This is a genomic window from Paenibacillus sp. JGP012, from assembly GCF_014203995.1.
GTDB lineage: Bacteria > Bacillota > Bacilli > Paenibacillales > Paenibacillaceae > Paenibacillus > Paenibacillus silvae.
In genome coordinates this window covers 57,672-115,342 of the sequence record NZ_JACHKG010000002.1, presented here as the reverse complement: position 1 = coordinate 115,342, position 57,671 = coordinate 57,672, and the positions used below count along the sequence as shown (strand labels likewise).

Here is a 57,671-nt window from a genome sequence, read left to right as displayed (position 1 = left end):
CCGGTTCAGCTCCATATTCTCGTGTGCATTTCTGAAATACTTCTTGAACCAATAGGCCGAAAATCCGGTAATCGCAAACACGATATCAATGGGGTAATACACGGTTGTGCCGTTAGTAGCATTTTCGACAGAGCTCCAGAACAGATTGGAAAGAATACCTCCTGCCGTTAAAAGCAGGAAGAGGATATCCCGATCCTCCTGCTTGCGGAAAATCATTGATCCGATAATATAAAGCAGCCACAGCCCGGTTACCAGGAAGAAAACACTAATCAGCTTGTAATGAAGCATCATGTACAATATGTGGATCGGGATCGCAGAAATAACAATAATATAAGCAATAAGGACTGCTCCATACCACTGGAGCCATCGATGATGCCCCTGTATTCCGGCCAGCCTTTGAAACAGCAGAACGATACAGGCATTTTGCAGCAGTAAACAGATGAGCCGAATTTTGATCCCCCAGGTATAGTTGATCGGGAACCAGATCATTAACACGTTGTCATGACCAGCTATTACTCCGATGCCAACAGATAAGGTCAGTATGCCAGCAACCAATAAGGAGCGCTCTTGCGGATTGAAGGAATACAAAATGAAAGCATACATGCCATGCAGCAGCAGTACCAGAAAGATGGCCAATTGAAAACCGATGGAGTACCAATGAACATAATCAACCGCATCTTGAGAACCAAACCGGATTGACTTCGTGATGCCACCGTTGTATGGACTATCATAATTAGCCACACGAACAAGCACTTCAATAACTGTCGTGCCCTCCTGATCAAAAACCGGCGTAAACGGGATATTATGTGGCACATAGGTGTTTGCATCTGCCGACACTTTGCCTCTGACGGAAACCGTCTCTCCGTTGATTTCAATCTCGGATGAACTGCTGATGCTTTTGAACCAGAAGGCTACCGGTTCCTGAAGCGGATCGATCAGAATACGCAATCGGTATGTAGCATAACCGAGCGAATCCCCCCCGTCTGGTTGGAGTACATTCCTCCAATCACCAGGGACCTGCACGATACTTCCTTTTGCCTTCTCATTCTGATCTGCAAGCTGCCGGCTCGACAGCAGTTCCTTCGGATACAGCTCCCATTCCCCGTTCAAATACATGACCGGCATCTGCTGAAGATCCATGCCTCGCAAGTCCATAACCCCATTCACAGCCTGATGCTCATCCACGGTTGGGAAAAACTGCGTCCACATCCACCGCATGCCAAACAGTGCTGCAAAAATAACGAGCATAATCCATATGTAGTAGAAGCGCCTGAGCACTCCTTTGTTCTTTTTGTTCATCGCGTATGTTGTCCTGCCTTCGTGATTCCTCGTTTCCAATCATGATACCAATGTTGAACCTCTTCACTTATCGGAATACCCAGTTCCTGCTCCATTCTGCTCGTTAACAGCCGGTATTGTTCCTCAACACCAAGTTTGTGATCCATCTCGTCGTACAGCTTCATGAGCATAAAATAGCTTTCTTCATCGTCAGGCAGCATCTGTTGAATCTGCTGTATGTTCTCTACTGCCCGGTCCTTCTGGCCTTGCTTGAGATAATGCAGATTCAGCTGCCTCATATGGTACAACCACAGATAACGTAATCTTTCACGCTCAGGTTCGGCCCACATGTAGTCGTAACGCCCAAGATATGTGCCCTTGTACCGATAAACTGCCTGTTCATATGCCTGAACTGCTTCGGGCTTTACTTCTCTCCAGGCTTTCATCTCCCGCTCCCATTGCTCACTATCCAGCAGAGCATCTCCCAATTCAAGCTTGTAACCGGCTTCAAGATGGGCACTTTGAATGCTAATCATATCCATGCCGCAGGTCTTCAAGGTCTGACGTACATGATACATCGTCGTATAGAGCTGATGTGCCGTCTTCTCTTCTTCTGCCCCTGGCCACAGCAAATCCAGCAACGCACTGCGATGAATCACCTGATTCCGATGATGCAGCAGATAAGCAAACAATTCCTGTGCCTTGCTGGTACGCCACTTGGCGACTTGTGGCTCCTTGCCCGGCAGTTTAAAGCTTATCTGACTAAAGCAGCAGATTAAGGGAACTTCTGTCTCCATCATTCGCTGCTCACGCCGCAGAGCGAGCTTCTCCCGCACACGCTGCAGCGTCTGCTTGAGCCGTTCCTTCTGCACAGGTTTCATTACGTAGTCTAACGCCTGAAGTTCAAAGGCATGAACTGCATATTGATCGTAGCTTGTGACAAAAATAATTTCAGTCCCCGGCACGGCCTTCTGTATCTGCCGGCCCAGGTCCATTCCATCTATTTCTGGCATGTGGATATCCAGAAAGACCACATCCGGCCGATGCAGCAGCACACCTGCTGTCACCTCTGTCGGATTCATATAGCTGGCAACAATCTGAATGCCGCTAACTTCTTTCTCTAACAACTTTTGCAATCCGATCAATGCAAGACGTTCATCATCCACCAATATGACCTTCACAGGAGCTTCCTCCCCGACCCGGAGGTCTCAATTTTATTTTCACTATTATATCATAGGCTTTCCGAAATATGGTTCCTGTTTCCACTTTTTAATTTTTCACAATTTAATTGTATAATGGATATAGCAACAGGCCAAAGACCTGTTCATAAAGAAAGGAAGATCACATATGTCAGATGTTAATCAAAGTTTTGGAAAAGCCCTTGTAAATGCCCTGATCGGGGAGCGGGGACATATCCGTATTGCCAAGGCTTTGCCCGATATTGATGTAGAGCTTGCGGGACGTACACATGAGACGATGCCATATACCATCTATCAACTGGTAAAACATATGCACTACTGGCAGCAGTTCATGCTGGAGCACGTAGAGGGACGCAAACCGCAAATGCCAACCAGTGTGAGCGAGAGCTGGCCTACGGAAACAGGACCGCAGGATGATGATGCTTGGCAGGAGGATATCCGGGCTTTCCTGAGCGGCATTGATCTGGCAGTCTCGATTGCAGAGACGGCGCAGCTGAATGATCCACTGCCCCATTTCCCGGGAGAAACCAAGGGTGGATTACTGCGTAACATTGCTTCCCACAACTCATATCATTTAGGTGAAATTGTACTGCTTCGCCGGTTTTACGGCGCATGGCCGCCTCCAGGCGGCGGATATCCTGCATAAACCGGCATATAAATCGAGCAGGCAGGAAGCTTCTCAGACCGGGTAAACTCGATAAATTAAGGTTTGCACTCATCGAGTGCAGGTTGTTACGGAGTGCCCACATAAATGCTGTGCAAGCAAGAAGCCGCAAAGGATGTAATCCTAGCGGCTTCTTGTTTGATATAGATTATTTTGTGAAAAGCCCATCGACGGGTTACTGATCTAGCTCTTGCATACCGCTCTAGATCAAAGCCAGTGACTGAGAACTACTCCGGCCGCATTAGTCCATGAATAAAGGTCTCAAAGTTGGGTGCGAGCGGGGTAATGCGGCGCTCTGCCTTGTCTACATAGACCACCTCTGGTTCACCATCATTGCCAGAGGAACGGTAATCCAGCATAACAACCCCTGCTTCCGATGGCGCCTTGGCAATGATTACACCAATTTCAGGATAACGATCACGCTCAATAACGACCCAGCTGCCATCTGCACCGCACAGGGAATGACGCTTCTCGCGGCCAATGCCCATTATCCCCTCAATTTCTACATATCCGGTTTCTCCAGACGCTTCGTCGGTCACAGGGAAAAAGCGGTTGTATGGAATACCGCCGTTATGTTCCTTCATCATCTCAATGTAAGAGGCTGGCAGGCGGAATACAAGCTGCTCCTCTACGGATTCAATCAATTCGTCACTTGGTAAATCAGACACATACTGCTCCAATGCCAGCTCGCTGTCATTCCAGAATTCACCGGATAAAGGTACTGGATCGGAAGAAACAACTGGTACCGATGCGATCGTCGCACGCGGCTCTTCAGCGCTTCCTTCTACCAACTCGCCATCCTGTTCCCCAGCTTCGAGGTTGCCCTCGTGCTCATCTTCATCCTGCTCGTCCCGGTTACGAATCCACTCCAGAAACTCCAGCGTATCTTCATCCCCGGGCTCCAGCTCATCGGAGCGCTCGAACGCCTGCTCTGCCTTGTCATACTGCTCCAAATAATAGTAGGCCAGTCCAATTCGATACTGCCAAAGCGGATCATCCGCGCCCTCGTCCGCAACGGTCAGAAACTGCTCTACGGCTTCCTCATATCGTTCCAGATTGTTCAGTGCCCGGCCCAAATGATTCACCAGCTCATAATCTCTCTCTTCCGCAGGAATCTCCTGCACTGCATCTACAATTTTCTCGTATTCATCCTCTTCATGCCAGGCTTCCAGTTGCTCCAACAGCTCTTCGTTCATCATTGTGCCTCCGTTCTTTCATCTCATCATTATGTATTGAAAATTATACCACTATACAGAACTGCTTCTCCAGCGAAGAAGGAATTTGAAGCTTTGAGCAGTGAATATCAAAAAGCAGCCCGACCATGTATAACACACCGTCAGACTGCCCTGATCCCTATTTATTTTCGATATTACATGCAGTACTCTCTCTGATCTTTAATTCAGCAACTCCACACAATCATAAACCCATCCTGCGCTTAACCAGTTCCCCAGATCGCTGGAGCCGCTGATTGGTGTAATGGTAATCGTATTCGCGCCGTTGTTCAGATCAGATGCCGGAATGTTCCAGCTAAACGTAGTATTATTGCCCCGGTAGGTACCAATCGTGAAGCTGCGTGAGTTCGGCTGTGCGGAAGGAGAAGGATTGCTTAATGTTCGCCCGTTAATAGTTACACTTGGTCTGCCATTATTATAAGCCGCAGTAATGCCAATGTTCAGTACATGAGAGGAGGATGCCTGGGCAGCATTCAGATTGAATTGAATTGTTGTCGGTGAGTTCTGACCCCGAAACTGAATAGCCGGGAAACGATTCGTTGCACTGCCCGGAGTGTACATCACAGGCCCCCAGCTTGGATTGCGGCTGTCCGAAGGATGACGAATCGGAATTGTCTGCCCATTCAGGAATTCCCGCGGTGTCCCGTCCCAGTTCCCAATGCGCCAAATGCTGGAGGCCTTGCTTGGATCATTGGTGATCGTGCGGGTGTTCACGGTTGTTGTTTGTCCCGCATTGACGTTCACGTTTTCCGTGTATACGGCAAGTTCACCTTTATATACCGTCATGGTATACGTTCCTGGAATCATGCTATACTTGGCGGCTGCCCCGGTGGAAGAAGCATTCGTCCAATACTGGGCGTTGCTGTTGGCGAAACCGATAGTATAAGCATACCCTGTCTCCATGCCAGAAAGTCCGTTCAGAACCACATTGCCCCGGCTTGCTACCCAGCCTTGCAGATTCAAGCCCGACATCCAGCTGAAATCCGGTACGGCAGGAGTTCCCCCGGTTGTAAATATGAGCGCATAAGGACCGTGCAGACCGAGACGCCAGTTCTCGGTCTGTGCATGTCCCGAGTTCATATAGTTGTAGACTTCTGTTTCAGAACCACTCTGGAACTGAATATCACGAAAGAAGGGACCGCCAGAGCTTTTCTCCCGAATGCCGTAAGCCATAAACACCCCCACTCCATTGCCGGTAACGCCTCGAACAGACAGGTCTTTAGCCTGATCATTGCCGTAGTATTTGGATGCCGTCTGCCCATTCGCGAATCCAAACACATCCTGACTTTCGATTGCTCCGGTGTTGCCCCGATTGTTCGAATTCGCTGGAACACCTGTCAGAACACTTCCATTGCCGCGGAAAATATAACGAAGCTCTCCGATGGACGGCTGTGCCGTAATATGAGTTGCCATATAAATGATATTTTCGCCGCCGCGCGAAGCATAATAATGCGTAAGTGTGCTGGTGGACACGGTGATTAGCACCGTTGAGCCCGAGGGTGACTTATTCCACGTCACATTCGCTGAGGACCCTAACCCTGAGCCAATGTGTGATCCTCTATTGCTGTTCAGCTCGGTTCCATTCATCTTGGCCGAGATGATATCACCATTCGTTTTATTGACCACATACACCAGTCCCGATCCTGTATTTACCTCAATTCGGGAGCCATTGTCAGTAACCTGAATGGTGGCCGCATGGCTCGTGGAGGCAGGGAAAACAAAAACAGAGGCAGTCATGACAATGAACAGCAGCATACTCATTCCTTTTTTAACAATACGTCCAGTCACGTAACGATCCCTCCTAAATATATTCAATTTATAAAGCGCTTACATTTTGATGTATACTCAAACTTTCCACGGTGACTTTCAATCTTTTTCTCACCCTCTTCCCACCTGAATTTCTAATCTAAACATCTAAAATCACACCAATATAATACCATTATATTACATATTTTTACAACAACAATGTCATGCTCAACTTTCTTATTGAGAGCCGTGCCCTGTTACTTGGTTTCCATTACGAGTTTATACTTATCAAAAATCCAACCATTCCGGATATGTTCAGCAGCCTTCCTGCTAATCCGCACCGAGGGGTTTTGTAGGTACAATGCACCTGACTCAGTCACCGAAAACCGCAGCAGTTTTGTTTTCGTTTTAATCTCGCTCAACAGTTCTTCGTACAATTGGTATGCCTGAGGCCGATGCTCCACAATTCGAGAAAATAAAATAACCGAAACGGTTCGTATGTTCGAACCGCCTCGGCTGTGTTGATCAATGATCAAATGATTAAATGTTATGTTGTGGCGAAATTACAATTACAGACCTGCAATCAAGGACTTGATGGTGCTGTCACTTTCCAATGCACGGATGATGATCGTTACTGCTTCAGCGCGAGTTGATTTGCCGTTAGGTACAAACTCGGAATCCGTCAATCCATTCACCAGCTTCGCAGAGGAAGCCAGTTCAATCGCTTGAGCAGCCCAGTTGTCCGATTTGACGTCGCTGAAATCGATCTTGCTGCCTGTTGCAAGTGTATTCAGATCCAGTACACGAGCGATGATGGTAACCATCTCGGCACGTGTGATCGTTGCATTCGGCTTGAAGGAGCCATCTGCGTATCCGCCAATTACACCTTTATCTGCCAGTGTACCGATATATCCAGCTGCCCAGCTTGTATTGGCATCCTTGAAGCTATTTGCCGCTTTGTTCTCCTCAAGACCAAGTGAACGAGCAATCATTGCTGTGAATTCAGCACGTGTTACGGATGCATTCGGTTTAAACGTACCGTTCTCATATCCGTTAATAACACGCAGCTTCAATGCAGCATTGATGTTTTGGTTAGCCCAGTGTGTGGAAATATCACTCATCGTCAGCTGCTCATTTTTGGTTGCTTCAATCGCTGCATTTACGTTTTTCAATACATGATCCTGGCTGGCAACATTTGATTTGAACGGATTTGTCGTTACTGGACCCGGATTTGTAGTATCCTTAACAGAAAGGGCAATACGGTCATTCTGATATACAACCTCCGTTGTATATTGGCTTGGCAGACCTTTCACGTCCACCGATGCAAATTTACCGTTCAGTTTGTTCGCAGCGAAGCTGATCAGTGTCATTGTGCCTTGTGCGGGAACATAGTTTTTGTCAAAATTCACTTGCAGCTTACCGTCTGCATTCACAGCACCTTTGACATCCAGCACGTCACTTGCAGTGCTCACATTCAGCTCCAACGTACCACTGGAAGCCTGAGTGAAGTCACCTTTAATGTTCCATTGACCCTCTACGTTTTCTGCAACCGTACCGCCATTATTCATGACCGAACCAGCACCAAATGCATTCGCTGAATCACCTTCCAGCGTACCTGCCTTAACCTCGGTACCTCCGGAATACGTATTGTTACCTTGCAGATGCAATGCGCCGCTGCCCTCTTTAGTCAGCTTGCCTGTACCAGCGATATCATTACGCCAAGCATCCTTAGCGTTAAATCCACCTTTAGCCGCATCCATAACTACAGTGACATCTGTGTTAAACGCACCGTATCCATCTGCCGCAGCAAACAGGTTCAGACGTCCCCAGCCTTCGGGATCATCCAGCACCGGATAACCTGATGCAATACCTGTTGTTGCCAGCACCGCGCGACGTTGTTGATCGTTCAGGTAAGGCTGTCTTGTTTCCAGCAGCACCTCAGCACCTTTAGGCACCTGTACTGCCTCGGTTGTGGAACCGATCTGCGGGAAGCCATACGTCAAGCGTTGCGTGTATTCCGATTTGTTACGTGCATAATCTGTAAAGCGATCTTTACTTGTACCTGTCTCTTTCAAAAGAATATCATGCGCTTGAGCATACGCCTGCTCTTTCAGCTCTTTGTTATCCGGATCATTCAGTGCAGATGCCGCAAATGCTGTTGCAAGCACACGACCGCCCATTACATCCAGCGGGGAGTGCATGCCGGCTACGATTCGGTCATCACCCATCTCGGAAGCGCGGGTCATAAGCTCCTGATAGCGTTCAGGTACAGCATAAGCCAGAGCAATCGCTGCAAGATAGGATGCATTCGTGTGACCACTCGGGAAGCCTCCATCGGTTTCCGGCTTGCTGCTCTGTACAGCCACCAGCGATGGCACGATCAGTTGTTCACCCTGCCAGCGGAACGGACGCTTATATTGATAGAACATTTTCGCCTGTTGAGTTGAAGCATAATCACCGCGAACCTTGCCGATCAGATCGACCATTTTGCCTAGCTCGGAATTGGAATCACCGGCTTTGTTCGAATCATTTTTATCCGAATACTTGGTTGTCGCTGCATCTGCCGGAATACTTGTAATGGAAGTAAACGTGCCTGACTTCTCACGATACACGCCAGCCAGTTTCCCCAGACCCTCTACTGCGCCATAGGATTGATTCGTACGGTCTGTATAGTATGCAGCATCCTCGTCCGCTTTGGAGCGTGTTTTGGCACGCTGTGCAACATAATCAATGTTGTAGTCCAGCACGGCACTGTTCAGCTTTGTACCATTATCCCACGCACTTCCCGGTGTCCACAGATCGAGGAATTTGGATAGTGTTCCAATCGCCGGATTGCTGCTTACCGTCATATTATCCGGTTTGTTATTTTTGTACGTGTCTACGAAGTAACCCCATGCCGGTTGTTTCGGTAAAGCCACGGTATCATTATTCTGTGCCGCAAGCGCAGCGCCTGGTGCCATGGAACTTGTCAGAACGACCAAACCTAGAGCAGCAGTGAACAATCTTTTCTTGTTTTTGTTTTGAGCAGCTTTTGTTTTCAAATCATGTCGACTCCCATCGTTTAATAGTTGGTCTCGGTTCGGTCTCAATGTAGCATTCGGGCCGCAAAACCAGCAATAAAACAATTTCGTCATTGTATCAATTTCGACGCAATATCATAAATCCTCAACATTTTACACTAAGTTAATATAAATCGTGAACCTTACTGAAATCGAGTAGTGTATAATTTGGGCCGGGAGGAATACATGATGAAAAAATGGAGCTCCGCATGGGCTGGACTAGCCCTTTCCTATGGTTCAATCGTCATCGTAATTGTGCTGCTGATCTGCTCATTTTTCTATATCTATTTCTCACGCAGCTACAATGAAGAATTAAGAAATAAGAATCAACTGATTCTTGAAAATACAGCACGCACGATTGAAGGAACCGTATTAAAACGCGTGCAGCAGCTATATGTTGACCTGTCTCTGGATAAATCAGCGGACATTCGCCTTTTTGCAGACCAGGCCGATCGGAATGGTTTAAATCAGGTGTTGGACCTGCAGGAGCTGCTTAAAGCCAAAGTGGCTGCTAACACCGATATCGTTCAAGGCATTCATCTCTATTATCCAGCACGCAATATTATGCTCTCTTCTCTCTATGGGCTGCGTTATAATGCTGATCAGAGCGAGGGGTCTGTCTTTTATGCGGACTGGCTTCAGGAGATGCGAACCAGCAAACATAACAGTCTCTGGACGCCGGCACGCCAAATTCCAAAGGATATCTTCTCCACTCAGACGAGCGAGAATACCAATGGCTTGTTTACGTATGCACACAGCTACCCTTTCCGCTCTACAGGGGAAACCAGTGATGTCATCATTGCTATTGATGTAAAGGAAGATGCCGTAAATACGATTGTTGAAAATATGATGCCTTCCCGGTATCAGCATACCGTGATTGTGAACGCGGCTGGACATGCAGTCAGCAGGTTGCAGGAGCAAAGCTCAGGCAATGCCGATATATACGCAGCAAGCCTTGGCAAGGTGCTTGATCTGGGGCATGCCAAAGGCAGCTTTGATGAGAAGATTGGCGATGCACCTTATGTTGTATCCTATCAGACGCTGCCCTCCACCGGGTGGACCATCTACAGCGCAACCCCGTCCAGCTACTATTATGAACAGTCCATACTGATCCAGAAGCTTATTCTCGGGATTTGTTTAGCCGCGCTGTGTATTGGACTGATCTTATCCGCAGTGCTTGTCCGGGCTAACTACAGTCCAATTAAACGTCTGGTTGGTCGAATCAAGGACCTTTCTGTTGGCACGCCAAATGAGGCAACGAATGAATTCCGCCTGATCGCCAACGCATTTCTTCATCTCAAAGATAAGGTGAATAACCTTGAAGAGACGATGATGGCGAACAGCCCGGCGGTTCGGCACAAAGCAGTGCTTAACCTGTTGCAGGGTAACCCGGAGCAACGCCCCTGGAAAGAGGAACGAGCCGCTCTCGGAATCGCCAGACTGTACGCTGATTACTGCTGTATGCTGATGAATACAGGGGCTCCTGTTGAGAAAGGCCCGGCCGCAACACCTGAAGCCATTGCCAGATTAATGCATGGGCTGGAATGCCTCTCGCTGCAAGATAGCCGCCTGATTGTGGAAGAACTTCCGGACAAGAGACTCGCAGTTATTCTCTGTACCGACGCAGCTTCAGAAGCATTATTGGACAAGTTCTCACAACTGCTTCTCGCGGAGACACGGCAGCAGCTGCAGCCGGACATTCAGCTGTCTACAGGTTGCTGGGTCAAGGACCTGAGAGAGATTCACCTCAGCTTCAACGAAGCACAGACACTCATGAAATATGCGTATTTCCTGCCTGAGCTGGCCATTCTGAAGGATCATTCCCTGCTTGAGCGGGAACACAGCCTGGAAGAGATACCGCAGCATCTGCTTGCAAGGTTCAGAGACAAGCTTCAGAGCAGGCAGCTTGGCGAAGCCACTAACACTATAGAGCAGGTGATTGAACATATGCGGACAGGGCAGTCCCCTGCCGATTATTGCCATTTCATCCTCTCCAATATGGTATTTATCTATTCTGATGTAGCCAAAAACGTACGCTACAAACACCCGCTGCAGTTCGGGCATCCCGACCTGTACCATGAATATACAAATATGCATGATATTCTGGCATATCGTAGATGGCTGACCGAATCCATCACTACATTTATGGAGGAAACCGAGAATCGCAACAGTGACCGGGCCATCTCGACGATTGAGCTGGCGAAGCAATATATTGAGGATAACCTGTCCGAAGACCTCTCACTTGAGGCAGTTGGCAGCAAAGTATTCCTCAGCCCCAAATATTTGAGCAAGCTTTTTAAAGAAGAGATGGGAATAACCTATACCGATTATGTAACATCCCGGCGGATGGAGCAGGCTAAGCGACTGATCGAAAATCACAACATGACGATAGACCGGGTTGCAAGCTCGGTCGGGTACGGAACAACGGCCTATTTTATTAAACGATTCAAGGAAATGTACGGCTGCACACCAGGCAGCTATGTACGTAGTCTCTCTTCCACAGCAGTATCAGAGGCCAGATCATGAGCATAAGGAGGATGGGCGGCATGACAATGAAGGAACAGCAGCTGAAGGCTGCTTACCGCTATCGCATGTTCCTTACTACAGCACTGCTGACAATGATGAGCGTTGTTCTCGGTGGATGTAATCTGCTGAGCGGACCCAGCGCCATCGTCGAATCGCAGGAAGGCAGCACGAGCACGGCATCCTCTCTTACGGAAAAAGCCAAATACCATATCTCCTGGACGATGCATCAGAATCTGCCTGTCCCGCAAGATGCCGAGATGTTGAAGCAGGTGGAAGAACAGTTCGGTGTAAAGCTGGACATCTGGAATATGGAAAACAATAAATACGAGTCGCTTCTCGATATGAAGCTGGCTCAAGGCAGCATTCCTGACCTGTTTCGCATTCGGCAGCCGCAGGATCTATTGAAATACCAGCAGCAGGGGGTGCTGGCCGAAATTCCGGTGGAGACGCTGAATGAATATGCGCCGAATCTCATGCGTATCATTCATGAACAAGCCCCCGCCTACGAAAAGGCTGGAGTGATTGAAGGTAAATATTATGGCATTCCTGTAATTAACCCTACCAACATTTATCGCACCCCTGTGGTGTATCGGCAGGACTGGCTGGATAAGCTGGGCCTGCCCGTTCCGCAGACACTGGCGGAATTCGAGAAGGTCATCTATGCCTTTACCTTCAATGATCCGGATGGCAATGGCATTCAGGATACGTATGGCTTGTCCAGTGAAGGCATGAACGTGCTGTTTGGGGCTTTCGGTCAGATTGTTTTTGCCGATCAGCTGTACTTTGGAACGAAGGATGGTAAGAAAATGATCGGTGCGCTGGACCCTGAGATGAAGGAGGCTCTGGCCTACCTGCGTAAATGGTATAAGGACGGCGTCATTGATCCTGAATTTGTGACGGGTGAGAATAAAGGCGGTTATAAACATCTGTCCCATGCATTTATCAACGGTAAAATCGGAATGACCTCGATGGGCAACTACTACCATTGGATTCAGGATGGAGATTATGAGGATTGGCGAGTTGATCGTGCAGGGCGTGTCGTGAAAAGTCCCGCGCAAGCTGCGTTTAATGTCAAAGAGCTAACCGCCAAGTTTTCCGGTGCACGGGTCGTATTGGGCAGGCCTTTTGCAGGACCTCACGGACAACGTGGCTCCAAAGGGAACGATATGTTAATGAGCTTCACAGCAATTGGCGCTGATGCGGATAAAGAACCGGGCAAGCTGGAGATGATTCTGCGCATTCTGGACGAGGTTAGTGCAAATCCTGATCCAGACAAAGCGGCAAGCATGTCCTACGGTATGCAAAATAAACACTGGGTCTGGACGCCAACCGAGCCCCGAAACATCGTCATCATGCCGCCGTATGATACCATGTTCGGGTATCAGAATACAATTGGGGCCAATATCGGCATGACCGTTCCGCTGAAGGAAACGGGAGAACGGGAACAATGGGCGGCTACACTGCACTTGGATCAGGACGGCATATACAATGCGCTGGAGGTCGCTACTCCCGCTCTGGCCAAGTATGGCGATGCGTTGATTCGTTTAAAAAACAAAGCCTATGTTGCTTTTATTACAGGTGAGCGACCGCTCAGTGAATTTGATGAGTTTGTACAGGAGTTCATGTCGGCGGGCGGTGCAGAAGTAGTGAAGGAAGCCAATGCGTTGAAGCAGTAGAGCGTGAGCGAAGAAGTGGTAGGCAGGTTAGGTATGTAGGTAGGTAGGTGGGATGGGTCGGTGGATAAATGGTTAGGAGCGTGGTAACGGGTTGGTGGGTGAATGGTTAGGTGCGCGGAAGCGGGGCGGTGGAACGGGGGTACAGCATTAGTAGTGACATGCGGCAGCCTTTGTAGGTTGTGCGGAAGTTGAAGGGCTAATGACATATCAATTCGAGAAGTACAATAGTCTGGCGTGGCTTCTCCATATTCTAACGATCCCCAGAGACCTTATTTCGCTCATTTTCTAATGTTGAGAATTGTAACGATTCCTAGTGACGCTATTTCTGCCAAAATTGCTCGCGAACGCTGATTTTTCGCCCAAAATGCGCAAATAGCGTTTCTCAGAATCGTTAGATTTTCAAACAGGCTAAAATGCTGCCAATAGCGTCATCTGAGATCGTTAGCCACTGCACTGTCCTGTGTCCAGCCACCACTGCTGCGTAAATACTGCTACGCCTGAGTAATGGACGTTTACGCGCCAAGCAAATTTGGCACCAATAACAGCAGCATGCGAAACAACATCACCAGCAGCATAGCGAAACAAACCCCGGCCCAAGCAACATGCTTTTGGGAACGTCTGCGGATTAATTACTTTGCGTATAAAGTGGATAAACAACTATCCGAGCAGGCGACCACGGAGAGAATGACAGGAATATGTTCATATTTCATATCCCTTCGCCTTGGCCACCGTCAAATATGCCCAATCTTCTCCACGCTGGATCGGACTGCTCTCATCTGCTTGAAACCTGATGACGGCATCGTCATACTGCTGTTTCTGCACTTCACTTAGACTCGCAACGTATCGTTGTCTCGCCTTTTCAAATTGTGCATCTGTACCGTAGCGATAGTAAAAATAAGGGCTGAGTATTTTGTCTTTTAACTTTACATAGTTCTTATATTCCTCATATTCTTTATGTTCCTTATATTTTGCCTCTATCACACCTTGAGGATCAGATATAAGCTGCTCGAATAATGGAATCTCGTGCTGTGTAATGTACTCCATCATCGATAGAAGGCTATCCTCGAATGCCTCTTTCCCCAGTAATTCATACCATTTTAGCTCTGAATGCTGATAATAGCTTTCCGGTAGACCCGTATGTGACTTTCGCTTGTTATGCATAACTTTAAAGTGCAGCATAACTTCTATACTCGTTCCCGCTGCATTATGTCTGTTCGCCTGAAAATAGATGGATATCAACAATTCCTTCGTTTTCATCTCGAGGGCTTTGCGGGATTTGACAACCTTGAAGACAGTGAGTGGCAACAAGTCCTGCAATGATTTTTCCATCTTCTGAGCAAGCCAAAAAGGAGCAACCTTACGGCTGCTCCTTCTTGTCAGTATGTGCTCTATGCTTTTTCTTTTTCCCCATGCTCACATGCATCCAGCACATCACAACACCACTTCGGCCCAATTCATTACACGCTGCACCGCTCAGGCCAGATACTCCGCCATAATCTGCTCGATATCATACGGCGTCACACCTTCATCGACCGCATAGATGGTATCGGCTTGTTCCTTCGTATCCACCAGCTCACCTCTCGCCTTGGCATGCAGCATGAACAAGTTATACAGATCGGGTTTGCGCAATGTTGTCATCGCTTTCCCCATCAGCACGATGCCTTTCTGATTTCCCTCTACATTGTTGTTGTAGTCCGGGTATCTCTTCAGAGCCAGATCGGTCCAGATGATGGTACGCTCCACCAAATCCAGAATGACAGGAATAGCAATCTGCGTATCTGCGGTAATATCAATTTTGTTCTCTACCGTAGATGGCTCATAAATTTCGCCCGAGCCGGGCTTCTTGCGCATCATCCAGCCTGCAAAACATTCCGGCAAGTTGCAATAGGGATGGCTGGTGAAGGAGAGAAGTGTTGTCACTACATATCGTCCGCCATAGTTCACAATGGAAGGCATATGCAAATCGATGAATTCGCTTGCCCCGTAAGGCGCGGTCACAATATCCCCGCTGTGGACAGCCTTATATTTAACAGACCGCAGATTGGTATACGAGATATGTTCAACGTAATTCCAGTTCTTGTCGTACATCACCGCCGAAAGGTCAATGTCCACACGTCCCGTCGATGTACCATCCACCTCGCCCTCTTTCCACCAGCTGAAGAAACGAATGGTGTCGCCTTCCCCCATCGGGATGCGGCTTCCTCGCACAATGGTTCGCAATGCTTTGCTTGCGGATCGTTGTGAAAAAGGAACCAGATAATGCTGCAGCCGTTCATCCACATACGTCTTTCCAAGTGGGGGGCATTCAGCAAATCGTGTGATCAAGGCCTGCTCGCAGAGCTGCACCACTTCCTGACATACCCCCTCGCCCACCATAGGCAGCTCATTCGGGATACCGAAAGCCTTCGCCACATTGCCTTTAGGGAAAAACACCCGCAAATCGGCATCTTCATTCCGCTGTGCAAAATGCTGTCTCACCTGTAACAACACGGGCGTGGATACCTGTGCAGCTACCTCGCCAAAGGCCAGCAATACATATTCTTCATCCTCCGTGATACGCAGCATATGATCCAGCTTGCGCGCGAACTCACCCGGGCGCTGAGACAGCAGGTCGATGAGGCTCCAGATATTGCGGTACTGGAATGCCAGCTCCACGCTGCCATTGAAGGTGGTAAACGGCTTGTTGTTCCGCAGAATATCAAAAGCAGCCTGGCTGCGCGGATACCTGAGCTTGTATTCGGATGGGTGCAGAATCTCCCCCAGTCGAATCCAGCGCTCCTTGTAGCGCAGCATATCCTCCGTGATGGAGCCGCATTGCTCCAGCAAGCTGAGGAGCAGGCGGCGCTCACGGCGTTTGAATTTACGAAAAGGCGTGGCTGCTGCCAGACTGACGTCCCCCTCCGACCAGGATACCGCCAGCCGGAGCACATCGCTTGCCGTTTTAAAATAGGACCCGATTCGTTCCATACTCGCTAGCTCATACTTCAACAGCACAGCAACGACAAAACCGACATTCTCCTTAAAGGGAATCTCTGCAGGCAGTATAGTCTCAACATCACTAGGATCAGCATGCTTGAGCACACGTTTGATATCTTTCTTGTCTGTATCAGAAATGGAGCCCTTCGCTTCAATTAACTGACGGATCAGCTTCATGAACGCTTGCTTGCTTCCCAGTTCAATAACTTTCAGCTTGGTTTGCTCCAGTAAAGGAGACCGCATGCCAGCAGCCATGGCTGAAGGCTCGAAATCATCCAGCGTAAGGTGCGTTAGATAATGAAAAACAGCGTTCAAGTACAGGTCCGCTTCGTGCTCTTCCATGACCTGCTCGGGGAAGCCCACGTACATCGGCTGGTACTTGACATGAGCACCTACCATAACTTTGAGGTCTTGAATCAATTGTTGAAACAATGCTTCAAACTGCTCCCGGGGCAGTGTCCGCATGGCCTGCAGCAGTTCACTCGAAAAGGTAAATCCGAGAGACTCTATATTTTTGAGCGCGGTCGCCAGCACTTGGTCAGGCAGTCGATGCTGCCGCTGTTCGTTCGGTTGAATCATCAGTTTTCTGGCTCTACGGACGTAAATACTGTTCATTCTGATATTACTGTAATCCAGATTTTTATCGACATTGGTATTCAAATGGTTCGTGTTACTGTTCATGATATTGTCGTTATTTTTGTTGTTCATGATCAAAGAGTCCAGGAAAGCCATATCCCTATATAACATGAAAGGTTAGGTTTAGAAGGAAGGAATATGATAGCCTGGACCCCTCCTCTCTGAATTGAGATCTTCAGGAGAGCGGCGACCCTGGAATCTCCAATGATGTGTAGAAGGAAGGATCGCCATAGCCTGAAGGCCAAGGATTCGAAGCTCCGAAGTTCGTAACCCGAACCTTTGGTGAACTCATCATCTCAGATTTTGGCATCCATGAGCAGGGCGAAAGTATTACGACATGATTTATATGGAAGGAGTGTTCAAACAGGTGTCGAATAGGATTCAATACTTATATTTGAAATGAGGTTATCTGAAAATGAAGCTCCACACTTTATATAATGATTATATTCGTATTAAGTTCTCCCTCCCCTTGGAACCCACACACAGGAATATGATGATGGCATTTGGTCAATATGAGGATGACAGTGCGGCGTTATTCTTTGCTGATCACCCGGATGAAACCTTCTCAGGCTGGATAACCGAATTACGCCCGAAAGACCCCTACTATGGATCAAAGCCGGACTGGAAGCCCGTTTTAGTGGAAAAGTATGAGCAACTTGATGTATATGATAAGATGATTCTGTACTACCTGTTATTTACGATCAATAGCACGCTGTCTGTTAATATATACAACACCTACAGTGCCATGAATGATTTTATGAAAAACTATAGCTTTCTCCAGCTGTCCCATCTGCACGACATATCTCGGTTAGATGATGGACAGAAGCAGCAGCTGCGTGATTTTTTCTTCTTTTTCTACCTCTACGCACACCCGGTTAATGATGAAACGTTACACGCCTGCTCATTCCAGGCACAGCATTTGATACATACAAAGACCGGCATTCCTCTCAAGGATTACTTCGCCGCTTATTATGATCACTACTCCAGTCATCGAGACAAATACGGCGAACAGATTGTGATCTCCGCCAAAGAAATCCTAGCATGCAGACATCTTACCCTGGAGCTATTACGCGTCCTTGAGGGACGATCAAACAGGCTGACCATGCCCCTTGAAAAAGGTTTGGAACCTGCCATTCATCTCATCAATGACGTTGATAACATGCTGAAGCTGTATGCGGATGATCCCGCTGCGCTGTTCCAGATCATGAGAGACCTGCTCGCAGGTATCACTATGCATACAAATATTAAAACGAACGACGATAGTGATGCCAACGATAGTATGATCAACGCTCCATCTGAGGACTCTTTGGAGAAACCTGTATCCTACCGTGATCACTGCTTTACCCTTTTGCTGCAAAATTACGCTTCGTACGTACTGTTCTTTGATTTTGAAGAAATTCGGAGCGTTGTGCATGCTTTCCAAGATACCCCGGAGGAATGCAGCTTTATCCTTAGCAAAATGTTCACAGACACCATCTTCCTTCAGAGAATGATGAAAAAGCAGCAGATTGATCTGGCCCAGTACCCGGAGGTTACGCGGTTCTTCAATGAGGATGCCAAGCAGTGGTATCTGTAAATAGAAATAAATACACTACCCAACTTTTTTGCACAAGAAAAAGCCTTTGCTGACCCCAAATGTCAGCAAAGGCTTGTCTATTTTCCTTAATGAAGGCAATCATATAAGCATCTCTTTTACTCACATATTTTTATTCTTCCATTCCTGATACCATGACTCCACTTCATGACCAGGTCGTACACCGGCATCTTGTTGTAATGCTGCTGCCAGTTGATTGTATTGAGCAATCACCGGATCTTTATTGCCTAACCGGTCATAAAGCTTCATTAAAGAAAGGCTGACTTCCTCCAGCATCGGATCAAACTGCTGCATCTGATGATACAACATCAGGGCCTCATTGGGGTGACCCGATTCAATGTAATAATTCGCAAGCTTCAATGCATGATTCTGCCAGAGCGCATGCAAACGTTGACGTTCCAACTCTGCCCACGCGTAGTCATCTTCACCGAAATATTTCCCTTCATATTGATCCGAAACATATCGATGTGCAGCGAGCGTGGATGGTGATAATGCAGGCAATCGGTTAAGACGACTCTCCCACTCTTCCGCATCAATCCTGAATTCACCGGTTTCCAAAATATAACCAAATTGTTGATAGCGAACCGACATCCGGTCTTCACCCATAAATTCGTTCATCATTCCGCGTATACGATGGATGCCACTGTGCAGATTGGTTATGCCTTTCCTCTCATCCAATTCCGGCCACAACAGTTCGAGCAGTGTGTCTCGCTTAATCGATTTATTGCGATGATGGAGCAAATACGCAAATAACTCTCTAATTTTGGTCGTTCTGAACTTCAAATGTCTGGGCGGCTCATTCGGATGCAGCTGCACCTGAAGCATGCCCAGGCAGCGGATCAGCATGCCTGCCTCTTCCTCATTTTCGGCCACATTAAAGTGTGCAGGTACAGCTCTGCGTTGATACATCTTCATCGTTTTATCCAAACGGCTTCGCGTTACAGGCTTCATAATATAATCCAGCACCTCCAGGCCATAGGCCGTCAGTGCATGTTCGTTATATGCTGTTGTAAAAATAACTTCCGTCCTCGGGGAAACCTCGTGAATTCGTTCGGTTGCCTCGATTCCGTTCATTCCCGGCATATGAATGTCCATGAAAACCAGGTCAGGCAGATGCTGCTTGATTTGTTCTATCGCTTCTTCAGCCTTCAAAAAAGCACCGATGACCTCGCAATCCTCTCTCTCGACTAACAATTTATTTAACCTGCTAAGAGCGAGATTTTCATCATCTACCAAAATCACTCTCATATGCACAGCCCTCCGACTCGCTTGATCATCCTTTAATCTATAATTTTACCATAAACTCAAGACTGGGAACGCTATCAAATTGTTAATCCAGTTTAAAATTTCAGATTAAAAAAGGCCCCGATTGAACACAACGATGCAGGAGTTGGGTGAAACGTGTCGAAAACTAAATCTGCCATGAAACCATTATCCTATTTGAAAATACCTAGATATGTCGTGTTGTCGCTAATATTTTTAACCGTTCTACTTAGCTTTCGCTGGATATGGTCTACCGCTTTTGCTATACCCGATCATCCAGAACCTGCTCGAGGGGTGCTGGACCTTCGCGGGTGGGATCTTGCCGATGCTTCACCGATTTCGCTTGATGGAGAATGGGGGTTTACCCCTGATGCATTGATCTCTGGCGGAGAGGATACCAATACGTATTCCGTTATGGGGTCGGGTACGCCCTCAACATGGATTCAAGTGCCGGGCGACTGGCGTAATGCGTTACAATCACGATCTACTTCGTCGTTCGGATATGGAACGTACCAGCTTCGCATACTCCTGGATCCTTCGGTAAAGGAAGTCTCTCTATGGGCTCAGAAAATCCAGACTTCATCCATCATCGAGATCAACGGAACGGTTATTGCCAAATTCGGTCAACCGGCTAGCGATGTCGATACCTATCAACCGGAAAGGACTGCATTTGTAACTACTTATACCCCAGGCGAGTCGAGTGAACTCACTTTACTTGTGCAGGTAGCCAATTTTGATGACCCGTTCAGTGGAGGAATCACGCGTTCTCTGTACTTTGGTTCTCCTGAAGCTATAGGCAGTGAGCGAGGTTTATCTATTGATTTGCAGAAAATCACGTTTGCCATACTGTTTCTGCACAGCCTGTATGCTTTTGTCATGTTTTTGTTTATTCGAAAGCAGCGGGCGCTGCTCACCTTTTCTTTATTAACACTGGTAACAGCCCTGACGGTTGTATCTGACCATGACAGTCTGCTACTAACCTGGCTGCCCTTAAATTTCACCTGGATGGTTAAAGCTAAAGCGATGTCCTATTCATCGTTTGCCCTTTTCCTTCTCATGTTGGCGAGAAGCTTCGCGAATCCTACTCAAGGGCGTAAACTCTTTCTCACTTATGCAAGCGTGGTGTGGGGATATCTATTATTTTTGATAATTGCTCCGGTAACGCTTGTATACCAAGCACTTCATACCCAGATCCCTGATTTCCTGTATTTGTTTGCCATTGGCTGGTCTGTGTTCCTGTTCTTCAAAATGGCGGCTGCAAAACAAAGTGACGCAAGCTTTTTGTTGTTTGCAGCAATGAGCAGTTTTTCCAGTGTGCTATGGGGCATCGTGAATTCACACAATGAAATCACCAATGTATATTATCCGATTGATGTCATTGCAGCCATATTTGGCTTTGCTGCCTACTGGTTCAGGAAATATTTCCGCAATTCCACTGAAATTGAAGAACTGTATGAACAGCTCAAAGTGGAGGATCAGCAGAAGGATCAATTCCTGGTGAACACAGCGCATGAATTGCGGACTCCCCTGCATGGGATCATCAACATTGCCGAAAGTATTGCGGTGCGCGAACAGCGTCAATCCGGAGGACAACATACAGAGGACATGAAGCTGCTCGTGAATATTGGAAGGCAGATGTCACAATTGATTGATGACCTTCTGGATGTCATTCGTCTGCGGGAAAAACGCATCACACTGCAGAAAAAGCCGATATCCCTCGCCTCTGTCATATCTGGCGTCATTGGCATGTTCCGTTTTATGGCGGAAGGCAAGCGGGTCCAGATCATCGTGGATACTCCTGAAGGATTACCGCTTATTCAGGCGGATGAGAGACGACTTGTTCAAATCCTGTACAATCTGCTGCATAATGCACTCAAATTCACAGATGAGGGTGCCATTACCGTATCGGTCAGAGCAGATAAAAACAGCGTCATCATGCAAGTATCGGATACAGGCACCGGAATCAGCGAAGAGCTACAAGCCCGGATATTCGAACCCTACGAGCAAGGGACAGCTCAAGCGCGTTTGAGTGGAGGCATTGGACTCGGTCTAAGTATCAGCAAACAGCTCACTGAGCTTCATGGCGGTGAACTCACCGTGCAGTCGGTGCTTGGACAAGGATCTGTTTTTCAAGTCTCGCTGCCTCGAGAAGAAACATCCGCCATATCGGCCATATCCGATCAGACGGAGCCGCCGCAATGGGGTACTCAACATGATGAGGAAGTTGCTGTGAGTGTGAGTGAACAACAGCATCCTGTCCTGCATGGGAAGGCCACGGCCACGGCCCGCATCCTCGCTGTAGACGATGATCCGGTGAACTTACGCGTGCTCATCTCAATGTTATCGAGTGAATCCTATGAAATACAATCCGCAACTTCAGCGTTAGAAGCGCTTGAGTTGTTGAATTCGCAATCATGGGATTTATTAATCGCGGATGTGATGATGCCTCATATGTCCGGTTATGAACTGACAGAGAGCGTACGCAAGCGTTACTCCGTATCCGAGCTTCCCATCCTGTTGTTGACAGCCCGAAACGAACCTGCTGATGTTTATGCCGGGTTCATGGCGGGTGCTACCGATTATGTGACGAAGCCTGTTGATGCCGTGGAGCTGAGACATCGCATCGGTTCATTGGTTGTGTTGAAGCAGTCCATTGATGAGAGACTGCGCATGGAAGCCGCTTATTTGCAGGCACAGATCCAGCCTCATTTCCTGTTTAACACACTCAATTCGATTATGATGCTCAGTGAGATCGACACAGATCGGATGCAGCGTCTGGGAGATGCCTTTATCGAATATTTGCAGACCAGCTTCCATTTTGTGAATTCGGAGAAAATGGTGGAGATCACCCATGAGATAGACCTTTCGAAAGCCTATCTCTACATTGAGAAGGAACGATTCGCGGAACGGCTCACCGTGGTCTGGGACATTCCGGAAGACATCGATGTGATGCTGCCTCCACTCACCATCCAGCCGTTGATTGAGAATGCCGTTCGCCATGGTGTCCTCAGCCAAGTGGAAGGTGGGACGGTATGGATACGCATCGCCACCCAAACCGCCGGTACACTGATCGAGATTGAAGATAACGGCTCAGGCATGCAGCCGGAACAGATTGAACGGGCTTTGGCATGGCCTAAACCCAGTCCGTTAGAGCCTGGAGGCATTGGTTTAACCAACACCCATCGGCGCTTGAATCAGCTCTATGGCCAAGGTCTGACAATTGTCAGCTCTCCTGGACAAGGGACGAAGGTTTCCTTTTTCATTCCTGACCCATTAGACTCTGATTCGTTTTAATCTGGAGCGCAAACAAACCACAAAAAGCTGAGCCTGGACTTGATCCGGACTCAGCTTTTTCGCTTTATTTTCTGGCTTTATGTTGCACTTTATCCATTACACATGCAGCGTCTGCTTCTCATTGGACAATCCCAGCGCCTTCGCTGTAGACAGGTTGATCTCACGCAGCAGCTCCACATTCTCTGCAAGGGAGATGCCGTAAGAAGGAATCATTTCTTTGATCTTTGGCTCCCATGCCTTCATATGCTGCGGGAAGCAGCGCTCCAGAATCTCCAGCATAACCTGAACGGCTGTCGAAGCACCCGGGGATGCACCAAGCAGAGCCGCTATGGAGCCATCGGCCGCAGTAACGACTTCGGTTCCGAATTGCAGCGTGCCTTTTCCACCTTGAACGGTGTCCTTGATGACCTGAACACGCTGACCCGCAAGCACCATATCCCAATCCTCGCTTTTTGCGCTCGGCACGAAATCGCGCAGCTCCTTCATACGCTGCTCCTTCGTTAACATGAGCTGTTGAATGAGATACTTGGTCAAGGAAAGCTCCTTCACCCCTGCCGCCAGCATCGTTAACAGATTGTGCAGCTTCACGGATGCGATAAGGTCTGCATTTGATCCGGTCTTGAGGAACTTAGGCGAGAAACCGGCGAATGGTCCAAACAGCAGTGACTTCTGGTTGTCGATATAACGTGTATCCAGATGCGGCACCGACATCGGCGGTGCACCTACCGAAGCTTTACCGTATACTTTGGCATGATGCTGCTCAACGACTTCCGGATTTTTGCACACCATGAAAATGCCGCTTACCGGGAATCCCCCGATATGCTTGCCTTCCGGAATGCCCGATTTCTGAAGCAGGTGCAGGCTTCCACCGCCCGCACCGATGAACACAAATTTCGCCCGGTGGCGCTCAACGGCTCCGCTCGTCAAATTTTTCACAGTCAATTCCCATGATTTATCGCCCTTGCGTTTCAAACTTTTCACGCTATGTTTATAGTGGACTTCCACCTTTTGTTCCTGTAAATGTTTCAGCAGCATGCGCGTTAAAGCACCAAAGTTAACGTCCGTGCCGGAGTCAATTTTGGTTGCTGCAATCGGCTCGTTGCTTGTACGGTCTTTCATCATCAGCGGCATCCACTTCGCCAGCTCTTCCCGGTTGTCCGAGAAATCCATGCCTGCGAACAGCGGATGGTTCGACAACGTGTCATATCTTCTTTTCAGAAACTGTACATTGCTTTCTCCATGCACATAACTGAGATGGGGAATCGGCATAATGAAGTCCCTCGGGTTACGAATCAGACGACTGTTCACCAGATAGGACCAAAATTGCTTGGAAACCTGGAACTGCTCGTTCACCTTAATGGCTTTGCTAATATCTACGGTTTTGTCCGGCCGTTCAACAGTATAGTTAAGTTCGCACAGCGCAGCATGCCCCGTTCCGGCATTGTTCCACTCATTCGAGCTTTCTTCTCCTGCGGTGGCTAGCTTCTCAAAAACCTTAATATTCCAGTCTGGTGCCAATTCTTTCAGCAAAGTTCCCAAAGTTGCACTCATAATTCCGGCACCGATCAAGATTACATCTGTACTCGTTTGTCCCTGGCTCATGTTTACCGTCCTTATATCCTATATTTGCCAAAAGGATGTAAGCGTTATCGATTTGGCATTGGCTGCAAGCCCACTTTTCACGGGTTTACGCCTTGTCTGAATGAATATAACCTTGAACTAGTGTATCAATAATAGTGAGCAATTTAAATATGCAATTTCAAGATATTTGCTATTCCTTCAGTATACGCTAGTTTGCCGCGGTTCGTTAGCCCGGTTATAGGCCTGAAAGATTTATTTGTTCAAAGCAAAGAAGGAACTCTGTATATGTTAAAAAAAACCGAAAGAGCCGTATGCACAATCAATCTCGCATCACGGCTCTTATTATAGAAAGAAGTCAGCCCGCAGACGTATACAAGCTGTGTCCTCAAAATATCGAGATGAGCTCCTTCGTATACGGATGGCGTTCCTCGGCGAACAACGCATCTGCGCCAAAGCGGTCCACAATGCGTCCCGACTGCATAACCATAATTCGCTGACTCATCCGGTGCACCGCTGCCAGATCATGCGAGATGAACAGGTAGGACAAGCCGAGTGAAGTTCGCAGATCAGTGAGGAGCTGCAGAATCGATCCCTGTGAGATGACGTCCAGACTGGCGGTCGGCTCGTCCAGTACGACAACATCCGGCTCTATGCCGATGGCTCGCGCAATCGTAACACGCTGCCGCTGCCCGCCGCTTAATTCATGTGGGTAGCGGCTCGCCAGTTCACTCGGAAGCTCTACCGCCTCTAGCAGCTGGCGGATATAGGCTTCCTTCGATGTATAGGTGAAATACGCGAGTTTGGCGTCCCGGCCTAGCTGCTCATAGGGGTCGATCAAGGACGCACCGACGGTGAGCTTCGGATTCAATGCGGCGGAAGGATTCTGGAAAACGATTTGAATGCTGCGGCGGTGAGGACGCAACCGGCGTCCATCCAGCCGGGCTATGTCATGCCCGCCAAGCTGGATGGAGCCGTGATCTGCATCCTCGATGCGCAGCAGACAACGGGCCAGTGTGCTTTTGCCACAGCCGCTCTCTCCGACAAGACCCAGGCATTCGCCACGGTTCAGGGTGAACGAGATGTCGTTGATGGCTGGGTGTTCCGCACCAGCATAGGTGCGGGTGAGCTGTTCCACACGCAACACAACTTGGCTGTCTTGGCTCCTCACTCTGCACCAACCTCCTTCAAACCGGACTTTAACTCGTTACTCAGCACAGGAGCTGCTTCAATCAATTGGCGTGTATATTCATGCTGGGGATGATCCAGAATACGATGTTTGCCGCCTGATTCCACAATCTGACCTTCCTTCATAACAGACAAGCGGTTCGCATATCGTCGCACGTGCCGCCAATCATGTGTGATGAACAGAATTGCGCAGCCCGTCTCGGCCTGTTTGCGTGCCAGAAGCTCCAGCACGCGATGTGCGGACATGCTATCCAGCGCTGTTGTGGCCTCGTCAGCAATGAGTAGCCGCGGCGAGAGCATCAGCGAGGTTGCGATGGATGCCCGCTGCAACTGACCTCCGCTTAGCTGGAACGGATAACGACGCAGCAACTCCGGGTGGAGTCCAACAGACTCCAGCGCTTCTGCGGCACGCTTTTTGCGGATAGATGCCGATTTCTCTCCATGCACCTTCTGGTATTCATCAAAATGCCCCCCAATACTGCGGAACGGGGTGAACGCTCCCTGATAGTCCTGAAAAATATACGAGATATCGCGTCCACGCAGTGCACGCATCTCCTTCGGCTTGCGTTCGAGCAGATTGCTGCCCTCGAACAGGACACGTCCAGATGCGAGCAGATTAGGCGGTAGCAATTGGCCGATGGCCTGCGAGAGCAGACTTTTGCCACTGCCGCTCTGCCCGACGAGCGCCATGAATTCCCCCTCGCGGACGGCAAGGGACACGCTGTCCACAATCGTCCGCTCGTGGCTGAAGATGCTCAGCTCCTCAATGGAGAGAATCATGACTGCACCTCCTTTTTCACATCAAATCGGTCTCTCAGGTAGTCGCCCAGCATATTTGCCAGCAGCACAACCGATACAATAGCCAGACCCGGGAAAACCATCAGCTCAGGTCTGGATTGGAAGTAAGGACGCGAGTCGTTCAGCATCGCTCCCCATTCGGGTGTTGGCGGCTGTGCGCCGAGTCCGATGTAGGATAAGGATGAGATCAGCAGAATGATTTTGCCGAGATCCAGACTCGCCAGCACCAGCACATGACCTGCAATATGCGGCAGCAGATGTTTGGTCATGATCCGAGCATCGGACAACCCGTTTGTCCGTGCCACACGGATGTAGTCCTTTTGCGACTCGGATAGAACTGTACTTCGAACCAGACGAGCGTAGCTCACCCATTTCACGATAACAATCGCCAGCACCAGATTGCCGATGCCCGCTCCCAGCAGACCGCTTAGCACAATGGCAACAATGGTATCTGGAAAAGCAAGAAACGCATCTGCAATACGCATGAATAACTTGTCGATCCAGCCGCGTTTGTAGCCTGCGATCAGGCCAAACGGAATACCGATGAGCAATGCTGCGCCGAGCGCAAGCAGGCTGTACCCGAGCGTCTGACCGCCGCCGAGAAGCAGACGTGTCAGTACATCACGGCCCAAATGGTCGGTGCCGAGCGGGTGGAGCGCACTCATCGCCTGCAGCCTGCCGCGCAAGTCGGTAAGCGTATGATCATGTTTTAAATATACAAAGGCATAGAGAGAGGCCGCGATAACGAGCAGTGCAAAAAGCATGCCGATGATGGCCTGCCAGCTGTGTTTTTTTGTTTTGGCAGACAGCATGTGCAATGGCATTGTTTTCATCGGAGGGCCTCCTTTTCCTTCAATTTCATCTCGGGATTCAAATAGCGGTACGACAAGTCAACCACCGTATTTACAAGGAACACGATAATGGCCATGATCAGGATGTATCCCTGAATCAATGGATAATCGCGCTGGCGGATGGCATCGACCACCAGCTTGCCGATACCCGGATAAGCAAACAGCACTTCAATCACCACAACGCCGCCAATCAGGCTGCCCAGACTGACCCCAAATACCGTGATCACTGGCGGCAGACTGTGTCTGAATGCATGCAGAAAAAAGATACGCCCCTCCGACAGCCCTCTGGCCCGGGCAGACCGTACAAACTCCTGACTCAGCGAGTCCAGCAGACTGGAACGCAGCAGACGCACATAAACGCTGGAGATGGCAAGTCCCAGCGTCAGTGATGGTAGTACAAGTGACGTGAAGCCGCTCCGGCCCATCGTTGGTAAACTGCCGAATCGTACCCCGAACAGGTCGATCAGGATCAGACCCAGCCAGAAGCTGGGCACTGCTGCACCTGCGATGGACAGGATGCGGCTGCCCTGATCGATCCAGCTGCCCCGATATAGTGCCGATAAGGAGCCTAGCGGGATGGCCACGATCAGCATAACTAACAGGGAACCGATTGTCAGTTCTGCTGTTGCCGGAAGTGCACGCATCAGCGTCTGCATGACCGGCTGGCCTGTTGAGTAGGACACCCCAAAATCCATTTTCACAAAATCAACCAGCCAGCGGCCAAACTGCACCGGAAGCGAGTCATTGAAGCCCATTTCCTCCCGCAGCGCTTCGACTTGCTCCTTGCTGACGGATAGTTCTTCAACGTTCAAAATGGTCAATACCGGATCACCGGGAGCCAATCGAACGAACAGAAAACTGACAAACATAATGAAAAGCAGGAATACAAATACCTCCAGAAACTTGCGAAGCAAAATGCGAAACATTACATCACATCCAGCTTGTTCGTAATCATGTAATATTCACTGCGCGTAGTAACCCAATTCTTCACCTTTTTACCGTTATAAGCAACAATCGTTGCCGGATGCAGAACGAAGGAGTTCAGCACGTTGTCATGTACATAGTTGGCTGCTTTTTCCGCCAGTTCCGCGCGTTTCTGCGGTTCAACCGTAAGATTGAGTTCGTCGATGATCTTGGTCAGGGCCGGGTCCTCTGATCCACTGAAGTTCAGCGCACCCTTTGGATGGTAGGTTGCATTCAAATAGTAACCAGCATCCCCACGCGGAGCGGTCAGATTACTATAGGTGGCGATATCCCAATCCCGATTGGAAGCCATGTACTCTTCCGGCGTATCAATCTGGCGAATCTGCACATCAATGCCAATTTTCTTCGCATCGGACTGGAATACCTGGGCGATCAGTGGCAGATCCGCGCGTGACGAATAGGTGAGCAGTGTCAGCTTGAGTGGTTTACCGTCTTTGCTCATCACACCGTTCTGCTGGGTATAGCCAGCTTCACCAAGATATTTCACAGCGGCATCCAGGCCCGTTTCTTTTGCTGTATGTGTATATTTAGGTGCAAACGGCAGCGATGGCAGGAACGGACCAATGGCAGGCTCACCATAACCAAGCAGAATCGTATCGACGATGCCTTTTCGATCAATCAACGCATCCAGTGCACGGCGGACATTCACATCCTTGATGCTCTCCCGCTGCATATTCATCGTTAACTGATGCACGCGGAACGTGGATGTGGACTCGACTTTTAACCCATCAATCGCTTTGAGGGATTCCAGGCTTTCCACTTCCGGGCGGTAGACAACATCGACCTGTCCAGATTTCAGGGCAAGTGAACGCGCATTGGCATCTTCATTAAACGAAAACGTCACGGAATCCAGCGGCGAGGCCCCGTCCCAATATGTATCATATCGTTCCAGCTCCAGCTTGCTGCCTGGTGTAAAAGATGTCAGTTTGAACGGCCCTGTACCGACAGGCTTGTTCACGATGTCCGGCTCACTGACGTCAATAACCGCCGTGTTCGGGTTAACCAGCTCGGAGGCAAACTCCGGGAAAGGCTGAGTGGTTGTAATCTCAAGCTTGTTCCCATCGGCTCTGATCGTATCGATCTTCAGTGTGTTCTGGATGGCTACGTTCTCTTTCAGTACCCGCTCCAACGATGCTTTAACCGCTTCTCCCGTCATCGGTTTCCCATTCTGGAACGTCACATTGTCGCGCAGGTTGATCGTCCAGTGCTGACCATCTTTACTCTCCCAGCTCTCGGCAAGCCATGGCGCAACCGTCAGATTGTCCTCATCCAGACGCAGCAGCGTTTCCGTAATACCCGCACGCAGCGGTACATAACTTGAATCCACATGTGGATCAAGTGAACTAGTGGAGAAGTTATATAGGAAGTGAACGTTTTTCTCGGCTGTGTTATTCTTGTTATCCTGCGCGGCAGGACCAGATGTGGATGTCCCACAAGCACTGAGCAGCACAACTGCACTCAAGGCCAGGGAGATTATCGCCAGCAAAGGCTTCTTTTTCTTAAACAAGGTAATACCCCTTTCTCTTCATATAAATATCAGCCTCAATATTAATCGTAACAATTACTATTTAAACAATGATTATTATCTTATCGTAATGATTACGTTTTGACAAGAGTTATGTTGGTGATTGGACGCAAAAAATCCGCCTCTCTGATGAGAGCGGATTCTTCATGTTACCCTGATGTGATTACTATTTTTATAAAGCTGAAAACTGGGTCCGTACTGTCTAGTATTATGTCAGTGTGTAAAACATATTTTTAATTACTTAGCCCAAACTATTGCACTCGACGTGACAATCCTTCGATTTGAAAAATACTCAACAAGATATTATGTATTTTGTGATTTATTCCTAACTACATTTTAAAAGCTACTCTTATATCTTGTATCAGATCATAAAAAAAATATAGTATTCTGAAAAGAACCCTCGCCTGAGCCCTCTTTTAAAGTGTTCTGACTAAGGGTATTAAATATTTCTTTACGTAAGTAAACTTAATCATTTTACAGTTCTCCTTGCATAACAAATTCCAAGAATTCTGTTGTTATTTCTGCAACTGCTTCTTCATCAGGTAAATAGATAAATTTACTCAGGCGCTTAATATCATCTTCAAATAATTCAATCAATTTAATAATAGCTGTAGAATCATGAGCTTTGGCTGCAAGAATTAGTTCAGCGAATTCATTGTCTGGAATAGTTGTTTGAGCATCTTTTTTTTCCATTTGTTCACCGCCTGTTGACTCATATTTAAATGTTGTGCAACTTCTGCTTCAGTATGACCTTCAATGTAAACCTTATTTAAGATAGTCTTGCCTTGAAGAGGTAATGACTCCAAGAGTTGTTCTACTATAATTTTATTCTCCAAATTTGTTGTGAAGTTCCCCCCAAGTAAATCAATATCATTAATAGAACACTCGCGTTGTTTTACTTTTTTAGCACGATACTGTACTCTCCAGCCAATACGATATACCTCTGTCTTATAACGTTCGTATATTGTTTGTGGTTGTTCCATTCTTCACTCCCCCTTTTACTATTTTGATTTTTTCTACTTATATATAGGGAAAAACAAAATTGAAATCACAACCAAAAACAGAACACTTGTTCCTGTTTGATTATAACATCGTTCAATGTATCTAGAAAGCTATAAAATCCAATTGCTAGAATTATAGATAGAATCCTAGAATGTAATTTCAAATAAATTTAGACCTTATGAAATAGATATACGTATCCTTATCTTTCTATACTCTAAATAATTTGATCCTAAAAGAGATGATATGGTTGTATAAAAGTATTTTAAATTCCCCTTATATGTGAGAGGCAATCTTGGCCAAGAGGTCTTATCATAAACAAAAGGTGGTTAATTATATGAGTTTAAGCGGGAAAAGTTTTATTATCGATCCAGGACATGGTGGTAAGTATGACGGTGTAACTTCTGGTAGTCGTAAAGAGAAAACAGTAACTCTTAATTTTAGTAATATCCTTAAGAACAAGCTTGAAGCAGAAGGTGCAAAGGTATATATGACTAGAACTACCGATAAAGATTTTGGTGGGACAAATGCTGATGATGATGTTAACAAACGCGTTAATTATATCAATCAGAATATGCCGGCTGTATCGGCCTTAATCAGTATTCATGTCAACACTTACAAAGGAAGAATCGGTCCATTCTATCAAGAAGGTACAGTAGCATCCAAGGCATTTGCACAAGCCATTGCCAAAGAATACGGTACAGTAGCGCACGAAGGAAACTTTGCAGTACTGCGAGATACAACACGTGCGAGCCAAAAAACATTAATTGAGATTGGACAAATCATTGAAGGTTGGTTGGATAATACCAAGGATCTCTCAAGTACGGCTGATTTTGTTGTTAAAGGAATCAAAACGCATTTTTAAGTATTAACGTATTAAAAAGCGAGGCTTCGGCTTCGCTTTTTCTGTGTTTTAAAGTTCTAACTTATAATATAATGATCTTAGTCGGATTTAGATTTAGTGTAACAGATAGAATTATAAATTAATTATGAGGGAGAACGTTGATGATTATAATAAGTGCGGTATTGCTGGTCGTAGGCATTATTTTTATTATTCGTGGACGAGCTCTGGAAATTAGTAGTCAAAACAGAAAAACAATGCTCTGGATTGGCTCTGCTCTTATTGTAATGACCGTATTTCTAGTCATTATGGGGATTTTACAAATTACAGACATATCAACCAACGAGCAAGGGCATTGAGTAAGCTTTACGTTAAGGCAATTTTGCTTGTACTGCCTGTATAAGAGTCCCAATTTTTATAGCTTAATATCAATTAATTTATCTAATCTTCTTACTTGTTAAAAAGCGACAACAATCGATAAACTCTGAACAGAGTTTAATCGGTCGTTGTCGCTTTTATTTCTAGAAATCCAGAGTTGAAATATTAGCACTGAATTTTAGTTTATTCTATCATTCTCGCACTGTAGCTTCTAACCATTTTGTTGCATCGCAAATTCCCTCTGTCAACTCATTTTAAGTTGAGGACTCTTGCTCTATATCGGATAACTTCTTATTCATTCTTGTAACATTCTCACTTTTCAATAGTTTAACATTGAGATTGGAGATGAAATCCTGAAAATGATGTGTATTACTTATGATTTCTTCAACAAAGGTATGCAAATCTATAGTAACCCCACTCCATGTTGAGTATCTGAATTCCTCAAACGGTTCAGTAATAAACAAGTCCAAAATAACTTCACGATCCGTATCTTCCACTAAACTAACTTGCAGTTCTTCTCCATGCACTTTAAACTCTAGCCATAGATTAGCACTATCAGGAATTCGATAAGCAACATACTGATTTACTTTCACCATTTGAGCCACCGTCAGTAAGTCAACAAACCATCTGATTAGTCTTTCATTGCCGAATGGGCAATCATCAAAAAACATACCATACTTGCTTCCGTTGAAGTCCAATTCAATCATGCCATCAATATCTTGTTTTACTTGATCAAACTGCTCTGCAGACATTTGCTTTATCGCATCCAAATCATCTATTGCTTTAAATGAAATCTTGAACATCGTTTGAGCCCCCTAGTCTATTAAATCACTAATTTTATATTTATGTGTACCATATATTGAATCTACATTATCATTCCGAATAAATACTTTAATTGGTTCCTCAAACACCGTGACTGTATGCAAACCATCTTTTACTCCTTGTTGTTTCAATTGATTTACCGCTACTGTCGAAGCATCTGTTATTTTTTTATCAGACCACTCTTTATTAAAAAAGGATTTCCTGCTCAGCATTTCATTTATTTGATCATCTGACATCTTCTTCTGAAGAAATGGGAGTTGTTGTTTGGTACTATTAACAGAATGTCTATTAATAACGTGGTCAATCAGATTTTGACTCAATTGAACAGGTTGATCTTTAATTACAGGTTTTTCTGCTACCTCTCTCTCTGTTACTGGCTTCTGGTTCTTAGTCTCCTCTAAATTCTTCTTCATCTTCGTCACAGCCGGATGAGAGGACGGCAAATGAAACGGCCCCTTACGCCCTGGCATATTCCCACGAACCATCTGAAAAGCCATAAATATCTGACTGAACTTCAGAGAAGTCAGCATGATTTGAGCATACTTGTCGGACACAGGCTCGCCTGTGAAGGGATGGGTTCTATTTTCCAAAGCTTTAATCTGCATGTCAAAAATATCTTTCTCCGACTCTTCCCCATGCCCTGCCTGCATCCGGTCGATATTCACATTCCCCTTGTCCTTCTCATAAGCCTGTACGGCTGTATAATCCAGCTGACCGTTCTCGTTCACGGGTACCCACACATACCTACCATAGACATCGACTTTCTTCATCTGGTAGCCCTTATCTCCCGAACCCGCATCGCTTGTTGAACTCTTCATCATCAAAGTCGCACCCACAGCGCCGACCACGCTACCAAGGGTGCCCTTCTCAGCATCTGCATTTTCAAAACGCGTAGCAATATCCTTTAGCTCTTGGGAAGTATACACCATGCCTTCAAGCGCCTTCTGCAATACAGGACGTGACCGCGCAAAATCATCATAGAAACGCTCTTGTGTTACACCCTGCCACATTTCTTGCAGGAACATGATCTGCCTGGAGAGATTTTCCCTTATATGCTCCAATTGTTGTCTCGCCTGATCCACCTGGTGCGCCACATGATGTAATTGTTTAGGAGTCACTTTGATTGTACTCATATGCTTTCTCCGCTCATTTGAAATAGGATTACTCTATGTTAGCAGAAGTTTAATGGCAATATCATCCGGCTAACATCCTGAATTGAGCCATCAACGAGGCATTTATCAAGCGACTCATCGGTGCTATGGTCCTACATGTTTATACCCAAATCCAAGCATATCCTACTTTTTTAACCCCCCTGTTCTCACCCCTACTTCATTCCCTCCAAAATCGCCCGATACTGCTCAATCTGCTCCTCCGTCGCGGCTTCACGCAACGATTCCAATACCACAATGCATCTGATCATATGCCTCTCCACGCCCCGCCCGTCCACTACACGCATCGCCTTTAAAATATATTCCACAGCTCCCTGCGATCTCCCCATCCACTGCTCATATAAAGCTCTTTGATAATAATATCGATACAAATGATCGTTGTTTGACGAACCAAAATCCTCATCTAACCCATCAACCTGTTCCTCAAGCATCTGTATGATAAAATCAACCCGCCACCCATGCCGTACCGCGGCCTCTGTGATCACAGTCAATCCTGCCAAACCTTCCTCTCGGTACTCCAGCAAAAGGTTCACATACCGCTCCAGCAGCTCAACCTGTCCCGCCTCAATCTCAAGGGCATATCGGTTTACTTCAGCCTTGCGCTTAAACTCCTGTACGATTTGCATCTCTGCTTCATCCATTTCTTCCATGCATTCCAAATTTGCATATCGACAGATACATGCTCGCGCCTGATCGATCTGCCCCATCCTCTGATAAGCCACACCCTGCATCGTATAACTTCTTCCTATGTAATAAACGAGCGGTCTTTCCGTTTCAATAGAAGGCAAACGCGCTCCTTTCCCCCGATCTTCCACCTGATCTTCACGAATACACATCACACATTGGTACAGTACATCTGCCGTTTCCAGCACCTTGTTCCAATTTTCAAAAGCCACAGCCATCTCTAACATCTCAACGATAATGTCCGGTTTCAGCGATTTCAGAATCGATGGTCGCAAAAAGGTGGCCTCCCTTAGTAGTAAAGATAAGTTAAATTGATGACTTCTCAGGAGTGATGGTTAACCCTAATTATACTACTTAAAAAACGTAATTAAAACCATTATTGCTATATATTATAGCCTGACTTTTCTACCTCATCTTATCTAAGCTTAATACAGAGGTGATTCAAATGTCAGTTTTACGCCAAATGATAGGCACACGAATTAGAGCTATGCGAAACGCTAAGGGACTTACACAACAAAAGCTGGCTGATATCGCAGGTTTAGATTATAGATACATTGGGGCATTAGAAAGAGGCGAAAGAAACTTCTCCATCGATACCTTGGAAAAAGTTCTTAACGCCTTAGATGTAGACATTATTCAACTTATACCTAATGAATTGAAAAATGAAACAAACATAAAACAAGAAGCCATTGACAGCTTCATTTTTGGTTTAGGAAATCTATCTAATGATCAGATTAAAACTATACAAAAAATAAATACTGATATATTTAATTTACTTTAGGTGTTAGCCGGACTGTCAATTGAATAATTTAAAATATCATGAACTGATATTCTGAATGACTTACCATTAGCATTTATTCCCCTTAAAAAAATATAAGAATAAAAATCTTCTGATCTTAAAATTTCTTCGGCTTCAAATAAACTCTTATTAGAAATTGAAGTAATGTAGAAACCAGAATAGGGGATAGTATCTTTATTTGCTCTATAGGCTTTAATCTTATTTGTTATAACTGAAGACATTATTAACTTATCCTGATTTAAATAAGCTAGGGCCTGACTTCTACCATATTCATACCATTTTGCCGACTTATCTATTTTTCTTTCTTTTAATTTTTTTTCGTTTTTCAATAGATAAGCATAGGCTCCAGGATACTTGTAGGAAAATTCCTCCTCATCATATCTTATAAGTTTCCCCTCGTTAGAGTATGAATAAGGAAATATGATATACTCTTCACGGTTTAATGCATAGCCTCTAGAACTTGCTGCGGGCCGTAGTATTCCTTTTTCAATTATATAACCATCAAGTTCAATATAATTTTTACCTTGAGTTAAGATATCATCTTGATTAATAACAAACGCAGAATTAAGTAGTGTCGCTACACTGTTAGAAACTTTGAAAAAATCACCAAATTTATGCTGTCTTATCTTGTTTTCAATACTCTCATTAGAATTAAACAACCATTTGTCTCCTAACGATGACTTATCTATTACTTTAAATATCTGATTGTCGATATCAAAGTAATTCAAAGCAGGAGACTTTTGGTTTTTATTTATAAAAATGATTGCAGGTGAAGTTAATACATTATCAAATACGGTACTCTCTTTATAATCATATATAACTTCTAAAGAACTTAGCATTATGTTTCTAAGCTCTTTTGCGTATACATTTTTAAATATACTATTCGGTATAATATAAGACATCTTTCCATTCAAACTAAGTGAATGAATGCTCTTTTCAATAAAAGCATAGCAGTAGTCAAATTTCCCCTTATTGCAAGATGTGAAGTTTTGTTTTAAATAAGCCCTTTCATCCTCTTCCAACCTTTGGTACATAATATATGGGGGATTACCAACAATATAATCGAATTTCTCCATTGACGCTTTAAGATAATCAATGTTGTGAATATTCCAATTGACTTTTTCAATTCCATATTTTGCAGTAATGCTATTTAAATTATTTAAACATACATCAAGAACTTGAGGATCAATTTCAAAACCTGTAATATACTTTTCTAAGTCTAAAGTTATTTCATTCAAGGAATAATTTTGGTGCAATGCAGCTTCAATATATCTTTTAACAACACCAGCCAGGATATTCCCATCTCCACATGAGTTTTCCAATATAGTTTTTTTTAAAATATTTTCTCCGAAATATTCGATTGTATCTAATAATTTTTCAACGTATACACTTGGAGTAAACACTTGACATCTTTTATTCATAATACCCACCGTTCAATGCCAAAGTGAAGATTCAATAAATCTTCCTTCGCTTGCTTTCAATTTTATAAATAAGCCTTTCAACTTCACCTATTATACTGTCCCCCTCATATTTATCACAAAAATCTTTCATTTCCATCAATAGGTAATCAAGCCTTTTCAATTGGCTCCCTAACTTTAGTTTTCCATAAAAATCTTTTACCGCCTCATTATTTTTATATTTAGGGCTAATCGTTATTGAATATTCTTCAGTGCGTTCAAAAACCTCTCGTAAATGTTCATTATCTGGATGTAAGATTATAAAATCTGTTTCTTGACAATAAAAATTTGTTTTTGCTCTATTGCACATCTGGCAACTGCTAACCAAATTCTCAATTGAATTCAATTTATCAGCTGTGTGTCCCAGATTTAACTGTATAACTGATATTGGTATTACATGATCTACTTCAAACCTCGAAGAATCAATTACTTGTGTACTTAAACCACAATAAGCACATTTCTCAAAATATAGTTCTCTAAAAGTTAGATTAAATTTATTGGATCTATTCTTTATATGACTATATATGTTTCTTACCCTAGGGTGCTCTAACCTAAGTTTTTTTAAAAACTCAACTTTCCTTTCACCTATAATGAAATCATAGTCATTAAGAGATGTGTTTCTATAATCTTTGATTTTAATTAAATTAGTCTTCATATCTAATTTTTACCTCATTAAATAGTTTAATAAGTTCATCTAAATCATCTTTTTCAAACAACGCAGTATCTCTTAGACCTAAAATAGTAGACTGTATTGTACCAACAAGAACAGAATCAACCTCTTCTTCCTCTTCTAACTGATCTATTACTTTGTACTCTTCGATAAGAGCTGTAATATTCTGTTTTATAATAGGTTCTAAAATTTCATTGTAATGATCTTTGAATTTTATATCAGACCAGTGAGATTGGTACTTCTGAACCGTTAATGAATCTTCATCAGAAAAATTTTGACTGATCACTATCGTTTTAATGAAAGGGAGAATCTGTTTTAAAATCACTTTGAATTGTTCCCCAGTAAACTTACTTAAATTAGAGTTTTCATTTTCAAACAATCTAGAATCAATAACAATAATATTTGCCTTATTTATTGAATCGTTATTCAAAAGAGTCTTGTAAGTATCTTCTTTTTTAAATGTATATTCATCATAATATAAACTATAATCGCTAGAATTCATTTGATTGTATTCATCACAATATTCATTTAGATACCTTGCCAATATAGGGTCAATTCTATCATCAATGTAGAAAATAGTTATGCACCTTTTCATATGTTCATCATCCTTTTAAATTAAAATAAATATGAAACCCATTATCACTGCGGATTTCTATAACGTTTCCTCCATACATATGTAACGTGTTATTGACGATCCACATCCCTAAACCATGTCCATCTCTTCTAGAAGTCTCATGTACTTCAAGAATCCTTTTAGGATCTTTTATATATTTTTTATTTAACCCTGTCCCATTATCATTATACTTGAACTGTAAGAACCCATTTGACGAATCCACTTCTATCGTTATAGTGAGTTTATCCTTCATTTCATTATGTTGGATACTATTTAATATTAAATTATCAAATATAACATCCAAAACATCACTTGATATTTTATACTTGTTTTGAACTTCATTTTTAGAAATCACATTAATTGTTAACCAATCATACTCTTTAATCCATGTCTTAACTATTGTGTTCAAAGCACCTTCGATAGAGTCGATTTTAGAGTTGAACTTCTCCTTTTCTATTTTATTCAAAATTACATCCAAGAAGGCTATTAATCGTTTATTTACTTCTTCAAGATTACTTAATGTCAGAGGCACATTTTTATAAGAAATTCGCGTGTACTCTTCTGAATTCAACTCCTCCCAAAAACCAAATTCTTCAAGTGCATTAACAACATCTTTGTATCCAGACTCGAGTATATTTCTTTTGTTGTGCAACTCGTGGGAAATTGAACTTGCTCTCAACCCTTGAGTGGCTAGAACATTTAAAATTCTTACATCATATTTGAATTGTTGTTCATTTTCCTTATGTTCCTTGGCTTTCTCTTTTACTTCTCTTTGAATATCCTTTATCTCCTCTGCTAAATGAGATAACTCTTCATTAGACATCCCTATTGCTCTTGAAGGTTTTTTCAAGAATTCTCTTAGTTTCTTTTTCTCTTCATCTTTATCTTTTTTTGCTTCATTCTGTATTCCATCTATTTGTCTAATAATATCTTGACGATATCTTTCAAATTTACTTATCCCAAATAAAATTATATATCTAAATACTTCGTAGTACTCATCTTCTTCTAAACCTTGCCTGTTAGCCATATCCTTTAAATTTTTATTTTCCTCTTTATCTATTACCACTTCCCCAAAAATTTGATTTTTTCTAATTCTCCAACTCCCTGTGCGATGTGTTGCAGCCGCTGGCGATTTTAAAGCTCTAGAAGCAATATCCAGCCAGTCTTTTTTTCCTTCTAGAGATGAAATACTAAAATTATTTCTATTTAATATTATTCCTGTCCCATCATGTGATAAGTTGTTATATTTGTACATGTATTTTTCAAAGGATTCTACTGGAACCTTATCTAATGCAAAGTATAATTCGGCTGAGAAACTCCCTATTTCCGATAAATATAATTTAACATCCTCTATACTACTCCCAAATTCCTCTTCCATATTAAATTTATTAAAATATTTCTTAGGGGAGATAGGACTAATTAATTCGACTACTTCCTGCTTGAATTCGTCAGAATCTATATCAACTGTTAGCTCCATTCGCTTGTTGTTATATTCTAATTTTATTTTAGTTGAATAGTTTTCTCCCTTTTTCAAATTTTCAAATATAGGTTTTATAATATGAGCTTTGCCCTCAAAGTATACGGTAACAGACATTTCCTTACTCTTATAGGCTCTTTTAAAAAAATCCACCAAATTATTTATATCATTCTCGCGCCATTTATCTCTTAATTCTAAAATTTCTATAGTAGTTCCTTTTTCGAAATCAACTTTAGTAGTTGCTAAATTAGAATAATTCCAATTTGTTTCCCAGAGTACTGCCACTCCCCCCTCTACTTTTGAAGTGACTCGTGCCTTATTACCAAGTCTAGCTAAAGCAAATCTCCCTACACCTTTTGAGCCAGTAAATACCCTATCTTCACCTTTACGCTTATATCCCTTGGTACTTTTCCCCACATGTAACCATTTATTTTGTACATCTTCGTAATTCATACCATCTCCATAATCAATAATCCTAATAAAATTAGAATTTATGTAAATGTCACAAACTGCTGAACCCGCATCATAGCAATTTTTCATAAGTTCAAACACAGCTGATTCTTTATTGCTAAAATTTTGCCTCCCCAACAATTCAGCAAGTTCTCTATCTTCAATCGTAAACTTAGTTTCTTCCATATCAGCCACCCCTTATCCTTTCTAAATTATAAAGAAGTATTTATAGTGAAATAAATTCTAGTGCAGATTTAAAATTTGATTATAGTTTAACATAGTAGATACATCTTCAATAATCCTTTTATTTTTAACGGGTTCCCTCACACCACACCCCGCTCCAGCATCCCGAATTCCACCCGGTTACGGCCCTTCTGCTTAGCCTGATACAGTGCCTTGTCTACCGCATCAAAGAGCTGGATCAAATACCCCTCGCCATCCTCGGGCACATGCTCATACGCAAAATCCTCAATCGACAAAATACCGATGCTGATCGTAATGGATACACTGCCGCTCTCATGGTTCACCGCCATACGGTTGGACTCCACCGCCTGCCTTACACGCTCCGCAATCTCAATCGCAAGGTCATGCTCGGTATGCGGCAGGTAGATCATGAATTCCTCTCCACCATAGCGGGTGAGAATATCCGTACTGCGTACAGAACCACGGACTGCTTCTGCGGTACGTACGAGCACTTCATCTCCAATCACATGACCATAATGATCATTGATCGCCTTGAAATGGTCGATATCCAGCAGCATCAAGGAAAAAGGCGTTTTATATTGCAGGTTGGTGAGCACTTCATGATTCAGATGCTGCGTCAGGTAGCGACGGTTGTAACACTCTGTCAGACTGTCGGTGAGCACCAGCTCCTCCAGCTTGCGATTAGCCTCGGACAATTCCTGGCGAATCCGGTCAAGCGCCTGATTCCGTTCTTGCAGCGTCTCGTTCTGCCGGTGCATCGTTCTGGCATAGAATCGCTCCTGAGACACATCCTGGAACGTTAGCAGATGTCCGATCGGAACCAGCGCAGCATCCACAATCGGAGACGATTGCACGATGAAGTGGCGAGCTGCCTTCCCCTGCTCCATGACCACTTCGATCTTGGAGAATATATTTTTTTTCAACCGATATTCATTCAGAAACAGCTCTGCTTCTACCCGATCCTCAATATGCACCCCGGCCAGAAATTCCTCCATATTCCACAGATCGCCCACATACCGCTGGATAAAAGACTTGGAGGCCTTGTTCACCTCAACAATGACTTCGTTCTCATCAAGCACCAGGATGCCATACGGAATCGTATTAATGACGTCCTCATGGGCGATAGAGACAAGGTCGAAGACGTTATACCTTTTGATCACATATACAAAGAACAGATTGGACGAGAAAATTCCCAAAGACGTCAGGCCCGGAATAATCGGCAGCCAGCGGCTCAACAGCACATTAAGGACTGCATCCAGTGTCGCAAACATAGCCAGAACGAAAATGCCCCAGAGGGTGATCTTGACCTGTTTTTTAATCATCGAAGGTGTCTTGGAAGAGAATACGGCCCGAAACATAATCACCAGCGACGTCAGGAAATAAGACACCAGAATAGACATGACAACCCAGAACCATGGGCCATAAGCACGCTGAATATACCCGCCCTCCAGCGGCATGACAAAATCATGCCACGGATTCGCCACAACCCCGATCGCTCCGATCACAGCGGGCACAAACAGGAGAGCAAGCCTGGAATTGCTCAGCCTTTCTGCATAACCCGTAATAAAAAGCGTCAACAGCAGCCAACCACTGCCTAGCAGAGAGACGGCGACAAACGCCAGCAAAACATAAAACAACTGAAGGCTCGGATTATCGGTTAACGTTACCGCAAACTGACAGAACGGCCACATCATCATCAAACCGTGAAACAAAAAATAAACTTTATGTAAGTTGGTAATTCTAGCCGTAACAAACACATACACGCCCACACCGAACAATAGCACGAATAACGAAAGATCATACCACACTAATGGGTTCACGAATCTTCTCCTTCTTGGATGCGACAATCATTCCATGTTTAATCAGGAATCATTTCGACATGCTGCCAAACGTCGATACTTCAATAAACAACTATCTATATGGGACAAATCTGCTGTGCTTCTATTTTTCCGATGGTTAAATTACCCATATCGTACCACACCCCTGATACGCTGAGTAGCCCATTCACTGGAAGCCCGACCAACCTCTGATTGAAATCACGATCTATTTTGCACTATTATGAAGGATTTTGAAGGCTCTATGCCAAAAAACGCCCAGCTTCAACTGAGCGTCTAGTCCGTAGCGGGATACGTAATCTTTTTTATTGAAAAGGAGCTTCACAACCAGCGTTCTCTCTTACTTCTGTGCGGCTTTTATTTTTATTCTTAGTCCGTTCATGACTTGCTCATGATCCATCAAAGATTCATTAGCAGTAATCTGTTTCTCCGCAACGATTAACCTAAGCTGAAGTTCATGTCTCGCCTCAGCCACCCCATTGTTTCCATCCCATTTATTAAGAGACTGTTTGTTTTGCATAGAAATTCAGGTCTCCCTTCTCTTACAAGAATACCGATGCGTTACTTCTACTTCACATCCGGCAGTGGCTCATTGTCCGAGAACAGATCCGGGTTTTCCCTCAACATCTCCGTAAGCACCTCGGTTGTTCTGGCGGCATCACATACACTCGCAACCGCGTCACCGAAGCTGCCTTTGTGCATCGCACCTGCTTGAACTAGAACCTCATCCACCTTCCAGAAATGCTCTGACCAGGATAAACCGCAATGTCTGCGCGAAGGTACGGAAATTTTAGTTCCATCTGGCAAAACGGTATACAGCATCTCATGATCATCGGTCATTCTGCCAGGAATATCGACCCATTCCTCAATACCATGGATAAACGTATTCCGTTTCAGGTCAACGCCTACCAGAAGAATCGACGCTTTGCGATCGAGCAGCTTGCCCCATGCAGAACCACGTGCACACGGCGTATCGAAGAGATGATCGTCCTGTGTGAACGCCCGCGCACCTTTGCCTAAAGCGGCTACCGAGTGAGTTGGATGCCAGGAACGGACGACGTTAGCACGTTTACGGAATAATTCCGGCAGAATGCCAACACAACAGGAAGAAGTTTCCACGTGGAACATTGGGTTGTCTTTGTTGATGGTCGACCACGTATGTGTGGGCAGCACCAGCAGCCCGTCCTTCATATAGTCGCTCAGCGCATCCAGCACGGTATCTGCCCCGCCTTCCACATCACCCATGCTCTTCATGGAAGAATGCATCAGTAATGTGCCATGGCGATCTATGCCCAGCGCCTCCAGCTGAGCCGTAAGACTTTCATATGTATGTGTCATGTTGAAATAACCCCCTTTAGAATAGAACGATTCGCCGCAAAATAAAACAAAGGACCGAGATTATCTCTCGGTCTCTGGATATGCATTTTTTATAAGGCAAGTCGCTGCTCGCGCCATAGTCGTATATGACTGGCAAGCTTCATCTTGTTATAATCTGATCATACTTCAGGTAGAAAAGGATTACAACTTGATTTAACCCGTCATGCTTCAAATGGAGTTAATAAATGATGACTCTATCCGTTCATATTTCCTTCTCGATAGAACTATTTAATTACAACGTACTCCAGATTCACCAGCTTCGCATACGTGATGATCTGATCTGTGGTCAGGTTCAAGGACACAACGGTGTGGTGTCCACCGCCGTTTTCGATCCAGGCTTTAACGCCGTCCTGGAAGTTCGGCTTCACTGTCCACAATACACGTGCAACTGGCAGATTTGGTGCTGGTACCGTTGGTTCAAAAGCCGATACTTCGTTAATCAGCAATTTGTAATGCGTACCGAAGTCTGCCATGGATACCACGACACCCTCACCGGCTTTACCGTCAAATACGAGACGAGCCGGGTCTTCGCGATCGCCAATACCGAGTGGAGACACGATGATTCTTGGTTTCGTGCTGGCGAGTGTCGGGTCAACCTCAAGCATGTGCGATTGCAGAATTGCTTCCTGACCTGCTGCCATTTCATATGTGTAATCTTCCATGAAGCCTGTGTTTTCATTGTGAGCCATAATTTTCAGCAAACGATCCAGTGCGGCTGTTTTCCAGTCCCCTTCACCCGCGAAACCGTAGCCTTGCGCCATCAGGCGTTGTACCGCAAGACCCGGAAGCTGCTTCATGCCGTGCAGGTCTTCAAAGTTGGTTGTGAAGGCTGTGTAACCGCCGTTATCGAGGAACTTTTTGATCGCAATTTCATAGCTTGCTTGCACACGTACGCTGGCTTCCCACGCTTCTTTGCTGTTAGTGCCATAATCGAATTCATACAGTTCTGCATATTGCGAAATCAGTTCATCGATTTCTTGTTCAGTTACAGCGTTCACGTACTCTACAAGATCACCAATGCCATAGTAATCTACCGTCCAGCCAAACTGGATTTGAGCTTCGACTTTATCCCCTTCGGTTACGCCTACGTTACGCATGTTGTCGCCAAAACGAGCGACTTTGATATTAAAGCTCTCGTTGTAGGCAACCGCCACGTCCATCCAGTCTGCAACCTGCTGCTGTACTTCCGGACGCTCCCAGTAGCCTACAACGATTTTATTTTGTTTTCTCAAACGAGCATTAATGAAGCCATACTCACGGTCACCGTGCGCTGCTTGGTTCAGGTTCATGAAGTCCATATCAATTGTCGCCCATGGAATACTCTCGTTATATTGCGTAGCGAGGTGAAGAAGCGGCTTCTGCAGCAATTTGGTACCGCGAATCCACATTTTTGCTGGTGAGAAGGTGTGCATCCAAGTGATTACACCCGCTACTTCGTCACGATAGTTGACTTCTTTCATAATGCTGGTGATTTTGTCTGCACTTACAGCCAGGTCTTGCAATACAAGCGGGTAAGGCAGTACGCCACTCGCATTGAGGGCATCTGTAATTTTCTGCGCGTTTGCTTTAACTTCACCAAGTGCTTCTTCTCCATACAAATGCTGTGAACCGACAACGAACCAAAACTCTTTTGCTGCTGTTGCTGACATGGAATCATCCTCATTTCGTTAGATTATAGTTGGATAAATTGCGTTACACCGGGTCACTTCGATTGCTGTACCATCTTCCGATCGCTGGTTATCCTCGGATTTCTCTACATTCCCCTCTAAAGGGGAAAATCCGATGATAAACGCGAACGCTTTGCTTCTTCAGATTGGTTCTGCACTCTCCGTTAACGGTGTAAAAAGGTTATACAACTTCGGGTTGGGCACGGTAGTTACACCGGACAATGCAAGTGCAGCTTCCCGACCTCTACACATCAGATTACTTCTGGCCGTAGTACGCGTCCTTGCCGTGTTTGCGCAGGTAGTGTTTATCCAGAATGCCTTGCGGCAGTTCTTTCGCAAAGTTGTTCAGCTGACGTGCGTACAGGTTCATTTTGCACACTTCCTCCAGCACGACGCTGTTCACCACGGCCGACTTGGCATCCTTGCCCCATGTAAATGGCGCATGACCATGCAGCAACACAGCAGGAATCGCCATTACATCCAGTCCACGCTGTTCAAAGGTTTCAATGATCACGCGTCCTGTCTCGGCTTCGTATCCACGGTCGATCTCGTCCTGAGTCAGGAAGCGGGCACAAGGCACTGCTCCGTAGAACGTATCGGCATGTGTTGTACCCATAACAGGCACATCCAGACCTGCCTGTGCCCAGATGGTTGCCCATGTGGAGTGCGTGTGCACAATCCCGCCGATTTCCTTGTAGTGTTTATATAATACAGCGTGGGTTGCTGTGTCCGAGGAAGGTCTCATCTCCCCTTCAACCACGTTACCGTCGAGATCAACGACAACCATGTCGCTGGCTTTCATTTTGTCATAATCGACTCCGCTTGGTTTAATGACGAACAGGCCGCTTTCCCGATCAATCGCGCTGACATTGCCCCAAGTGAATTTCACCAGTCCGTGCTTGGGCAGCTCCAGATTAGCCTCGTATACCTCTTGTTTCAATTGCTCTAACATGTTTAGTTTCCTCCGTTCTCTACCAGATGCTCTACAGCGGCGTGCTCAATGGCAAGTCCGTTTCGGTAGCGTTCGATAAATGCTTCAAATCCCTTCACATCAGCTGCTTCCGGTGCCACTTCGACCCCTTCCACATCCTTGAATACCTTCTGCTCCAGGAAAACGTCCAACGTTTCTTGCTCACCTTTATTTTTCAGGTACGACGCGAGCAAAGCCATTCCCCATGCCCCGCCTTCTCCAGCGGTAGACATTACAGATACCGGAACGTTCATAGCGGCAGCCACGATTCGCTGTCCCACCACAGGGGTCTTGAACAGACCACCATGCGCCAGAATGCTGTCGATCGCCACCTGCTCCTTCTCAGTCAGAATGTCCATGCCGATCTTGAGCGCGCCGAAGGCACTGAACAGATGTGTACGCATGAAATTCGCCAGGTTAAAATTGCTTTCCGGGGAGCGGACGAACAACGGACGCCCCTGCTCCAGTCCTGTAATATTTTCGCCGGAGTAGTATCCGTAGCTGAGCAATCCGCCCCCATCCGGGTCGGCCTCAAGTGCCTTGTTAAACAATACGCTGAACAGCTTGCCGGAATCGGCCTCCATGCCCATCGCCTGTGCGAATTCGCGGAACAATCCGATCCACGCATTCAGATCACTGGAGCAGTTATTAGCATGCACCATACCGACCGGGCTGCCATCCGGCGTGGTTACCATATCAATCTCGGGATATACGCTGGACAGCTCCTTCTCCAGTACGATCATGGCAAATACCGATGTGCCCACCGAGATATTGCCTGTCCGTTTCCGCACACTGTTCGTGGCAACCATACCCGTTCCGGCATCCCCTTCAGGTGCGCACAGTGGTATTCCTGCTGTCAGCTCTCCTGACGGATCAAGCAGCCTCGCTCCAGCTTCGGTGAGTGAACCTGCATGATCCCCTGCGAGATACACTTTAGGCAGCAAATCCTCGACCTTCCACGGATAACCTTTGCCAGCAATATGCTCATCGAACTGTCTGATCATTGCTGGATGATAACTATGTGATGTCTCATCAATCGGGAACATACCCGATGCATCCCCAATACCGATGGCCTTGTTGCCCGTCAACAGCCAGTGGATATAACCCGCCAGCGTGGTCAGGTAATCGATACGAGGTACATGCTCTTCTTCATTCAGAATCGCCTGATACAGATGCGCAATGCTCCAACGCTCCGGAATGTTGAACTGCAGCAGCTCTGTCAGCTCGCGTGCAGCCGCACCCGTCGTTGAATTGCGCCATGTGCGGAAGGGTACAAGCATCTCCCCTGCCTGATCCAGCGCAATATATCCGTGCATCATCGCCGAGAAGCCAATGGAGCCTACTGTCGTCAGCGAAGCACCATACTTCTGCTGCACATCCTGCTTCAACTCACGATAAGCCGTTTGCAGCCCAGTGATGATATCCTCCTGATTGTATGTCCAGTACCCATCCTTCAGCTGGTTCTCCCATTCATAACTGCCCGAGGCAATCGTTTCAAAATGCTCATCAATCAAGACCGCTTTAATACGCGTTGATCCAAGCTCAATTCCAAGCGAGGTCGCACCCTTGGCGATCGCCTCTTTCACATCCACCCGACTCGTCACTTCCGCATATCCCCTCTCTGGTCGCCATTTACGTCCGAAGAATGGCATCTGATCAGCTGCAAACTGTCGCACAGCGCAGCTCCACTTACGTTCATGGCTATATTCTATTTCAGCATTCCAAGAATGCGCTTTCCTGTTCTGACAGCCTTAGTATATTTTTTGTACGTACATTTGTCAATGAAATATACAAGTTATACTCACAATACATGGATATGATAAAATATATGGTTACATCAATGAATTTTCGTAAATTCGCACTGCAATTATGTATGGTCTAATCCGACAAAGTGCATTCTGGTTGTACGTATCTATTGGTAAAATGTACGGTTTTACTTGCAAGTAAAGCGAATCATGCTAGAATATGTACGTACAACTTGATCGTTGCACTCAGGAATACAGCGGCTCTCCCTATTGTTCTGTGATCGGAGTGGTTGTGCCGTACTCTTTTAGTTCAATATATATAGAAGTTACAACGAAAGAAGTGGACCTTGTGAAGCCTAAATACCAAGTCATTATTGATGATATAAAAAGCCATATTCTATCCGGCACATACACCGTTGGTGAACAGATTCCTACGGAATCGGCATTGCAGGACAGCTATAATGTGAGCCGCCAGACGGTACGGAAGGCCATTTTGGAGCTGTCCAACGAAGGGTTTTTACGCAGCGAAAAGGGATCGGGCACCTATGTCAGTCATCAGTACCGCTCACGGACGGGCGGCAGCACTTCCAAAAAGACGATTGGTGTCATCACCACCTATATTTCGGATTACATCTTCCCATCCATTATTCGCGGCATCGAGCGTCGTCTGAATGAGGACAACTACTCTCTATTGCTCGCCAGTACAAACAACGATGTCGCGCAAGAAAAAAAGGCACTTGAAATGATGCTGTCCTACGGTGTGGATGGTCTGATTGTTGAACCAACGAAGAGCAATCTGTACAACCCGAATATTGCGTATTACCTGTCATTTAAGGAGCAGGATGTGCCATTTGCGATGATTAATGCGTTCTATGAGGAGCTCGAGGTACCCTTCTTCTGTCTGGATGATGTGCAGTCCAGTTATCTCGCGACCCGGGAGTTAGTCTCCAAAGGTCATACCCAGATTGGCATCATTGCCAAAATGGACGATCTGCAAGGCAAGTACCGAATGAAAGGGTACATTAAGGCACTGGGCGAAGCAAAACTGCGGTTCAGCCCTGAGCATGTGCTCTCGTTTGATACCGCATCGAAGCCTGATCTGTCCGCGAATGTGACTGCCTATTTACAGGAAAATCGGGATGCGCTCACCGCGATTGTCTGTTACAACGATGAGGTCGGGCTGGAGGTGGTGCATGCCTGTCGGCAGCTTGGCATTTCAATCCCGGAAGAACTGTCGATCATTGGTCAGGACAACTCCTACATTGCCAAAAACGCCAATATCCGGCTCACCACCCTCACTCACCCCCAGGAGCAGATGGGCAGTGACGCTGCCGATTGGGTGATCCGCAAGCTGCAAGGCAAGAAGGACCTGCCCAACCGAACCTACTATCAGCCTGAACTGGTGGAGGGTGAGACGGTGAAGGAAATGGAAGTAGAGTAAATTGCACCATAACAAAAAAGGCTGCCGATTGGCAGCCTCTATACTTTGTATGTAGCGCGAAATCTCTTAGCTGCATTACAAATGCATACACAACTAATCTATCCCCCTTCCATTAAAACGACCTATCTTCCTTTCCATTAACCATCTGCAGCCTGAAATGTAAGAATGACTGTCGTCCCCTCTCCCTTCTCACTCTGATACTTGATGGAGCCACCAACCTTCTGCACAATGTTGAAGCAGATCATCAGGCCAAGTCCGGTTCCGTTCGTTTTGAGCGAGTAGAACGGTGTGCCTAGAGCCTTGACCTCTTCCTCTGTCATGCCGCAGCCTTGATCTATAATTTGGATCTCCACCGTTTTCTTCACACGTCTTGCGTTTACATGCACTACGGCTCCCGTATCCGAGGCTTCAAGAGCGTTCTTGATCAGGTTAATGATGACCTGTTTGAACTCAATCGCATTCATGAGAATCGCACAGTCCTCTCCGGCCTGAATATCGATATGTTTGTTCGATAACGTTGCATACGAGCCCAGCAGACTCGCCACGCCTTCGAGCACCTCTCGTACATCCACCCTCTCCACTTGCAGCAGCTCTCGATTAGGTTTGGCAATGGACAGAAATTGAGAGGTAACCTGCTCCACCGTATTCAGTTCATCAATCATTAGCGCAAACTTCGATCTATCTGAAGTGTCAAACGCAGGGTTTTCGCGGTACAGCTGCAGGAACCCCCTTACGACCGTAACCGGATTCCGAATTTCATGAGCTACCGCTGCGGTCAGATGCGCAACCATTTTGAGGCGTTCCGATTGTTGAACCTGTTCCAGATATAATTCCTGCTTCCGTATACGATCAAAAGTCAGATAGAAAATTAGAAACAGGAGCAGCTGACTGGCTATAATGTTAATGAGATTGCCAATCAAGTCTGTATGTATATAAGCGTACGTCCCTTCTTGCTTATGAATATAAAATGTCACGATTAACAGCAAGACCACATTCAGACCTAGAGAGATATAAAACAGCTTGAAGTCATAGAACAATATAGCGAGTGCCGGAAGCAGACAGATCATAATGTATGTGGACCACGTCTGAGGATAGGCTAACGCAAGTGTATAAAAATAGACAAACCCCAGCATTATAATGCTCAATCGAAAAGCAAACGTCTCATACCGGGGATATATGATTAAACATACAGGTATAATTACAACGCATAATAGATGGATGACATAGCTGGTTGTGACCACCTCAAGCTCTGTCGTTGACAAGACTAAACCAGCTACCATTAGCGTGATCATCATAAACATAGATATGTAATACGTTTTGCGGTTCACTGGACTGTGCAATTCTTTCATGCATTCACCACCTTTGTTCATGAATGATTACATATATAGTATTGTAGCTTATTTCCTATATTCTCTTCCATGGATGTGAAATATTTTATTTTAAATCATGGATCAACACAAACAGGCCACATGGACGATCAGCCCACGCAGCCTGTGTATAGATCTGTTTTTACTAAAATTCCATTAAGGCTTCACCACAGAGAGAAGTGATTCATTGCCCTCCGAAATAACCGTAACTTCTGGCGCGAACGTTGCATCCTGCACATGAAGGGTTTCCCCAAGCTCCATGCCGCTAATATCAAACTCCACCAACGCTGGCAAATGACGAGGCAAAGCCTCTACCTCTATCGCAGCCAACTGAATCTGTACAACCCCGCCCTGTTTCGTACCCGCTGGTGTTCCATTGAACTTCACAGGAATTTTCGTGCGCAGCACCTCATCGGTCTGTACCTGTTGAAAATCAACGTGAATCAAATCCTTCGTAACCGGATCACGCTGGAGGTCCTCCAGCAGCACGGTAAGTGAAGGCTTTCCTTCAAACTGCAGCTCAATGAACCCGGATGCACCTTGCTTCAACCATTTCTGGAATTGAATTGACGGAATGTGGATCATCTCATTTGCTGTGTTTCTACCAAAAACAATGGCTGGCAGACGGCCAGAATCACGCAAATTCCGAAGTCTGGACGGTTTTAATTTGATGCGGGTCTCCGCCTGGATATAAGTAGTCATGCTATGTTCGCTCCTCTGTTTTCAATGATATTGAGTATACTTTTTAACAACCACCGATCCCCTAAAGGGGCTAAAGAGAGAAACATAGCATCACCACCTCCACATTACACTGATTGGTTTTTTAAAATACATTAAATGTAAAAATCCCATAATATACAGTAAGGCACTCTACTGGAAATAGTAGAATGCCCTTGGGATGCCTACAGCCTATCATAGAAACCTGTTTTTGTCGATTCAACGACCAGATGACGGACAAGATTTCTTCACTTAACAACCCGATAGAAATGGTATATTATAGAATTGTAGCAAAATATAAGAAGAGAGGAGTTTACACTTTGAAAAAGACACTCTCCATGGTCATCGTCCTGAATCTGTTTCTTACCTTTGCCTTCGGCTTCAACGCTTCAGCTAACAATGAAACTGAAGAAAATCGTTCGCAGGAGGAACGCATCACAGAGCAGGTGGTTCAGCCGGACAAGGAAATTATCACCGAACTGGCTCAGACCCCCACAGCACTGGATTCTTCCCCGTTGGTGAAGCACCAGTTCAAAGCTGACGTCAACCTGAATAACAGAGCTGCCACTTCCAAAATGCAAAAAGAGCAAGGACTGTTGTCCGCGCCACAATCGGTGAGCACTTCAGCGGCAGCAGAAACCACAACTTACACTGGCTACATACAGGAGGAAGGAACCTCCGCCACCTTATATCCTGTCTATGTGCAACCCGGACATATTTTACAAGTTCAAATGGACAATCCGGCTTCTGCACAGCTCGATTACGATCTTTATCTATATGAATTCGATATGTCTACCGGCAATTTGAATCCAAATCCGATTGATTACTCCATCTATGGAACGTATCTGATTAATGACGGGAATGGAGCCAGAACTTTATCTGAAAATGTAGGCACGAAGAACAGCACCTCCAGCGCCAAGGCTTATTTGATCGAAGCCTATGGCAAGGTTGGAGGCAGCATTAACGAGCCGTTTATTCTGACCGTCTCCACAAGCTCAACGTATGATACCTATGAGACAGATGAGAATGCACTGCATGCCTATCCGCTCACGGTTGCTGTTGGCGGCTCTACACTCGCGACCCGCTCCATTAATTCGGAGATTGATCAGGATTGGTACAAAATCACCGTTCCTGAAAGCAGAAACTATGATGCTATGCGCATCACGCTGGATCAGGCCTCTACCACAAACGGATACAAAGCAGAATTATATGGTGCATTAAGCAACAATCGCATGGCCCTGATGCCTGTTGTGAACGGCAATGTGTCTCTCGGAACAGGCACTTATTATCTAAAGGTCTATACAACCGATACTTATTCAGATAACAACTATTCATTACATCTGCAGCCTGTATTACGTGCAGATAAAGTGGTCATCACAGGCTACAACTCCAACGGGGGGCCTAATGATTATCCGACTTACGCTTATGGCCGTTACTACCGGATTACAGGGAACAGCTTCACGGTAACCGGTGTTGCCGCAACCTCCGATAACTACGCTGTAGCCAATGCAGAAGTCGAGGTCATCTGGATCAATGATGCCTGGTCCGAAAGCAGTAACAATCGCTATCGAAGCGCCAAGGTAATGACCAACAGCAGCGGGCAGTTCACGGCAACCTTATCTCTTCCGCCTTCTGCCGGAAGCCTCAGTCAATACTTGCCAGGAGCGATAAGCTTTACACATTATTATGATCTCTGTGCTGTAGTCGCCAAGGTCACTGATCGTCCAAGCGCCAATGATTCGGATATCGTTTATCACTTTGCATACAGTATCTACGGCGGTTAGATCGAAACGAAAAGAGCAACGAGCGGTTGAAGAAACCGTCCGTTGCTTATTTTTGTCCATATCTATTCAATTTATGGAATATTATTCCGATAACAAGAAGAGACAACGTTGATGTGGACATGAAATTTCGAAAATCATTTTACGAATAGGGGTGTTCATGAATGAAGGTTCAACATACAACTCTGTTTGATCTCAAAGCATACACTCAATCCAAACCACCGACAGCGCGCGCAGATCAACCAACCATGGTCACGGGGAAATTCGACTTGTCCCATGACACAGATACCGTAGAGATCAGCACGGCTTCCAGACAGCTGGCCTCGTCTGATATCGTGAATCATGCGGCGCGCTACTTTGGCACCGTTCAGATCAATGAATCGCTTGAGCGATCCCTCCAGGATCAGTCTCCAGAGGTGAAAGAGGCGGTATACGGCATCATTCAGTCCAATTTTATTACCGATGTTCCAGAAGAAGACCAACGATCCGCTTTACTCGAACTGGGTCTTGCACAAGCCAAATACATAGCGGATAAATACATGAAGGGCGATCAGGCAGCAGCTTTCATGGATACGATTCGTCAGATCGGGGCCATCTCCACAACAAGAACGATCAACCCCGAAACCAAACAAATCCAATACGACACTCCGCCGCAAAGACCTGTAGGTGCACCAGGAGACTATGTTGACCTCAATTACATGATGCGTAAGTTCCAGCCCGAAACTTATAACAAACTTCAGGACGCCATAGTAAACGGGAAGGACTGGAGTCGCATTCTTACCGATTTTGCGAAGAAGGCTTCAACCAATCAGGATTGGTTGAAGGAATATCATGAAGCAGCCAATCAGCCCTCAGGCAGCCTGCCTGCCCAGAACAGATTTGAGCATGTGGATACTTCTGGCTTGAGCTCGTTTGCCAATACAGTTCAGAATATTATCGCTCAGATGGATTCAACAAACAACACGTTTCTGACAGACAACTTACAGGCATTTATTCGCAAGCTCGGGTCACAAGCAGATGTGACCTAGCAGAAGCAAAGCATAATAAAGGCGCTGCTCACGATCCGTGAGTGCGCCTTTATTTATTACTCCCTCTAGCCATGCTGCATGGCATAGACAGAAATTTTATTTTCCCCCATATTCCCTATTCGATGACAACTCCCTATAGAAGCTTGCGCTCACGTCAATGTCAGCACAATCTGATCACCGGAGCGGGTAATTTTATAGATTCCTTTTTGCATATCAATGCCGTAGTGTTTTTTCAGCAGCCATTTGGCGTTAAGATCGGTCTCAACTACCACCAGGTAATCGTAATTACTCAGCAGATTGTCCATATTATCCTCATAGAACAGCACGATACCGTCAACATTCGGTGCGTACAGAAAATATCGGCCGACATATTGCATGTAATAGCTGGTCACCTGCTGATCGCGGTCTGAACCATAGAACAGATATCGACTCATATCTTCTTTGCCGCCCGTATACCATCGATCTCCCGTCACCGCATGGACCTCGTAGGGCAGCGTTTTGTCGTATGTTTTAGTAATCGAGATCATACCGTTATATTCCGACAAAAGCGTAGTAGCCGCGAGTGCCGTACAGGCGATAATGCCCTGCTGGTAGCGCCTTTTGGACTGCACTGACTTGAATGCCTGATAATCGGGCACCTCACCGATGCGATAATGAAACGTACGCTCGATGTCAACAGCGGTACAGAGCACCAATCCGCCAGCAAACAGCACAACAATACTTGATGCGTAACGTTCAAACCCGGCCAGCCGGATCGCTTCATCCAGCGGCATGGAGAACAGATACAGCGCCAGAATACCGACATAATACAGGACAACCACCACATCCAGTGCAATTAGTGCTTTCCACAGATTCCACTTCTTCTTCAACACCACATAGGCCACAATGGAGGCAGCAATTGCCGCGATCTGAAAGATAACAAGCCCCAGCACAGGTCTGGTCGTGATATCTACACTGGATTTCAGGAAGAGCACCAGAATCTCCCACTTCTGCTCTGCCGTTTTGCCTGCTTTAAGCGCTGCGGAGGCCCCTTCAAATTTATTGTTCACCCCGTGGAATACAGTTGCCATGCGCCAGCTCCAGCTGAAATAGGGCAGCAGTGACCCGGCAATTGTACCCAGTACAGCAAGACCCACCTTCCAGTTGAAGCGCTGCTTATGGGCGAGCCACATATATACGAGGAACATCAGACCGATAGCCGCAAAAATAATACCGGTGCTTTTGATGATCGTCAACATGCCTGCAAGCGGAAGAATGATGATACAGGCACGGATGATATCATGACGATACTGATATACAGCCGAAATAATCGCCAAAGCATAGATCGGAAGCAGGAAATCAACCAGCAAATTGGTGATACGAATCGTCAGGTTGAAAAAAGATAAGGTAGACAAGCCAAACCCCAGAAAGGCATACAGCAGAAATCTTTTTTTCTCCGACACGATCCCGAACATCGCATAGAAACACGAGAAGATCAGCAGCCCCTGCGCCAGCAGCATGATCGGTTGAGTATGCCCCATAAACCGGCAGATGTAATAAATAAATGATGAGGTGCCGAGCGGATAGTTTTTAAACTCAATCAGATCGGAATCCGGCGTAGGAAACGCATTGGTGCTGAGCATATCCTTCACGACAATCGCCCAGTGTGAGAAATTATCGTAGTGTGTCAGTTCGGTGTGAAACAGGATGATCAGAAAGATGAAGATCCCGCCCAGAAAACTCATCTGAAATAACGAAAAGGATAACGACCCTTCCCCCCGTTTGTTCTGGTACAAGGCTCGAATCACTCTGCCTCTGAACAGCAGCAATCCCGCCACCAGCACAACAATACTGCCCGTAAACAGCTGCCCGGCCAACCCGGCAAAATAGACGATACAGGCAATAGCCGAGAACACAAATATCGGAATGAACTCCCACCGGATGGACATCACTTTACGGACAAACTGCATATAGCCGACCATCGATACGATGAGTAAGATGCCCATCACTAGTTGAAGCAAAAACAGCATGTCTATCTCTCCTAACCCTCTTTGGTGAACCGCTCGGTTTGTGGACGAATCAAATCACTCAGCAGTTGATCAATCAATCCACGCCCCAGGATCTCGTCTATATTCTCTACGGAGAGAAGCACTTCACGTTTGTTCGCCGTTGTTTTTCCCGTATGTTTCAAGATCACTTCAATATTGCTGTCCGTATAAAAGGTAACCTCTGACCCCTCTGCTATATTACCTTGCAGACCCGTCGCAGAGAAGAAACGATAGTTAAAGCTGCGCAGTGTGCAGCTCGCATGGTTTGTGAACGTCACGGGAAGTTGAAGGGAAAGCCGCGGCATCTTCCGCTGATCTGACTTCTGCCGTACAATCCGTTTTTTCACATTGCGCAGCATATCATCATATGCCGTATCCCACAGATTCATCTGCTCCGGCAGCGAGTGCTTCCGATCGTAGATCAGCTGCATATACTGACGATTGTCCGTCTCATTAATCGGTCGTACCGTTGCTGAATAACGCCAGCCGTCTCCATCTGCTTTGACATAGACGATCACAGCATCGAGATTCGCCTCATACCGTTCCGATTTAACGACCAGAGAGATCGTCTTCTGCTCCGGTAAATAGATCGGGTAAGGCACATAGAAGGCAATGCCGTTCTCCGATAGATCAACGGTTCTCCCCTCATAACGCAGCGTACTGTCCGGATAACCGATCGTTACATTCTCTTGTGCTCGAATACGTTCGTTCTCCCTGTACGCCCGGCGTCCAATCATGAAGAACAGCGCATAGAGCAACGCAATCATATTGTGAACGAGCCAGAAAATGATAATGCTGCTGAAAAATAACGCGATACCGTACTTGCCATTCACATACCGGATAATGGCCGCGATCGACAACAGGAGCAGAAAAATATGCGGCAGCGCATATTTCATCGAAACAATCCACTCGCGTCCGGTGGAACGACTTTTGTTCGTTACCTTGAATTTCCGCTCACGGATGCCGACCGTTTCCAAAATTACTGGCCAAATGAGATAAGGCATGAAGATCGTATCAATTACCTGACTCCAGCGCTGATTCCGTATGTTGCTGGACAGATAACGCATCGACAGGCTGTAGAAGAAA

45 protein-coding genes (2 of these 45 cut by a window edge) are annotated in these 57,671 nt (G+C 45.8%); 11 read left to right on the top strand and 34 right to left on the bottom strand.

Going from position 1 to position 57,671, the window contains the following annotated elements:
- Positions 1 to 1,299, bottom strand: partial view of a hybrid sensor histidine kinase/response regulator gene (locus HNR77_RS03000; RefSeq protein ID WP_184180639.1) — the 5' end (the start) only. 1,866 nt of this gene lie to the left of the window's left edge; only the first 1,299 of its 3,165 coding nucleotides appear in the window; the start codon lies at positions 1,297 to 1,299; its stop codon lies off the left edge, out of view.
- On the bottom strand, positions 1,296 to 2,459 hold the full coding sequence (locus HNR77_RS02995; protein WP_184180637.1) for a response regulator: 1,164 nt from the start codon (positions 2,457 to 2,459) through the stop codon (positions 1,296 to 1,298). Before HNR77_RS02995 ends, HNR77_RS03000 begins: the two co-directional genes overlap by 4 nt.
- 166 nt (positions 2,460 to 2,625) lie before the next feature.
- On the opposite strand from HNR77_RS02995, the gene HNR77_RS02990 reads away from it, so the two are divergent.
- Entirely contained in the window at positions 2,626 to 3,123 is a 498-nt protein-coding gene (locus tag HNR77_RS02990) for a DinB family protein (RefSeq protein WP_184180635.1), read from the top strand.
- 245 nt (positions 3,124 to 3,368) lie between these two features.
- On the opposite strand, the gene HNR77_RS02985 is transcribed toward HNR77_RS02990, so the two are convergent.
- The 3 genes from HNR77_RS02985 to HNR77_RS02975 form a co-directional block, all read right to left on the bottom strand.
- A complete protein-coding gene (locus HNR77_RS02985; RefSeq protein WP_184180632.1) occupies positions 3,369 to 4,337 on the bottom strand; it encodes an SMI1/KNR4 family protein in 969 nt (322 codons plus the stop codon).
- A 198-nt stretch (positions 4,338 to 4,535) separates the two neighbouring features.
- Positions 4,536 to 6,161, bottom strand: coding sequence for a rhamnogalacturonan lyase B N-terminal domain-containing protein (locus HNR77_RS02980; protein WP_184180630.1), 1,626 nt, complete (start codon positions 6,159 to 6,161; stop codon positions 4,536 to 4,538).
- Positions 6,162 to 6,688: 527 nt separating this feature from the next.
- Positions 6,689 to 9,079 carry an S-layer homology domain-containing protein gene (locus HNR77_RS02975; RefSeq protein WP_397366129.1) on the bottom strand — a complete coding sequence of 797 codons (2,391 nt, stop codon included), beginning with the start codon at positions 9,077 to 9,079 and terminating at the stop codon, positions 6,689 to 6,691.
- A 288-nt stretch (positions 9,080 to 9,367) separates the two neighbouring features.
- On the opposite strand from HNR77_RS02975, the gene HNR77_RS02970 reads away from it, so the two are divergent.
- Positions 9,368 to 11,704, top strand: coding sequence for an AraC family transcriptional regulator (locus tag HNR77_RS02970; protein WP_184180626.1), 2,337 nt, complete (start codon positions 9,368 to 9,370; stop codon positions 11,702 to 11,704).
- A 20-nt stretch (positions 11,705 to 11,724) separates the two neighbouring features.
- On the top strand, positions 11,725 to 13,380 hold the full coding sequence (locus tag HNR77_RS02965) for an extracellular solute-binding protein (RefSeq protein WP_311768561.1): 1,656 nt from the start codon (positions 11,725 to 11,727) through the stop codon (positions 13,378 to 13,380).
- Positions 13,381 to 13,821: 441 nt separating this feature from the next.
- On the opposite strand, the gene HNR77_RS02960 is transcribed toward HNR77_RS02965, so the two are convergent.
- The 3 genes from HNR77_RS02960 to HNR77_RS02950 form a co-directional block, all read right to left on the bottom strand.
- The gene (locus HNR77_RS02960; protein ID WP_184180624.1) at positions 13,822 to 13,977 is read right to left on the bottom strand and encodes a hypothetical protein; all 156 of its coding nucleotides are present in this window, start codon (positions 13,975 to 13,977) and stop codon (positions 13,822 to 13,824) included.
- Positions 13,978 to 14,079: 102 nt separating this feature from the next.
- Positions 14,080 to 14,709: a hypothetical protein gene (locus HNR77_RS02955; RefSeq protein WP_184180622.1), complete on the bottom strand. Its 630-nt coding sequence runs from the start codon at positions 14,707 to 14,709 to the stop codon at positions 14,080 to 14,082.
- Between the two features lie 144 nt (positions 14,710 to 14,853).
- Positions 14,854 to 16,971 carry a TerD family protein gene (locus HNR77_RS02950; protein WP_184181259.1) on the bottom strand — a complete coding sequence of 706 codons (2,118 nt, stop codon included), beginning with the start codon at positions 16,969 to 16,971 and terminating at the stop codon, positions 14,854 to 14,856.
- 517 nt (positions 16,972 to 17,488) lie between these two features.
- Here HNR77_RS02950 and HNR77_RS02945 point away from each other — a divergent pair.
- A complete protein-coding gene (locus tag HNR77_RS02945; protein ID WP_260410260.1) occupies positions 17,489 to 18,568 on the top strand; it encodes a hypothetical protein in 1,080 nt (359 codons plus the stop codon).
- A 120-nt stretch (positions 18,569 to 18,688) separates the two neighbouring features.
- Here the strand turns inward: HNR77_RS02945 and HNR77_RS02940 are convergent, their stop codons facing one another.
- Positions 18,689 to 19,834 carry a response regulator gene (locus HNR77_RS02940; protein WP_184180618.1) on the bottom strand — a complete coding sequence of 382 codons (1,146 nt, stop codon included), beginning with the start codon at positions 19,832 to 19,834 and terminating at the stop codon, positions 18,689 to 18,691.
- A 153-nt stretch (positions 19,835 to 19,987) separates the two neighbouring features.
- On the opposite strand from HNR77_RS02940, the gene HNR77_RS02935 reads away from it, so the two are divergent.
- Positions 19,988 to 23,143 carry a hybrid sensor histidine kinase/response regulator gene (locus HNR77_RS02935; RefSeq protein ID WP_311768560.1) on the top strand — a complete coding sequence of 1,052 codons (3,156 nt, stop codon included), beginning with the start codon at positions 19,988 to 19,990 and terminating at the stop codon, positions 23,141 to 23,143.
- A gap of 96 nt (positions 23,144 to 23,239) precedes the next feature.
- Here HNR77_RS02935 and HNR77_RS02930 read toward each other — a convergent pair whose 3' ends face one another.
- From HNR77_RS02930 to HNR77_RS02895, 8 genes are all read right to left on the bottom strand, one after another.
- The gene (locus HNR77_RS02930) at positions 23,240 to 24,745 is read right to left on the bottom strand and encodes a malate:quinone oxidoreductase (RefSeq protein WP_184180616.1); all 1,506 of its coding nucleotides are present in this window, start codon (positions 24,743 to 24,745) and stop codon (positions 23,240 to 23,242) included.
- 364 nt (positions 24,746 to 25,109) lie between these two features.
- Positions 25,110 to 25,892 (bottom strand): ABC transporter ATP-binding protein, encoded by a 783-nt coding sequence (locus HNR77_RS02925; protein WP_184180614.1) that lies wholly within the window; start codon positions 25,890 to 25,892, stop codon positions 25,110 to 25,112.
- Positions 25,889 to 26,689: an ABC transporter ATP-binding protein gene (locus HNR77_RS02920; RefSeq protein ID WP_184180612.1), complete on the bottom strand. Its 801-nt coding sequence runs from the start codon at positions 26,687 to 26,689 to the stop codon at positions 25,889 to 25,891. The genes HNR77_RS02925 and HNR77_RS02920 overlap by 4 nt, the downstream gene beginning before the upstream one ends.
- The gene (gene nikC / locus HNR77_RS02915; protein ID WP_184180610.1) at positions 26,686 to 27,540 is read right to left on the bottom strand and encodes a nickel transporter permease; all 855 of its coding nucleotides are present in this window, start codon (positions 27,538 to 27,540) and stop codon (positions 26,686 to 26,688) included. Before nikC ends, HNR77_RS02920 begins: the two co-directional genes overlap by 4 nt.
- The gene (gene nikB / locus HNR77_RS02910; RefSeq protein ID WP_184180608.1) at positions 27,537 to 28,484 is read right to left on the bottom strand and encodes a nickel ABC transporter permease; all 948 of its coding nucleotides are present in this window, start codon (positions 28,482 to 28,484) and stop codon (positions 27,537 to 27,539) included. The genes nikC and nikB overlap by 4 nt, the downstream gene beginning before the upstream one ends.
- On the bottom strand, positions 28,484 to 30,049 hold the full coding sequence (gene nikA / locus HNR77_RS02905) for a nickel ABC transporter substrate-binding protein (RefSeq protein ID WP_184180606.1): 1,566 nt from the start codon (positions 30,047 to 30,049) through the stop codon (positions 28,484 to 28,486). The genes nikB and nikA overlap by 1 nt, the downstream gene beginning before the upstream one ends.
- Positions 30,050 to 30,541: 492 nt before the next feature.
- Positions 30,542 to 30,760, bottom strand: a complete 219-nt coding sequence (locus HNR77_RS02900) for a helix-turn-helix domain-containing protein (protein ID WP_184180604.1) — start codon at positions 30,758 to 30,760, stop codon at positions 30,542 to 30,544.
- On the bottom strand, positions 30,706 to 31,050 hold the full coding sequence (locus HNR77_RS02895) for a sigma-70 family RNA polymerase sigma factor (RefSeq protein ID WP_184180602.1): 345 nt from the start codon (positions 31,048 to 31,050) through the stop codon (positions 30,706 to 30,708). Before HNR77_RS02895 ends, HNR77_RS02900 begins: the two co-directional genes overlap by 55 nt.
- Positions 31,051 to 31,403: 353 nt before the next feature.
- Between HNR77_RS02895 and HNR77_RS02890 the strand changes: the two genes are divergently transcribed.
- The gene (locus HNR77_RS02890) at positions 31,404 to 31,931 is read left to right on the top strand and encodes an N-acetylmuramoyl-L-alanine amidase family protein (RefSeq protein ID WP_184180600.1); all 528 of its coding nucleotides are present in this window, start codon (positions 31,404 to 31,406) and stop codon (positions 31,929 to 31,931) included.
- A 140-nt stretch (positions 31,932 to 32,071) separates the two neighbouring features.
- Positions 32,072 to 32,266 (top strand): hypothetical protein, encoded by a 195-nt coding sequence (locus HNR77_RS02885; protein ID WP_184180598.1) that lies wholly within the window; start codon positions 32,072 to 32,074, stop codon positions 32,264 to 32,266.
- Between the two features lie 273 nt (positions 32,267 to 32,539).
- Here HNR77_RS02885 and HNR77_RS02880 read toward each other — a convergent pair whose 3' ends face one another.
- The 3 genes from HNR77_RS02880 to HNR77_RS02870 all read right to left on the bottom strand — a co-directional run bounded on the left by HNR77_RS02880 (position 32,540) and on the right by HNR77_RS02870 (position 35,235).
- Entirely contained in the window at positions 32,540 to 33,088 is a 549-nt protein-coding gene (locus HNR77_RS02880; protein WP_184180596.1) for a hypothetical protein, read from the bottom strand.
- A gap of 12 nt (positions 33,089 to 33,100) precedes the next feature.
- On the bottom strand, positions 33,101 to 34,240 hold the full coding sequence (locus tag HNR77_RS02875) for a WXG100 family type VII secretion target (protein WP_184180594.1): 1,140 nt from the start codon (positions 34,238 to 34,240) through the stop codon (positions 33,101 to 33,103).
- Positions 34,241 to 34,431: 191 nt separating this feature from the next.
- A complete protein-coding gene (locus tag HNR77_RS02870; protein ID WP_184180592.1) occupies positions 34,432 to 35,235 on the bottom strand; it encodes a DNA-binding protein in 804 nt (267 codons plus the stop codon).
- A gap of 170 nt (positions 35,236 to 35,405) precedes the next feature.
- On the opposite strand from HNR77_RS02870, the gene HNR77_RS02865 reads away from it, so the two are divergent.
- Positions 35,406 to 35,741: a helix-turn-helix domain-containing protein gene (locus tag HNR77_RS02865; protein ID WP_184180589.1), complete on the top strand. Its 336-nt coding sequence runs from the start codon at positions 35,406 to 35,408 to the stop codon at positions 35,739 to 35,741.
- Here HNR77_RS02865 and HNR77_RS02860 read toward each other — a convergent pair.
- The 10 genes from HNR77_RS02860 to HNR77_RS02815 form a co-directional block, all read right to left on the bottom strand.
- The gene (locus HNR77_RS02860; protein WP_184181255.1) at positions 35,738 to 37,180 is read right to left on the bottom strand and encodes an Eco57I restriction-modification methylase domain-containing protein; all 1,443 of its coding nucleotides are present in this window, start codon (positions 37,178 to 37,180) and stop codon (positions 35,738 to 35,740) included. The genes HNR77_RS02865 and HNR77_RS02860 overlap by 4 nt on opposite strands.
- Before the next feature lie 31 nt (positions 37,181 to 37,211).
- Positions 37,212 to 37,871: an HNH endonuclease gene (locus tag HNR77_RS02855; RefSeq protein WP_184180587.1), complete on the bottom strand. Its 660-nt coding sequence runs from the start codon at positions 37,869 to 37,871 to the stop codon at positions 37,212 to 37,214.
- Positions 37,861 to 38,481, bottom strand: coding sequence for a hypothetical protein (locus tag HNR77_RS02850; protein WP_184180585.1), 621 nt, complete (start codon positions 38,479 to 38,481; stop codon positions 37,861 to 37,863). Before HNR77_RS02850 ends, HNR77_RS02855 begins: the two co-directional genes overlap by 11 nt.
- Positions 38,482 to 38,488: 7 nt before the next feature.
- Entirely contained in the window at positions 38,489 to 40,612 is a 2,124-nt protein-coding gene (locus tag HNR77_RS02845; protein WP_184180583.1) for a sensor histidine kinase, read from the bottom strand.
- A 137-nt stretch (positions 40,613 to 40,749) separates the two neighbouring features.
- Complete coding sequence (locus HNR77_RS02840) at positions 40,750 to 42,450, bottom strand: histidine kinase N-terminal 7TM domain-containing diguanylate cyclase (protein ID WP_184180581.1); 1,701 nt, start codon at positions 42,448 to 42,450, stop codon at positions 40,750 to 40,752.
- Between the two features lie 355 nt (positions 42,451 to 42,805).
- Positions 42,806 to 42,985 carry a hypothetical protein gene (locus HNR77_RS02835; protein ID WP_184180579.1) on the bottom strand — a complete coding sequence of 60 codons (180 nt, stop codon included), beginning with the start codon at positions 42,983 to 42,985 and terminating at the stop codon, positions 42,806 to 42,808.
- Between the two features lie 47 nt (positions 42,986 to 43,032).
- Positions 43,033 to 43,803, bottom strand: a complete 771-nt coding sequence (locus tag HNR77_RS02830; protein ID WP_184180577.1) for an AAC(3) family N-acetyltransferase — start codon at positions 43,801 to 43,803, stop codon at positions 43,033 to 43,035.
- A gap of 263 nt (positions 43,804 to 44,066) precedes the next feature.
- Positions 44,067 to 45,491, bottom strand: coding sequence for an L-arabinose isomerase (araA, locus tag HNR77_RS02825; RefSeq protein ID WP_184180575.1), 1,425 nt, complete (start codon positions 45,489 to 45,491; stop codon positions 44,067 to 44,069).
- A 274-nt stretch (positions 45,492 to 45,765) separates the two neighbouring features.
- Complete coding sequence (locus HNR77_RS02820; protein ID WP_145405064.1) at positions 45,766 to 46,461, bottom strand: L-ribulose-5-phosphate 4-epimerase; 696 nt, start codon at positions 46,459 to 46,461, stop codon at positions 45,766 to 45,768.
- Between the two features lie 2 nt (positions 46,462 to 46,463).
- Complete coding sequence (locus tag HNR77_RS02815) at positions 46,464 to 48,131, bottom strand: xylulokinase (RefSeq protein WP_184181253.1); 1,668 nt, start codon at positions 48,129 to 48,131, stop codon at positions 46,464 to 46,466.
- 442 nt (positions 48,132 to 48,573) lie between these two features.
- On the opposite strand from HNR77_RS02815, the gene HNR77_RS02810 reads away from it, so the two are divergent.
- Complete coding sequence (locus HNR77_RS02810; protein WP_184181251.1) at positions 48,574 to 49,665, top strand: GntR family transcriptional regulator; 1,092 nt, start codon at positions 48,574 to 48,576, stop codon at positions 49,663 to 49,665.
- 137 nt (positions 49,666 to 49,802) lie between these two features.
- On the opposite strand, the gene HNR77_RS02805 is transcribed toward HNR77_RS02810, so the two are convergent.
- Entirely contained in the window at positions 49,803 to 51,014 is a 1,212-nt protein-coding gene (locus tag HNR77_RS02805; RefSeq protein WP_184180573.1) for a sensor histidine kinase, read from the bottom strand.
- Between the two features lie 174 nt (positions 51,015 to 51,188).
- Positions 51,189 to 51,734: a 50S ribosomal protein L25 gene (locus HNR77_RS02800; protein WP_184180571.1), complete on the bottom strand. Its 546-nt coding sequence runs from the start codon at positions 51,732 to 51,734 to the stop codon at positions 51,189 to 51,191.
- Positions 51,735 to 52,069: 335 nt separating this feature from the next.
- Between HNR77_RS02800 and HNR77_RS02795 the strand changes: the two genes are divergently transcribed.
- Positions 52,070 to 53,533, top strand: a complete 1,464-nt coding sequence (locus HNR77_RS02795) for a hypothetical protein (RefSeq protein WP_184180569.1) — start codon at positions 52,070 to 52,072, stop codon at positions 53,531 to 53,533.
- Between the two features lie 161 nt (positions 53,534 to 53,694).
- Positions 53,695 to 54,558, top strand: a complete 864-nt coding sequence (locus HNR77_RS02790) for a hypothetical protein (RefSeq protein WP_184180568.1) — start codon at positions 53,695 to 53,697, stop codon at positions 54,556 to 54,558.
- Between the two features lie 149 nt (positions 54,559 to 54,707).
- Here the strand turns inward: HNR77_RS02790 and HNR77_RS02785 are convergent, their stop codons facing one another.
- Together HNR77_RS02785 and HNR77_RS02780 are read right to left on the bottom strand one after the other, a co-directional pair.
- On the bottom strand, positions 54,708 to 56,567 hold the full coding sequence (locus HNR77_RS02785; RefSeq protein ID WP_184180566.1) for a hypothetical protein: 1,860 nt from the start codon (positions 56,565 to 56,567) through the stop codon (positions 54,708 to 54,710).
- An 11-nt stretch (positions 56,568 to 56,578) separates the two neighbouring features.
- Positions 56,579 to 57,671, bottom strand: partial view of a glycosyltransferase family 2 protein gene (locus HNR77_RS02780; protein WP_184180564.1) — the final stretch only. The gene runs 1,199 nt beyond the window's last position; only the last 1,093 of its 2,292 coding nucleotides appear in the window; its start codon lies beyond the right edge, outside the window; it ends in the stop codon at positions 56,579 to 56,581.

What these genes read in the sequence shown, in the direction of transcription:
- HNR77_RS02990 (WP_184180635.1), top strand. Translation starts at nt 2,626, where the DNA reads ATGTCAGATGTTAATCAAAGTTTTGGAAAAGCCCTTGTAAATGCCCTG.
- HNR77_RS02985 (WP_184180632.1), bottom strand. Translation starts at nt 4,337, where the DNA reads ATGAACGAAGAGCTGTTGGAGCAACTGGAAGCCTGGCATGAAGAGGAT.
- HNR77_RS02975 (WP_397366129.1), bottom strand. Translation starts at nt 9,079, where the DNA reads ATGGCACCAGGCGCTGCGCTTGCGGCACAGAATAATGATACCGTGGCT.
- HNR77_RS02970 (WP_184180626.1), top strand. Translation starts at nt 9,368, where the DNA reads ATGAAAAAATGGAGCTCCGCATGGGCTGGACTAGCCCTTTCCTATGGT.
- HNR77_RS02965 (WP_311768561.1), top strand. Translation starts at nt 11,725, where the DNA reads ATGACAATGAAGGAACAGCAGCTGAAGGCTGCTTACCGCTATCGCATG.
- HNR77_RS02955 (WP_184180622.1), bottom strand. Translation starts at nt 14,709, where the DNA reads ATGGAAAAATCATTGCAGGACTTGTTGCCACTCACTGTCTTCAAGGTT.
- HNR77_RS02950 (WP_184181259.1), bottom strand. Translation starts at nt 16,971, where the DNA reads ATGAACAGTATTTACGTCCGTAGAGCCAGAAAACTGATGATTCAACCG.
- HNR77_RS02945 (WP_260410260.1), top strand. Translation starts at nt 17,489, where the DNA reads ATGGCATTTGGTCAATATGAGGATGACAGTGCGGCGTTATTCTTTGCT.
- HNR77_RS02940 (WP_184180618.1), bottom strand. Translation starts at nt 19,834, where the DNA reads ATGAGAGTGATTTTGGTAGATGATGAAAATCTCGCTCTTAGCAGGTTA.
- HNR77_RS02930 (WP_184180616.1), bottom strand. Translation starts at nt 24,745, where the DNA reads ATGAGCCAGGGACAAACGAGTACAGATGTAATCTTGATCGGTGCCGGA.
- HNR77_RS02920 (WP_184180612.1), bottom strand. Translation starts at nt 26,689, where the DNA reads ATGATTCTCTCCATTGAGGAGCTGAGCATCTTCAGCCACGAGCGGACG.
- nikC (WP_184180610.1), bottom strand. Translation starts at nt 27,540, where the DNA reads ATGAAAACAATGCCATTGCACATGCTGTCTGCCAAAACAAAAAAACAC.
- nikB (WP_184180608.1), bottom strand. Translation starts at nt 28,484, where the DNA reads ATGTTTCGCATTTTGCTTCGCAAGTTTCTGGAGGTATTTGTATTCCTG.
- HNR77_RS02900 (WP_184180604.1), bottom strand. Translation starts at nt 30,760, where the DNA reads ATGGAAAAAAAAGATGCTCAAACAACTATTCCAGACAATGAATTCGCT.
- HNR77_RS02895 (WP_184180602.1), bottom strand. Translation starts at nt 31,050, where the DNA reads ATGGAACAACCACAAACAATATACGAACGTTATAAGACAGAGGTATAT.
- HNR77_RS02890 (WP_184180600.1), top strand. Translation starts at nt 31,404, where the DNA reads ATGAGTTTAAGCGGGAAAAGTTTTATTATCGATCCAGGACATGGTGGT.
- HNR77_RS02885 (WP_184180598.1), top strand. Translation starts at nt 32,072, where the DNA reads ATGATTATAATAAGTGCGGTATTGCTGGTCGTAGGCATTATTTTTATT.
- HNR77_RS02880 (WP_184180596.1), bottom strand. Translation starts at nt 33,088, where the DNA reads ATGTTCAAGATTTCATTTAAAGCAATAGATGATTTGGATGCGATAAAG.
- HNR77_RS02875 (WP_184180594.1), bottom strand. Translation starts at nt 34,240, where the DNA reads ATGAGTACAATCAAAGTGACTCCTAAACAATTACATCATGTGGCGCAC.
- HNR77_RS02865 (WP_184180589.1), top strand. Translation starts at nt 35,406, where the DNA reads ATGTCAGTTTTACGCCAAATGATAGGCACACGAATTAGAGCTATGCGA.
- HNR77_RS02860 (WP_184181255.1), bottom strand. Translation starts at nt 37,180, where the DNA reads ATGAATAAAAGATGTCAAGTGTTTACTCCAAGTGTATACGTTGAAAAA.
- HNR77_RS02855 (WP_184180587.1), bottom strand. Translation starts at nt 37,871, where the DNA reads ATGAAGACTAATTTAATTAAAATCAAAGATTATAGAAACACATCTCTT.
- HNR77_RS02850 (WP_184180585.1), bottom strand. Translation starts at nt 38,481, where the DNA reads ATGAAAAGGTGCATAACTATTTTCTACATTGATGATAGAATTGACCCT.
- HNR77_RS02845 (WP_184180583.1), bottom strand. Translation starts at nt 40,612, where the DNA reads ATGGAAGAAACTAAGTTTACGATTGAAGATAGAGAACTTGCTGAATTG.
- HNR77_RS02835 (WP_184180579.1), bottom strand. Translation starts at nt 42,985, where the DNA reads ATGCAAAACAAACAGTCTCTTAATAAATGGGATGGAAACAATGGGGTG.
- HNR77_RS02830 (WP_184180577.1), bottom strand. Translation starts at nt 43,803, where the DNA reads ATGACACATACATATGAAAGTCTTACGGCTCAGCTGGAGGCGCTGGGC.
- araA (WP_184180575.1), bottom strand. Translation starts at nt 45,491, where the DNA reads ATGTCAGCAACAGCAGCAAAAGAGTTTTGGTTCGTTGTCGGTTCACAG.
- HNR77_RS02820 (WP_145405064.1), bottom strand. Translation starts at nt 46,461, where the DNA reads ATGTTAGAGCAATTGAAACAAGAGGTATACGAGGCTAATCTGGAGCTG.
- HNR77_RS02815 (WP_184181253.1), bottom strand. Translation starts at nt 48,131, where the DNA reads ATGCCATTCTTCGGACGTAAATGGCGACCAGAGAGGGGATATGCGGAA.
- HNR77_RS02805 (WP_184180573.1), bottom strand. Translation starts at nt 51,014, where the DNA reads ATGAAAGAATTGCACAGTCCAGTGAACCGCAAAACGTATTACATATCT.
- HNR77_RS02800 (WP_184180571.1), bottom strand. Translation starts at nt 51,734, where the DNA reads ATGACTACTTATATCCAGGCGGAGACCCGCATCAAATTAAAACCGTCC.
- HNR77_RS02790 (WP_184180568.1), top strand. Translation starts at nt 53,695, where the DNA reads ATGAAGGTTCAACATACAACTCTGTTTGATCTCAAAGCATACACTCAA.
- HNR77_RS02785 (WP_184180566.1), bottom strand. Translation starts at nt 56,567, where the DNA reads ATGCTGTTTTTGCTTCAACTAGTGATGGGCATCTTACTCATCGTATCG.